The following is a 57,671-nucleotide window of genomic DNA, read 5'->3' on the forward strand; positions in this document are numbered from 1 at the left end:
TGGATATCTCCCGACACACTCATAAATAAAATGTTCGTCTCACACGCTTTAGCAATTCGACGGTTACTGATCAAACCATGTGCATAGCCCAGTAAAATAATCTTTAGCATTACCGAAGGTGGATACGCCGCCGCGCCCGTTTTGTCATTGTTGTACCACGCGTCAAACCCCGATAAATCGAGTTTATTTTCGACAATATAACAAAGGGCATACTCAAAAGTGCCAGGCAGAATTTGCTCAGCGAAATTGATAGGAATGAATTTATTTTGACAGGATAAGTCAGGCTTGTAGTTAGCCATAACAGTTTACCGTGGGTGAATAATATCTATTAGATCACAGCGAACAGATGGATTCAAGGTTAAAAAGCAACCAACCAAGAATAGTTGGATACGTTCCTAAAAAGAGTAATTCTACAGCCTCAACGCCTCGTTAAGAGGCAAAAAATTGTTGGCTAAAATAAGCGACGAAGGAGCAAAAGCCAACTGTTTTTTGTCCTTTTAAACGACTTGTTAAACGGCGACTTCCCCTATGCGAAAACAATCCGAAATAGTTAAATCACCCTTAAGTTTTATTCTTTTGCACATGTGATTTGGCATATCATCATTAAATGGTTCTATATGAAAAAGCTCATTTACACACCAAGTTTCAGCGTCTAAATTTGTAGACATAATCGGATGCCCCATTGTTACATCTTTGCCATTATTATTTAGCACCACCCAACCAGTAACATGCAAATTGCCAAATGACTCGATATGCTCTACTTCATTCCCATCTGCATCGACAAATTTTGTGTTATGGGAAATTGACTCTTTCTCTGTACTTATTTGTGTATAGCCAAGTTTATGACCTTTAAAATCAAAAGTAGCGTTATGCAACAAGAGAAGTGTACAAAGAGTAATTTTATCTGATTGCTTTAGAAATAAATCTTTATCTATTAGAAGTTTATTTGAAACGATGACACTTACAAGCTCAGTTATCAATTCCTCTTGTGTAAATGCCACATCAGAAACTAGAAACCCCATAATATGTTGAATAGCTTCTAATGTTTGTTGAGATAACTTGCCATCTTTTAAAGTGGCTGTTTTATTTTTTTTATCATCTTTGAAAGCGTTTTCAATACGACTCTTTAATCTTTGCTGGCTAACATTGAATTTTTCTTTAAGCACTGATTCTTTAAATTTATTTACCTGAAGAACCATTAACTTCTTAATCCAAAGAGGAAAAGGTGAAGATATATCTAATGATTTCTTAGGGGAATTATACTCTAGGAAATATTTCATTCTTAAGTACATTGTTTCTAATGATTGGTTTGCTAACCCACGATCTCTTTGATCATTGTGAGCAACAAAGTCAGCAATTTCACGGAAAACTGGCATCTTGTTTGAATAAGCTCTCATTCGCATAAACAAGCTATCTATGTCATTTTCATCAAATTGACCCTTCTCAATTTTAAGAATCAACTTTTGAGCTTTACTTTTTTCGATACCCTTCACGATGCGAGATGCTCCTTGCCGTTTAACAATTTTGTCTACGACATTTGTCGTTTTATAAACCGAAAAATGTCCATATATTACAGTGCATTTATCTTAACCATCAAATAAACACCTGTAAACAATTAGTTAACTGGAAATTATTTTTAATCAATGCACAAATATACCGAAATGGTGGAGATCAGTAATATTGGACAAAACAACAGGTACTGTATATATACAGTTAACTTTTACTAGAGATTGATATCATGAAATCACCTTTTTTAACTATGATATCCGAACAAATGTATCTAAAGCGTTATTCTAAAAGTACTATTAAAGCGTATTTATACTGGATAGCTTCGTTTATTTGATTTAATTCTATGAGGCACCCAACAACGATGGGAGATAATGAGGTCGAACTTTTTTTAGCTTTTTTAAACTCGTTTAGTCAACCAACAAAATGTTGCTCCTAACACTCAAACACAAGCCTTAAATGCGTTGAGCTTTTTTATTTAAAGAAGTGATTAAAAAGCCACTCTCATTAGGTTTTATTAAGAGCAAATGAGCAACTAATTTCACAACAAAATGCCGACGCCGTTATCAGCCCTTTTTCAAGATTATAAATCTCCCCGATTAAAAAAAAAAAGCACAGCCCACAAGCGCCATGCTTTTTGAATCAACCTTAATCCAGCTTACTTTACAAACGAATGCCGCCGTCTATTTCAACCACGCGGCCGGTAAAAAAGTCGTTTTCGATTATGTATTGTGCAGTATGCGCAATTTCGTCGCTTTCGCCTAAGCGCCCTACTGGCGTTACTGCGAGCATACGTTGTTTGGCTTCGGGCTTCATGGCGTCGGTCATGGCGGTACTTATTACACCTGGTGCAATAGCGCCTACACGTATACCAAAACGACCTAGTTCTTTAGCCCATGTGGTGGTAAGTGCCACTACGCCTGCTTTTGATGCTGCGTAATTTGTTTGGCCTATGTTACCTGCTCGCGCTACGCTCGACATATTAACTATAACGCCGCCTTTACCAGATTCAATCATGTGGCTTGCAGCTTCCCGCCCTGCTAAAAACACACCGGTCAGGTTTACATCAATAACTGATTGAAATTGCTCAAGAGACATTTTTTTAATGACTTTGCCGTCTTTAGCCTTTATAAACATGCCGTCGCGTAAAATACCGGCGTTGTTTATAAGCACACCAATGTGGCCAAAATCGCTGTTAATGGTATTAAATACGTTTTCTACTTCGCTCTCATTTGTTACGTTTGCGGCATAACCTTTAATATTGCTGGTTACACCTTCAAGCTGCATTAATTGCATAAGTTGCTCGCATGCGGTGTTTAATAAGTCTTGTGCCATATCTATTAAAGCAATGTTGGCACCCATAAGTGCAAATTTTTGCGCCATTGCAAAGCCTAAACCTTGTGCGCCTCCGGTTATTACTACCGTGTTATTTTTAATTTCCACGCGTTGCTCCTACTTAGAAAACAGTTTAAAAATGGCACTAAAGTCATCACTACCCGCACCTTGGTGCTGTAGCATAGTGTATAAATTTTTAGCCATTGAACCCATTGGGGTTGATGAATTACTTTGCTGCGCGGCTTCCATGGCAAGGCCTAAATCTTTAGCCATTAAATCAACCATAAAGCCTGGTTTGTAATCGTTACTAGCAGGGACTGTATCCATTACACCTGGGCAAGGGTTGTAAAGTTCAAGCGTCCAGTTACGGCCAGAACTTGCGGTCATTATGTCGCTAAGTACTTTAGGATCGAGGCCGTTATTAATACCCATTTGCAGTGCTTCGCTGGTGCCTGCCATTAAAATGCTAAGTAGCATGTTATTACATATTTTTGCTACTTGCCCTGCGCCAATATCGCCAGCATGAAATATGTTTTTACCCATATCACTCAGCACTGTATGTGCTTTATCAAACGCGGCTTTTTCGCCGCCTACAATAAAAGCAAGTGTGCCTGCGGTTGCGCCTGCAACACCGCCCGATACCGGTGCATCTACAAAGCTTATGCCTTGTTTGCCAAGTGCACTGCCTACAGTGCGTGCTGATTCTGCATCTATTGTTGAGCAATCAATTACTAATGTATTATTGCTTAGCACGTTAATTAAACCGCTGCCGTCGTTATTTCCTAAATACAGCGATTTAACATGCTTGCCTGCAGGTAACATACTAATAAGTACGTCAGCATTGGTTGCGCACTGCTTTGCATCAACTACTGCTTTTGCGCCTTTGCTTGCAAGTTGATTTACGACCGACTGGTTTAAATCGAACACACTCACAGTATGTCCAGCTTTAATTAAGTTAGCCGCCATTGGGCCGCCCATATTACCTAAGCCGATAAAACCAATATTGAGTTTAGTCATCGTCTTTCCTTTATTTGTGTGTTGGCGTGTCTAAGCCATTGAGTGGGTGGTTTTCGCCAAAGCGATTAGCAAAAAAACTGTCTACTATTGTTTGTGGGACATCACTAAGTGTTTTGTACTGCCAATTAGGCGCGCCGTCTTTATCTATTAATAACGCCCTTACGCCTTCTTGAAACTCACCTACTTCGCCAGCGCGCACCGACATACCCAGCTCCATTTTAAAACACGCTAATAAGCTTTTGCCTTTACTTGTTTTTAATTGCTCACTAACGAGTGCGCAGCTTAGTGGGCATCCGTGTTTAAGTGACTTTTGAGCGCGTTGTAGCCATTTATCGTCAGTGGTTAGCCCTAAAATATAATCTACCTGCTCCTGCAAAGTTGTAAACTCACCCAGCTTTTGAATCGTTTTTAGGTTAGCTTTTACATTGCCTTTTGGCATACGCGCAGATTGGTTGTCTAAATCGGTTAATAACTTAGTTAAACGCTCATGATTTAAGCTTGCGGTTTTGCCCCATTTAGCTGCTAAAATTTGCGCAAGCATGCCATCATATTTGTTGCTATCGATAAAGTGATCGGCAAGCGATACAAAACGCGCGTCGTCGCAGTTAATTGATGCTGACGTTAGCCCTAAAAATAACCCGACGTTTTGTGGCATTTTATGTAAAAAGTAACTGCCGCCTACATCTGGGTATAAACCTATGGTTTGCTCTGGCATGGCAATGCGAGATGTTTCGGTTACAACGCGGTGGCTAGCACCGGCCATTAGCCCTAAACCGCCGCCCATCACTATGCCGTTACCCCAAACAAGGATTGGTTTATCAAAGGTATGAATAAGGTAATCAAGCTTGTACTCAAATGTAAAAAACTCTTCAACTAAACTTGTTGGTTTACCTTGCGCCATCGCATGATGAAGGCTTACAACATCGCCGCCTGCACAAAATGCTTTATCGCCTGCGCCTTTTAACAAAACCATTGCAATAGCTTCATTGTCTTGCCAAGCTCGCAATTGCGGCTCAAGTAATTTGATCATCTCAAAATTAAGCGCATTTAACGCTTTTGGCGCGTTAAGTGTAATAAGCCCTATTAAACTGCCATTTTCTGCGGCTGCAGTTTCAAATACTACGGGCTCATCAGCGCTATTCAATACTGTTAAAGCACTCATTAGCCGTTTACCCAGTTAGCGCGGCGTTTTTCTAAAAAGGCGTTTACGCCTTCTTGTTGATCCTCGGTATCAAATAAACCAACAAATAACTCGCGCTCAAGAGGCAATACACTTGCCATTGGTTGATGGCGCCCTTTTTGAATCAATGTTTTACATGCTGCAACTGAGGTGGGGCTTTGATCGGCCACTTGGTTGGCCAGTTTTAATGCTGCCGCAAAGCTTTCACCCTGTAGTACTACTTCTTCTACTAAGCCGATTTGCAGGGCTTTATCAGCTTTTAAGCGCTCGCCGCATAAAATCATGCGCTTTGCCCAGCCTTCGCCTACAAGCCATGCTAAATTTTGTGTACCACCCGCACAGGGTAATAACCCAACTTTAGCTTCAGGGAGCGCCATTTGTGCTTGCTCTTCCGCTATACGTATATCGCACGCAAGCGCGACTTCTAGCCCGCCGCCCATTGCATAGCCGTTTATGGCTGCAACCGACACGCCTCTAAAATTACTAAGCGCTTCAAATGCTTCACCAAATACACGCGACATATCGGCGGCTACGCCTTTATCGCCACCAGCAAATACGTTTAGGTCGGCACCAGCGCTAAAAAACTTCTCGCCTTCACCAGTCAGTACTAATGCATAAATATTTTTATTATTATTAAGCTCATTAACGGTATTTTTTAAATCAACTAAGGTGTCTTTTGTCCAGGTATTTGCTGGCGGATTAGACATCGTTAAAATAGCAACATGACCTTCGGTTGTAAGTTCAATACTCGGATTAGATTTTGATTCTGACATACATTGCTCCTTATAAAACGTCGCTTGCAGACTCAGCTAAAATTCGGCGCGCAATAATTACACGCATAATTTCGTTAGTGCCTTCTAAAATTTGATGAACGCGTACATCACGTACATGGCGCTCAAGCGGGTATTCTTTTATGTAACCGTAACCACCATGAATTTGCAGTGCGTCGTTACACACGGTAAAGCCAACATCGGTAGCAAAACGTTTAGCCATGGCGCAGTAAGTGGTTTTTTCAACGTCGTTATTATCAAGTTTAAACGCAGCAAGCCTAACCATTTGGCGCGCAGCTACAAGCTCGGTGTTCATATCGGCAATTTTAAATTGCAATGCTTGAAACGCAGCCAATGGTTTACCAAATTGTGTACGTTCTTTTAAATATTCACGGGCGGTATTGAGCGCCGCTTGCGCTGTACCAATTGAACATGTGGCAATGTTAATTCGGCCGCCATCAAGGCCTTGCATCGCAAATTTAAAGCCTTCTCCCTCTGCCCCTAATAAGTTATGCGCCGGAATGCGTACATCTTCAAAGCTAATTAGGCGTGTAGGTTGTGCGTTCCAACCCATTTTTTCTTCTGCTTTGCCGTATTCAACGCCTTTTGCGTCGGCAGGCACTACAAATGCCGAAATACCCGCAGCGCCTTCGCCGCCTGTACGTGCCATTACCACTAATACTTCGGTTTCGCCCGCGCCCGATATAAACATTTTTGAGCCGTTAATAACGTACTCATCACCTTCAAGTACGGCTTTTGTTTTAAGTGATGCGGCGTCTGAACCCGACCCTGGCTCTGTTAAACAGTAAGAGGCAAGTAACTCGCCCATTACTAATTGCTCTACGTATTTGTCTTTAACGGCATCGGTACCAAAACTTGCTACCATCCAGGTAGCCATATTATGAATGGTTAACATGGCCGTTGTTGCGGTACAACCCATAGCAAGCTGCTCAAAAATAATACTCGAATCTAAACGAGATAAACCAAGGCCGCCTGCTTCCTCTGGCGTGTATAAACCACAAAAACCAAGCTCGCCCGCAGCTTTAATCGTGTCTTTAGGAAAGATATGTTCGCGATCCCATTTTGCGGCATAGGGCGCAAGTTCTGACTCGGCAAATTGGCGTGCTGTTTGAGCAAAGGCTTGTTGATCTTCAGATAAGTTAAAGTCCATGTTAGACCTCTTTAATTGTGTAAGTTATGTTAGTTGTGTTGTTAGTGTTTCCCGTCACGGGAGTAGTTTGTGACGAGCGGCGAAGGCTTATGTGTGTTGTGTGTGAAGTAGCCTTCGCGCCCATCTTTATTATTAATTATTCTTTTATTTACTCATTTTTTAATTACGATTATTTTAAGTTAATACTCATGTTTGGACCCGACGCAATGTCGTCTTCAAACCAACGTGATGTAATCGTTTTAGTTTCTGTGTAAAAGCGAATACCTTGTTTACCGTACGTGTGCGTATCGCCGTAAAACGAGCCTTTCCAACCAGTGAACGAAAAGAATGGAAGTGGCACCGGAATTGGTACATTAATACCGACTTGGCCCACTTCAATTTCGTGTTGGAATTTACGAGCCACTGCGCCGCTTGACGTAAATAACGAGGTGCCGTTACCGTAAGGGCTGTCGTTAATAAGTGCGATTGCTTCATCAAGCGTGTCTACAAACATACACGCCAGTACAGGACCAAATATTTCTTCTTTATATAAATCCATCTCTTTGGTTACATCGGTAAATAACGTTGGGCCAACCCAGTTACCTTGCTCATACCCTTCAACCGTAAAGTCAGAACCATCAATTAAACAAGTAGCGCCTTGCTCTTTACCACCGGCAATGAGTGATAAAATACGTGCTTTTGCTGCTTTTGATGTTTGTGGACCGTATGCTGCATTTGCATCATCCCACACGCCTGGGCGTACATTTTCAAAGCCTGCTTTAATTTCATCTACCCACTGACTTGCTTGACCTACAAATACAGCAACCGAAATACCCATACAACGCTGACCAGCAGCACCTACCGATGCGCCTACTAGGTTGTTTACGACATGCGATTTACTTGCATCTGGCATAATAACCATGTGGTTTTTAGCGCCAACACACGCTTGCACGCGTTTAAGATTTTGTGTGCCTTTAGAATAAATATAAGCACCTACACCACACGAGCCAACAAACGAAATTGCACGCACTGCTTTATCTTCTAGTAACCGGTCTACTTGTGGTTTTGTACCGTGAACAACTTGTAATACGCCTTTTGGTGCGCCGGCTTCAATAAATAGCTCTGCTAAACGCATTGGTGTAAGTGGATCTTGCTCAGACGGTTTTAAAATAAAGGTGTTACCACACACAATAGCCAGCGGGAACATCCAAAGTGGGATCATTGCAGGGAAGTTAAACGGAGTAACGCCGGCACATACGCCAAGTGGCTGCATGTAAGAATACGTATCGATTTTACGCGCTACGTTTTCCATTGTTTCACCCATCATTAATGATGGCGCGTTAGCTGCTTGTTCTACTACTTCAATACCACGCCAAACATCGCCTTTTGCATCTTCAAATGTTTTACCCAATTCGTGGCAAATAATGGTAGCAAGCTCATCGTGATGTTCTTTTAATAGCGCAGCGTACTTCATCATAATGCGAGCACGTTCAGTAATGGGTACGTCTTTCCATGTTTTAAACGTCTCAGAGGCTGAGGCAATTGCCGCGTCCATTTCTGACTCGGTGGTACATGGCACTTGTGCAAGTACTTCTTGAGTTGCTGGGTTTATAACATCGATAAACTCTTTAGACGCTGATTGAATAAATTCGCCATTAATAAGTAGTGGTACTTGGTGCATGATTAAATCCTAGTGTGTGAGTTGTGTGTTCTCTTTCAAAATTGGTAGCGCCGCTTTGTTAGTATTATGAGTGCAGCGCCTTTATAGTTATTCGTTAAAGTATTCGTCTAGCTATTCATGTAACCCTAATTAGTAAGCTTCTACGGCCATAGCAACCGCTTCACCGCCACCAATACATAAAGACGCAATGCCTTTTTTGAGGCCTCGGTTTTTAAGGGCATGAATAAGCGTTACTAAAATACGCGCGCCGCTTGCACCAATTGGGTGACCCAATGCACATGCACCGCCGTTAACGTTTACTTTGCTTTCATCAAGTTTTAACTCGTTAATAGCAAGCATGGTTACCATGGCAAATGCTTCGTTAATTTCCCAAAGGTCAACATCGTTTACAGCCCAACCCGCTTTTCCAAGCACGCTGCTTATTGCACCTACTGGTGCTACTGTAAATTCACTTGGTTTTTGAGAATGCGTGCTGTGCGCCACAATTTTACAAAGTGGTGTTAAGCCTTGCTCTTTTGCTTTTGATTCGCTCATTAATATAAGCGCCGCGCCACCGTCTGAAATTGACGATGAATTAGCGGCTGTAATAGTGCCGTCTTTTTTAAAGGCTGCACGCAGACTTGGAATTTTTTCTGGGCGGGCGTTACCTGGTTGCTCGTCAATCGAAACTGTTACATCGCCTTTGCGTGTTTGCATCGTATGCGGGGCAACTTCGTTATCAAAACTGCCATTTTGTATTGCTGCTTTTGCTTTACTTAATGAGCCTAATGCAAATGCATCCATTTGCTCGCGACCAATGCCGTACTCGTCGGCGGTGTCTTGTGCAAAACAACCCATTGCTTTGTTGTCGTAAGCATCTTCAAGGCCGTCGCTCATCATGTGATCTTTTATTTCGCCGTGACCCATTCGCATACCGCCACGTGCTTTTGGAATAAAGTACGGTGCGTTTGTCATGCTTTCCATGCCACCGGCAATGGCAGATTGGATAGAGCCTGCTTTAATTAAATCGTTTGCAAGCATGGCGGCTTTTAAACCAGAGCCACATACTTTGTTAATTGTTGTAGCGCCAGTGCTAAGTGCAAGGCCTGCTTTTAACATTGCTTGGCGTGCGGGCGCTTGCCCAAGCCCTGCTGGTAATACACAGCCCATAATTACTTCATCTATTGCATCATTAGCTAAACCAGTTTGTGCAAGTGCACTGGCAATGGCGGTAGCGCCAAGCTCGGTAGACTGCGCATCACTTAACGCTCCCATAAAACCACCCATTGGGGTGCGTTTTGCTGCTACAATTACCACTGATTCTAAAGTCATAACTAACTCCGTTGTAATTTAATGCAAATAATTGTTAGTATATTTGCTCTATTAATTTAGTATTCATTTATTATTTAATACCTACACACAATACTAACGTTTACGCCAACGTCAACTAAAAACAGCTTAATTTTTAGTTTTATAAGTGTAAGCATTATTTTCCAGCTGTTAGGCCACACTGAGGAAATAAAATTAACCTACTGAAAATTAATAAAATAAGTTAACTCTTCGCGCCAACACTCCTTTATAAATAGTTTCAAAACACACCAAGCTTTACCTTTACGTAAACTTCACTTATATTGGAGTTATTCGAATGAGGTAAATACAATTATGAAACCAGATAATCAAACAAACTTTGCAAGCTCAGCCAAAATGCCGGCTAGTAATGAACAAACATTTAGCATTAGCGAACTCGCTAAAGAATTTGACATTACAACCCGCTCTATTCGCTTTTACGAAGATCAAGGGTTAATAACGCCTGATCGTAATGGTCAAACACGTATTTATTCAAAACGCGACAAAGTGCGTTTAAAACTAATATTACGTGGTAAACGATTGGGCTTTACGCTTGCTGAAACAGGCCGTTTGTTTGAACTGTACGACGCTGATAAGTCGAGTGCTAAGCAGCTGGTTACCATGCTTGATTTAATAGCCGATAAAAAGTCTGACCTATCTCAACAAATGGACGACATTAAAGTTGTTCTTATGGAGTTGGTGACGGCCGAGCGCCGCTGCAGAGATACGCTTAATAAAATAGACGAGTAGCCTATTTTAAGAATAACAACACACTGACGACACACAGGAATGAATCATGAGCACTATTTCACTATATAAAGAAATGAACTTTGGCCTTGGCGAAACCGCCGATATGATCCGCGACCACGTAAACAGTTTTGCGAGTCAGGAAATTGCCCCTCTTGCTGAAAAAACTGACTTAGATAACGCTTTCCCAAATCAACTTTGGGCTCAAATGGGCGAAATGGGCGTACTAGGTATGACCGTATCTGAAGAACTTGGCGGCGCCGGTTTAGGTTACTTAGAACATGTTATTGCTATGGAAGAGATTAGCCGTGCCAGTGCCTCTATAGGTTTAAGCTATGGAGCACATTCAAATCTGTGTGTTAATCAAATTAACCGTAACGGTACACAAGCTCAAAAAGAAAAATACTTACCAAAGCTTATTAGTGGTGAGCACATTGGTGCCCTTGCAATGAGCGAGCCTAATGCGGGCTCTGACGTTGTATCGATGAAACTTAAAGCTGAAAAAAAAGGCGATAAGTACATTTTAAACGGCAACAAAATGTGGATCACCAATGGCCCCGACGCACACACACTCGTTATTTACGCTAAAACAGATTTAAACGCCGGCGCTAAAGGTATTACCGCGTTTATTGTTGAGAGCAACTTTCCTGGTTTTTCTACGGCGCAAAAACTCGACAAACTGGGCATGCGTGGCTCAAACACCTGTGAGCTAGTATTTGAAAACTGTGAAGTACCCGAGGAAAACATTTTAGGTAACTTAAACGAAGGCGTTAAAGTACTTATGAGTGGCCTTGATTACGAACGCGTAGTGCTTGCAGCAGGCCCGCTTGGCATAATGCAAGCGTGTATGGATATAGTAGTACCGTACATTCATGAGCGTAAACAGTTTGACACTCCTATTGGTCAATTTCAGTTAATTCAGGGCAAAGTAGCCGACATGTATACACAAATGAATGCTGCGCGCTCATATGTGTATACGGTAGCTCGCTGTTGTGACCGTGGTGAAACAACCCGTAAAGATGCTGCCGGTGCCATTTTATATGCCGCAGAGCTTGCGACTAAGATGGCGCTTGATGCGATTCAAATTTTAGGCGGAAATGGCTACATAAACGAATACGCAACAGGCCGCCTGCTTCGTGATGCTAAATTATACGAAATTGGTGCAGGTACATCAGAAATACGCCGCATGCTTATTGGCCGCGAACTTTTCACTGAAAGCCGTTAAGGATTAAACCATGACGATTTTAAAATCGAGCGTTAATCCTCACGATCCAACGTTTGTTCAAAACCATAAAAACATGTCGGCGCTGGTGGATGATTTACGCAGTAAAGTAGCAACAATTAGCCAAGGCGGAGGCGCTGCATTAAAGGAGCGCCACGAAGGCCGTGGTAAATTATTTGTACGCGACCGTATAAGTACGTTAATTGACGAAGGCTCACCGTTTTTAGAAATATCGCAATTTGCTGCCTTTGGTGTGTACGAACAAGCAATACCGTGCGCCGGTGTTGTAGCCGGTATAGGCCGTGTTAAAGGCATTGAATGCATGATTATTGCAAACGATGCCACAGTTAAAGGCGGTACGTATTTTCCGCTTACCGTTAAAAAGCATTTACGCGCACAAGACATCGCAGAGCGCTGCCACTTACCGTGTATTTATCTTGTTGATTCGGGCGGTGCTAACTTGCCTGAGCAAGACGATGTATTTCCGGACAAGTTGCATTTTGGTCGTATTTTTTACAATCAAGCCCGTATGTCGGGTAAAGGAATTCCACAAATTGCCGTGGTAATGGGGTTATGTACCGCAGGTGGTGCGTACGTACCTGCTATGGCCGATGAAAGCATTATTGTAAAAGATCAAGGCACTATATTTTTAGCAGGTCCGCCGCTTGTAAAAGCAGCAACAGGCGAAGAAGTAACAGCCGAAGAACTAGGCGGTGCCGATGTGCACTGTAAAGTGTCGGGTGTTGCCGATCACTACGCTGAAAACGATGCTCATGCGCTTTCTATTGCGCGCCAATGTATAGAACGTATTAACTTCACACGTCCGACCGCCCCTCTTCTAGAGGATGTAAAACCACCTCGTTATGATATTAACGAGCTTTACGGCATTGTAGGCACCGATCTTAAAAAGCCGTTTGATGTACGCGAAGTAATAGCGCGCACTGTAGATGACTCATCATTTGATGAATTTAAACGCTATTTTGGTGAAACGTTAGTCACCGGTTTTGCCAGTATTTATGGCAATCCTGTTGGCATAGTGGCTAATAACGGTATTTTATTTAGTGAGTCGGCGCAAAAAGGCGCGCACTTTATTCAGCTGTGTGCTCAGCGCAATATTCCTTTAGTGTTTTTACAAAATATTACCGGCTTTATGGTGGGTAAAAAATACGAAGCCGAAGGCATTGCAAAGCACGGCGCTAAAATGGTGATGGCGGTTTCGTGTGCTGATGTGCCTAAATTTACAGTACTTATTGGCGGCTCTTACGGCGCAGGTAACTACGGAATGTGTGGCCGTGCATTTGAACCAACCATGATGTGGATGTGGCCTAATGCCCGTATTTCGGTAATGGGCGGCGAGCAAGCAGCGGGTGTAATGGCCCAAGTTAAACAAGATGGTTTAGCACGCAAAGGTCAAAGCATGAGCGAGCAAGAAATCAGTGACTTTAAAAAGCCAATTATTGACCAGTACGAAGAGCAAGGTCATCCGTATTACGCCAGCGCACGCTTGTGGGATGACGGTATTATAGACCCTGCTGACACGCGTAATGTATTAGGTCTTGCGTTAACAGCTGCGAATAACGCACCAAAACGTGATTCGAAATTTGGCGTATTTAGAATGTAACCGGAGCGCAAAATGTCAGTAACACTACAAATAACAAAATCTAATGTGGCTGTACTTGTGTTAAGTCGCCCAGAAAAAAGAAACGCATTTAACAGCGAAGTAATACATGAGCTGATCCAGTGTATTGAACATGCAAATACGCTTGATATTCGTGCCCTGGTTTTAAAAACAGAGGGTAAACACTTTTCAGCAGGTGCCGATTTAGCCTGGATGAAGTCGATGGCGGATAACAGCTACGCAGATAACTTGGCTGATTCAATGCAATTAGCTAAGTTAATGCAGGTATTGGCAAGCTCGCCCCATCCTACAATTTGCGCTGTGCAAGGTGCTGCTTTTGGTGGTGCTCTGGGCTTAATAGCCTGTTGCGATATAGCCCTTAGTAAAGACGATGCGCAATTTTGTTTAAGCGAAGTAAAGCTGGGTCTTATTCCTGCTGTTATTAGCCCGTATGTAATTAAAGCCATTGGTGAGCGCGCTGCTCGCAGATACTTTTTAACGGCTGAAGTGTTTGATGCACACACTGCTAAACAACTTGGTTTAATTCATCAAGTAACCGGTAATTTAGACTGTGCCCTCGATAATATGTTGCAAACACTGATTGATAACGGACCTATTGCAGTAAAAGCCGCAAAAGCATTAATTAACGATGTAGCAAATAAAGAAATTACCGATGAACTCATTGAGCTTACTGCTGAGCGTATTGCAAAAATTCGCGTATCTGAAGAAGGTCAAGAAGGGCTAAGTGCCTTTTTTGATAAACGCCCACCACAATGGCAACTGTAGGATTAATTATGAACACACAACGATTACAAAAAATACTGATTGCCAATCGTGGAGAAATTGCGTGTCGAGTGATGCGCAGCGCAAAACAAATGGGCTTAACCACGGTCGCGGTTTATTCTGATGCAGACAAACATGCCCAGCACGTAAAAATGGCTGACGAGGCTTACCATATTGGTGCCGCACCAAGTAAAGATTCGTATTTGGTGGCAGACAAAATTTTACAAGTTGCCAAAGACTGCGGCGCTGATTGTATTCACCCAGGCTATGGTTTTTTATCTGAGAACAGCGAATTTGCTAAAGCCTGCGAAGCTAATAACATTGCTTTTATAGGACCACCAGCAAGTAGCATTGAAGCAATGGGGTCTAAAACCCGCGCTAAAGAAATAATGGCAGCTGCTAATGTGCCATTAGTACCTGGTTATTATGGTGATAAACAAGACCCTGTTTTTTTACAAAGTGAAGCTGAAAAAATTGGCTACCCTGTACTAATTAAAGCCGCCTTTGGTGGCGGTGGTAAAGGCATGCGCGTTGTACAAAAAGCAAAAGACTTTATGAGCGCATTACAAGGTGCGCAACGTGAAGCCATTGCCGGTTTTGGTAACGATTTAGTATTGCTTGAGCGTTACGTAAACCAGCCTCGCCATGTTGAAGTGCAAGTATTTGCAGATAACCATGGCAACTGTGTTTATTTAGGCGATCGTGATTGTTCTTTGCAACGCCGTCATCAAAAAGTAATTGAAGAAGCCCCTGCTCCGGGTTTATCTGACGAGCTACGCAAAGAAATGGGCGAAGCAGCTGTACGTTGTGCACTGGCTATAAATTATAGAGGCGCAGGTACGGTTGAGTTTTTACTGTGTGGCGATGAATTTTTCTTTATGGAAATGAATACGCGCCTTCAAGTAGAGCACCCTGTGACCGAAATGGTTACCGGTGTAGATTTAGTCAATTGGCAAATTAATATTGCGGGTGGGCAAACACTGCCACTGACACAAAGCGATATTCAATTGCAGGGTCATAGCTTTGAAGCGCGTATATACGCAGAAGATCCAGCTAACGACTTTATCCCGTGCTCAGGCACTATTGAAGCACTACATACACCCCTTAACAGCGAATTTGTACGCATTGATACAGGCATTGCACAAGGCGACGAAATTAGCCCGTTTTACGATCCGATGATTGCAAAACTTATTGTGCACGACGACAATCGCGAACAAGCACTGAGCCGTTTACAACACGCCCTTGAGCAATTTCATTTAGCGGGTTTTAGCACTAACATTGGCTTTTTACATAACTTAGCAAGCCACCCTACGTTTAAACAAGGTGCGCCAAGTACACACTTTATTGCAGAGCAAGGCGACTCGTTAGTTGCGGTTGATAAATCGTTATTACAAGCAAGCCAACTTATTGGTGCTTTTGCCTATTTAGAATCGTTAACTAACACCCAAAATGCGCCAAACAGTGCAAGCCCTTGGCAACAACTAAGCGGTTTCACACTCAATGCTCCGCAAGCAATTAAAATCCCTTTTACTGATTTACAGCTAAGCGCTATAAAAACCACAGCGGGCTATAGTATTACGCATAACGAGCATGTATTTAACCTACAAGGCACATTAAATAGTGGTCTTTGCAGTGTATTTATTAACGGCGAAAAACATACCGCGCACGTAACTACGGTAAGTAATAATACTGTTGGCAATAATACCGTGAGCAATATTGTCACTGTGATGAATAAAGCACTGCAAACTAAGCTTGAACTAGTTGATAAACATTATATTAGTTCGCACGAAAGCGAAGCTCTGCCACTTGCCGCGCCACTTAATGGCACGGTAGTTAAGCACTTAATCGACATTGGTAGCACAATTACCAAAGGTGATGCGGTTGTTATTATTGAAGCCATGAAAATGGAATACACGCTTAACGCACCGCATGACGGCATTTTAAAAAGCTACTGTTTTGGTGAAGGCGAATTAGTAACGCATGGTGCTCTGCTTGCTATAGTAGAAGATACAACAGAGGAAGGTGCATAATGAGTGCCTTTCCAAGTAAAGTACGTATTGTTGAAGTTGGCGCGCGAGACGGCCTACAAAACGAAAAAACAGTAAGCACAGCCGATAAAGTAGCACTTATTAACGCCCTAAGTGCTGCAGGTTTAAAAGATATTGAAGCAGGCGCGTTTGTCTCCCCTAAATGGGTGCCGCAAATGGCAGACTCAGCGGATGTAATATTAGCCCTTAATTTACCCGATGTAAATTTAAGCGCCCTTACACCTAACTTAAAAGGTGCACATGCAGCGCACGCTGCCGGCATTAAAGAGTTTGCTATATTTACCGCTGCAAGTGAGTCGTTTTGTCAAAAAAACATAAACTGCTCAATAGATGAGAGTATTGAACGCTTTAGCGAAGTAATGGCGTTTGCTAAAGCGAATAATATCCGCGTACGTGGTTATGTAAGCTGTGTGCTAGGTTGCCCTTATGAGGGTGAAATTAACCCGCAAGCAGTACTTAATGTATCGCAAAAGCTAATAGATTTAGGATGTTACGAAGTAAGCCTTGGCGATACCATTGGTGTTGGCACCGCTAAAAAAGTAACGCAATTAATCGAGTTACTTTTAACGCACATTGATAAAGCCAAGTTGGCCGTGCATTTTCATGATACTTACGGTCAAGCGCTTACAAATATTTACGCAGCCTTAAGCCTAGGTATAGCAACGGTTGACGCGGCAGTTGCAGGCCTTGGTGGCTGTCCTTATGCTAAGGGTGCGTCAGGAAATGTTGCCACCGAAGATGTAGTTTACTTGCTGCAAGGGCTTGGCATTGAACACGGAATTGATTTACAAAGGTTAAGTGACGCTGGCTGGGAGATAACCAAAGCACTTGGTAAGCAACCTGTGAGCAAAGTATCTGTGGCACTACACACTAAATAGCTATCTTATAAAATGATGATTCAAGATAGTTAACAATAAATAGCACACAATGAGGAGAGACTCATGGCCGGTTTTGATAAGGTAGTTTATAGCTACGAAGCTGCAATGGAAGGATTAAAAGACGGCGATACCATTATTGCCGGTGGTTTTGGTTTATGTGGTATTCCTGAGGGCTTAATTAAACAAATTAAGCACATGCAAACAAAAAACTTAACTGTAGTATCTAATAACTGTGGTGTTGATGACTTTGGTTTAGGTATTTTATTACAAGACAAACAAATTAAAAAAGTAATTGCCTCGTACGTTGGCGAAAACGCCCTATTCGAGCAGCAGTTATTGAGTGGCGAAATTGATGTAGAGCTTACACCTCAAGGTACACTTGCTGAAAAAATGCGTGCTGGTGGCGCGGGTATACCTGCGTTTTACACCGCTACCGGTTACGGTACTCCTGTGGCTGAAGGCAAAGACGTAAAAGAATTTAATGGTCGCCCGTATATTTTAGAAGAGTCTATAACAGGTGAATTTGCCATAGTAAAAGCATGGAAAGCCGATCGTTACGGTAATTTAGTGTTTAGACACACCGCCATGAACTTTAATCCAATGGCAGCAACGGCTGGCAAAATTACCGTTGCCGAAGTAGAAGAAATTGTAGAGCCGGGTGAGCTTGAACCAAGCCAAATTCATACACCGGGTATTTTTGTAAATCGCGTTATTAAAGGCAACTTTGAAAAACGCATTGAACGTGTAACAACACGAGATTAAGCAGGAGCATAATTATGGCATTATCACGTGAACAAGTTGCAATGCGCGTTGCACAAGAACTTCAAGACGGTTACTACGTAAATTTGGGCATAGGAATTCCGACACTCGTCGCAAACTATGTACCGGATGATATTGAAGTTATGTTACAGTCCGAAAATGGCCTTTTAGGCATGGGTCCGTACCCTACTAAAGCAGAGCTAGATGCCGATATGATTAACGCGGGTAAAGAAACCGTGACAGCAGCTAAAGGTGCAGCCATATTTAATAGTGCAGATAGTTTTGCCATGATACGGGGTGGTCATGTAGACTTAACTGTTCTGGGTGCATTTGAAGTTGACCAGAACGGCAACATCGCATCGTGGATGATCCCTAAAAAGCTGATTAAAGGCATGGGTGGCGCGATGGATTTAGTCGCTGGCGCGAAAAATATTATTGTTACTATGACCCATGCAAGTAAGCATGGTGACTCTAAACTATTAGAGTCCTGCTCTTTACCGCTTACTGGCGTTAATTGCGTAAAAAAAATAGTAACAGATTTAGCCGTATTAGAAGTTAAAGACGGCGCATTTCATTTATTAGAACGCGCTCCGGGCGTTACTGTTGATGAAATCATTAGTAAAACAGCAGGTAAATTACTTGTTGACGGTGAAGTACCAGAAATGGTTTTTTAGGTTTTAGCTTAAAAATAACGCTTTCCCCTGTACCGACCTCATTCCCAGTGCCAATGGCGCTGAGTTACCCAAAATCCCTCTCACGAGGGATTTTTTTTATCTTTTGCCATTATTTTTACCGTCATTCATACATCTGTAGTAAATTTTATCTATAATACAAATATAAATTAAATGTAAGCGCTTAGATTCTTTGCACTATTTTGTAGATAGTCTGCACCTTTTTTGTGAACTAGCGTTAAATTTATTTTTAACCTACTGATATTTATATATTAAATAGTTGGTTCAAATTTTGCCTAAGTAAGGCGTCTCAATAAATTAAATAATTCTGGAAAACATGCAAACTCCTATTCGTGGCCTTCGCTCTTTTTGCTTTGCCGCAAGAAGCCTAAGTTTTAAGCATGCAGCTAATGAGCTGTACTTAACGCCGTCTGCGGTAAGCCATCAAATAAAACAACTTGAAGAACAACTTGGTATTGAACTTTTTCAACGTAAAACGCGTTCAATTAGCTTAACCACAGCGGGTAAAAACTTTTTTGATGCAGTGTCTCCTATCATCACAATGTTAGAGGGCACCATTAACGAGTTTAGTCAGATGCAGCAAAATACAAATTTGACAATTACGTTGCCTGAGTTTTTTGCCAGCGAGCTACTCATGCCTAAATTAAGTGAGTGGACGTCAGAGCACCCTAATATAAACCTGCAAATGGACACGCTTAAAACACGCAAAGAGTTAACGCGTCATAGCGATTTATCTATTGTATTGTCCTCTGGTAAACCTACAGAAGGATTAGCAACAGAGTTGTTTAACCTTGAATATATTCCTGCATGTAATAAAAAATTGCTCGATCAATGGAAAGACGATCATCGTCAAGCGCTTAACCAAGTTCCGCTGATCCTCCACAAAGCTCGCCCTTGGGCATGGCACCAGTGGGCCGAAAAATCGGGTATTGATGACTTTTCTCCTTCGCAGATTATTCAAATAGATAGCATGTTTGGTGTAGCGCGTGCAGCGCAGCAAGGCATGGGCATTGCGCTTATTCCACTGCCTATTAGTCAAAGCTGGTTAGATGAGCAATGGCTTTATAAATTATTCGAGCAGCCTTTAACAACTAAAGATAAATACTATTTAGTACAGCACGAATCAAGCACGCCTAATCACCCGCTTGATTTATTTGCGAAGTGGGTTGTAAATACGTTTAGAAAAATCCAAGAATAATCCCCTATTAGACGAGCTCATTAATAGAACCCACTCTGTGTTTTATTACTGAACTCGTCTAAACCTCTCTGCAATTTTTAATAATATTTTTTATTTAAATACATAAGCTTAACGCCGAGCATTAGACTAAAGTCTATAGTTTAATTTTTTTCACTCATTGGTTTCATTTTTATCGTTTGTCGAAAATAAAGTTAAATATTAAAGTTACTTCATCAGCTCAAAACAACTTAGTTAATTTGTTTTTTAAGAGCAATAAATGCAACCTTTTGAGTTTTAGTAACTCAAACTTAGCAGTGAAAAGAATCTTATATTGTGTGTGTAAGATGTTGTCAGTGTGAAAAAGCGGTTCAAGTTAGGTGGTGACTTGGCTTGAACTGTTTTTATTCTTGGCTCAACCACATGATATGCATTACAAAGCTACTAAAGCGTAGCAAACCGAATCTTTATATTGTGTGTGAAGATGTTGTCAGTGTGAAAAGCGGTTCAAGTTAGGTGATGACTTGGCTTGAACTGTTTTTATTCTTGACTCAACCACATGATATGCATTACAAAGCTACTAAAGCGTAGCAAACAGAATCTTTATATTGTGTGTGAAGATGTTGTCAGTGTGAAAAGCGGTTCAAGTTAGGTGGTGACTTGGCTTGAACTGTTTTTATTCTTGGCTCAAACCACATGATATGCATTACAAGGCTACGTAAGCGTAGTAAACAGAATCTTTATATTGTGTGTGAAGATGTTGTCAGTGTGAAAAGCGGTTCAAGTTAGGTGGTGACTTGGCTTGGACTGTTTTTATTATTAAGCACATACATAATATAGTTATATACAGGTTAATACCTTTTAAAAAGCCCCGTAAGTTATAACTTACGGGGCTTTTTTAGTTAATTTTTTATTTGATACTCTTTTTTTAATTTACTTATTTGCACTTTATGTGAAAGCAAAAATGTATCAAATTGCTTAACTACCTCAGGGTAGTCAATCGACGATAATAAAAAGGCTTGTAAATCTGTCGGCAATTCGTTTTGAAAATAAACGGGTCGGGTTAATTTGAAATATTTAACAATATTATAGTTTAATACATCGTTAGATATATAAATACACTCCACTCGCTCTTTCAAAAGCATCTCTATTAATTCCATTACATTAGCGGTTTCAATTAGCTCAACGTTTTCGTTATTCATTAAAGGTTTAAAGCTTTGAGACGTAAACCCTCTCACCGTTGCAAAACTAACGCATTCATCAATAGTGATATTTTTATTTAAACTCGCAATACCCGTTTTAGTCACAACGGTTGGCTGCGAATAAATAATTTCATTTAAATCACCAAAGGAAGCTTTATAACTTGGTTTCCATTGAGGGTTATCTGGATATTTAAAATCAACATGATGGTGATCAATAAATTCTTTATAAAGACGATTAATTGGCAGCGTGTAAAACTCAAATTCAAAATCGTGCTGCTGTGCAAATAAAGTGAGCAACTCTTCACTGAAGCCATAATAGTCAGCACCATTTGTTCCACTACCATCAAAGTAAGGTAGATACTCTATATTCTCTACGCCGACGACATAGTGGGTTGCCGACTTAGCATCTGTAATAAAAATTAATAAAGCTAAAGGCAAATACATTAACTGCGTCGTTATTTTTATAAATTGATTCATTTACAACCTAAGTAATATTATTGATGTGTAGCTCAACGCTTTAATTTTAACAAATTTGCAAAGAATATGATAAATCTATTTTATTTTATGCAAAAAAAAGCCTGATTAAAATCAGGCTTTACAAAGTAAAAGGTTTAGCTTTTATCTCTTGGTACAAAATCGAGTACTGTTGCGTTTATACAGTAGCGGTCTGTGCCTCTAGGGCCTTCTCCTGGGAATAAATGACCAAGATGAATACCTGTACTTTTAGAACGTAGCTCAATACGTGTTATTCCCCAGCTGCTATCGTCATGCTGCGTTACACTACTTTTTACTGGGTGCTTAAACGACAACCAACCAGTACCGGAGTTAAACCTATCGCTTGTATCAAATAGCGGCTCTCCACTTAATTTATCAACAAAAGTACCATCAGGTGTATTTTTAAACTCTTTGTACTCTTTACAATAAGGTCTATCTGTTCGTGCATCGAATGCAACTTTATAAGCATCACTGTTACCTAATTTAAAAGCGCCTAATGCTTTATAAAACTCTTCAGGTGTTGCATAGCCTTGACGGCCATATACCTCAACGCCATTTTCTAGAAACAAAATAGTCGGCGTTGCCCACGTGGCTGACTTAATAGTTAAATCATTAAGTTGGTCAGCATGACGAAATGTCATAGGTATTGTGCCTTTGTAATCATTTGCGACTGCTTTTTTAAATTTTTCACAGTACGGGCAGTAATCACGAGAATCAAGTACCACTATTTGCTTACCTGCAAGTAGAGCACTGTTGTCTGCTTTTTCTACGGGTGTTTTATTAAAAACTACGCCTGTAGAATGATCGGGGCAATAGCCATTAGGGTTCTTTTCTAGATAATTTTGGTGATATTCTTCTGCCGATACAAAACCTGTAAGCGGTTTAATAACCGTTTCGATTTTGCCGTAGCTCGCATCAGTTAAAAGCTGCTGATATTGCGATTTAACTTGCTCAGCTACTTTAGCTTGTGCATCAGTAGTCGTTAATACAATTGAACGATATTGCGTACCGATGTCGTTACCTTGGCGATTTTTTTGCGTAGGATCGTGACTTTCAAAATAGTTTTTTAAGAGATCTTCTGCTGAAATTATATTACTGTTATACATAACTTGCACAACTTCAGCATAATTGTTCTCGTCAAAACGACGAGACTGATCAGTAATATTTCTGTACGTTGCTTTAAACCCATTACCGTCAGCATAACCCGACTCAGCATCAATAACGCCATTAAGCGCTTCGTAGCGTTTTTCTGCTCCCCAAAAACAACCAGACCCCAGTACAATGGTTTCTACATGCATGGTGGCTTCTACATTACTGTGTTCTACCTTTTCCATAGATAAAGCAAAGCTGCCTGCGCTAAATATAATAGCAGCGCCTGATAAATATAATAAATGCTGGTGTTTCATAAAGTACCTCATAAACAAGTGCGTGCTAATTAAGACCTCCTTATCTTAATTTTCATTTCAACCTAATTACTTATTTAGTACGAAATGTATTAAGTTTTAGTCCTCAATAAGTTAAATACGATTAATTGAATATAAAAACACTCTTAAAGTAAGCTGGGTAAATAAACACTAAACATAACAACTTAGTCGCAATGGTGTAAATAAATTAATAAAACTGTGTTACGTTTAAATTATGTTGTACAAATAGGTTTATTTAATGAAGCCAGCTCCCCATATTTATGCATTAACAAACAGTAGTTTACTACTTGATGCATCGCATTTAGACGCTACAGATAGACTCTCTATTCAAAAGAAAATTTGGGCTTTAGCTAGCCACTGTAAAAGCACTGATGAATTTACCGATTTGGTGCCAGCCATGAACTCGCTCACTCTCTATTTAAAATCAGATAAACACTTAAATAAGTGGTTACAAGTGCTACCTTCGCTGTGGAATGATATTAAAACGAGTACTTTTAAGGGGCAGCATCACTTAATCGAAACCATATACAAGGGGGAGGATATTAATTACGTGGCTCGTTATCACAATTTAAGCGCTGATGAGGTTATTAATATTCATAGTAAAACCAAATACCACGTTTTATTTTTAGGCTTTCAGCCCGGTTTTGCTTACCTACATGGCTTAGATGAGCAATTACATACGCCAAGGCGTGATGAGCCACGCATTAAAGTTCCTAAAGGCTCTGTTGCGATAGGTGCTGAACAAACCGGGATTTACCCCGCAGATACCCCTGGTGGTTGGCACATAATAGGTCATACAGATACTGCTTTGTTTGATTCGACCTCTGAGCAACCTTGTTTAATTCAACCAGGCGATACGCTTGAATTTGTTCCGCTAGTTAATAAAGGAGCAACTCATGATTAAAGTACTTAAAAGTGGTGTATTACTTACAATTCAAGATTTTGGCCGTAGTGGCTACCGTCATTTAGGTGTAAGCAAAGCGGGTAGCTTAGACCCCTTTGCACAAATAATTGCTAATAGATTACTTAACAATAACGACAATGATGCCGTTTTAGAAATAACCGTTGGTTTGTGCGAGCTGGAATTCACCTGCGACACAGTAATTGCGCTTCATGGTGCAGATTTGCAAGCAACCCTTGATGGACAAGCAATTTACCCTGGTTGGACATACACAGTAAAAAACAAACAAGTACTGAGCTTTGCTACTGGTAGAGCCGGCTTAAGAGCTTATTTAGCAGTGAAAGACGGTATACAAAATACTGAAGTTATGGGCTCTAAATCTACAGATTTAAACGCATGTTTTGGTGGTATTGAAGGTAGAGCTCTCGCCACTGGTGATGAAATACCTATTACTCCTTATTATGGAGAGTTTATAAAAGTAGGCGCAATTGCTCCCGCCCAGCGCAAGCTTATACGACTGCACCCAAGTCCTCATGCTAATTTATTAGGCGAGCCTTTACTTAACAACTTTGTATCTACCCCATTTAAAGTTAGTAGTAACAGCAACCGAATGGGCGTAAGGCTTGAGCATAAAAATAATTTGGCACATTCGCACTCTTTGCCATCACTAGGGGTGAGTCCTGGGAGTATTCAACTGCCACCGAATGGTGAACCTATAGTGCTACTTAACGATGGTCAAACAACCGGGGGTTACCCTCTTTTAGGGACTGTAATTGAAGCCGACTTACATCAATTTGCACAATTTAAACCCTTAGATACTGTTGAATTTAAATATGTAACGTTTGAAGAAGCAGCAAAGGCGAAGCAGAAACTTGACGGGCACCTACATCAATTGAGCCTTGCACTTAAAAATAACCTATAAAATATTCTAGAATCAACACGCCCTAGATTTTAAAAATAGGTACCATGTAATAAAGGTTCAAATTCCGACGGCCGTTATCTTACTCGCCGTTAATATTATTTTAATGTATAGCTTGGTGTTTAATGACTAAATCAACTTCTACTATGCCGTGTGTATTAATAACTGGCTTTGCTCCTTTTGGTGGCGAAGCTATCAATCCTTCTTGGCAAGCAGTGCAAAAACTTGATGAAACTATCATCATGAAACACAAAATATGCACACTAGAACTTGCCTGTGAATTTAATACGTCTATCAGTCAGCTTATAAACGCCATTGAGTCACACAATCCGGCGGTTGTTTTATGTATAGGCCAAGCTGGTGGGCGCAGCGAAATATCAATTGAGCGTATTGCAATAAACGTTGACGATGCACGCATTAAAGACAATGCAGGTAAGCAGCCTATCGATACACCAATAGAAAAAAATGGCCCTGATGCCTATTTCACAAACTTACCAATAAAGCGCATGTTACAAGCATTGCACAACAGCAATATACCTGCTGCCATTTCCAATACAGCAGGTACGTATGTGTGTAATCACGTTATGTATGGTCTTATGCATTACATAAATGATCACTGCGCTGTAATGAAAGGTGGCTTTGTGCATATTCCTTATTTACCAAGCCAAGCTGTGCACCACAATGGCGCACCAAGCATGAGCGAAGAAACCGTTATTAATGCCCTGAGAGTTATGATTGCACAAGCTTTAAACAATAATAGCGACGTAATAATAGCAGCAGGAACTACGCATTAACCACTTTGGTGCAATTACATCTAGCTTGGTGCATAAATTATTCTTAATTAATTGTAAAAGCTATGTGACTTGAGTAATTTTTTCTGATAAAACAAGGTTTCGCAGCACAGCAAATTGGCTCTGCTGCACACATAATAGGAATGAGGAGTTACTATGTGTTCAATTTTTGGGGTATTAGATATTAAATCTGATCCCACTCAATTGCGTACCCAAGCAATTGAAATGTCAAAGCTGCTTAGACACCGTGGCCCAGATTGGTCTGGTGTATATGCATCTGAAAAAGCTATTTTAGTGCATGAGCGTTTAGCTATTGTTGGTGTATCAAGCGGTGCACAGCCTTTATACAATCCTGAAAAAACAAATATTTTAGCGGTTAACGGCGAGATTTATAATCATAAAGAGCTTGCAGCAGAGCTAGATGTTGATTTTACTTTTCAAACTCAATCAGACTGTGAAGTTATTTTAGCGCTGTATAAACAAAAAGGACCTGACTTTTTAGATGACCTAAATGGCATTTTTGCATTTTGTTTATACGACGAAGAAAATGACGCCTACTTAATTGGCCGTGACCATATTGGTATTATCCCGCTTTACACCGGTCACGACGAGCACGGTAACTTTTACGTTGCTTCTGAGCTAAAAGCACTTTCTCCAATTTGTAAGCATATTGAAGAATTTCCACCAGGGCATTACCTGTACAGCAAAGATGGCAAAATGACGCCTTATTACAAACGTGATTGGGAAACATTTGATGCAGTTAAAGATAACAGCGCAGAAGCGCAAGACGTTAAAGATGCATTAGAAGCGGCCGTTAAACGTCAATTAATGTGTGACGTGCCTTACGGTGTATTACTTTCTGGTGGTTTAGACTCATCGGTTATCTCTGCTATTACCCAGCGCTTTGCTGCAAAACGTATTGAAGATAACGACGAAAGCGATGCATGGTGGCCTAAGCTGCATTCTTTTTCAGTAGGTCTTGAAGGCTCACCTGATTTAGCGGCTGCACAAAAAGTAGCTGACATGATTGGTACTATTCACCACCCTATCATTTTTACCATTCAAGAAGGTATTGATGCATTACGTGAAGTGATTTACCACATAGAAACCTACGACGTAACAACAATTCGTGCCTCTACACCTATGTACCTAATGGCTCGCCAAATTAAAGCGATGGGCATTAAAATGGTGTTATCTGGCGAAGGTGCTGATGAGCTATTTGGTGGTTACTTATACTTCCATAAAGCCCCTAACGCACAAGAGTTTCATGAAGAGCTAAACCGTAAAGTATCAAAACTGCATATGTTTGACTGTTTACGTGCTAATAAATCAATGGCGGCATGGGGCGTAGAAGCACGTGTACCGTTTCTTGATAAAGAATTTGTTGATGTTGCTATGCGTATCAACCCTGAAGCTAAAATGTGTAAAGATGGAAAAATTGAAAAACACATTTTACGTGAAGGCTTTGAAGGTTACTTACCTGATGAAGTGCTATGGCGTCAAAAAGAGCAATTTTCAGACGGTGTAGGCTACAGCTGGATTGATACCTTAAAAGAGTTTGTAAATGAGCAAGTGAGCGATCAAGAGCTTGAAAATGCGAAATTTAAATACCCTATTAATACGCCAGATTCAAAAGAAGCTTACTACTACCGTACTATTTTTGAATCGCATTTCCCTGGTGATGCATCAGCTAAATGTGTACCGCATGGTAAATCGGTAGCGTGTTCGACTCCTGAAGCACTTGCATGGGACGCATCGTTCCAAAACAATGCTGATCCATCAGGTCGTGCTGCGGGCGTTCATAACGACGCATATGCAAGCAAAGGTTAATACTCTTTGTTTAGCGAAGCGTAAGCCTAAATGGCTTACGCTTCGCTTTATAGAGCTCACTTCCACCGAATCTGTTTTTTATAGCCCTGCACATAACTTAAAAGGCTCAAGTGCTTTAATTGTTATTTATAAAAATGGGTTAACATCAAAAACAATGCAATATATTGCATCACAATCAACTTACCCTGCTGCCGTATTTTTAAATCAAAATGAGATAGCTAAACGCCATTGCAATATTCGCTGGTTTAACCAAACAAGCGAAATTAAACGCTGCGGACATGGCACTTTAGCGGCCGCTAATTTTTTAATAGGTTATTTGGGTTATTGCCCTGAAGTATTTACTTCAATGAGTAATGAGCGCTTTACTATAAGAGTAAAAAAACAACGCGCTCAGCTGTTACTAAAAAGCATAGAGCCTAAAAAAAGCGAGTTAGCTGAAGGTGAGTTAAAAAGTGTGTTTTCATCAGCAATAAAAGCAGCCTACAGTACCGGCGACAAAAACGGTTATACGGTTGTATTATTTAATGAAGAATTTAATAAAAAACCCGATAAAGAAGTTGAAAAAGACGATTTAAAAAGCTTACACGTTGATTTTAACGCGTTGAATAAACTCCATAAGAATGCTGTTATAGCGCTCAGTATAAAAAATATAGACAAAAAAAATACCATAGCGCATTTTAGATACTTTGCACCCCAGTTTGGTGTAAATGAAGACAGTGCTACAGGCTCTGCGGTATCTGTTATTGCCCCCCTGCTATTTAGACTGTACGGTTTAAATAAAGCCAAGCTTATACAACAATCAAATAATGGCGCATTGCTAAACTATGAGTTTAACAATGCTAAAGTTGTCATTTACTAAACATAACTTAAGTAATGCTTAAAGCGGTCTTAATAAACACAGGGCAAAATAGTTACTATCGTCTTGCCATGTTTGCTCTAACTTTAAATTAGCTTGCGCTGCAAGCTGCTTAAACGACTCGAGCGTGTACTTGTGAGAGTTTTCTGTATGGATACTTTCGCCTTCTATAAAGTCTATTTGCTGATCATTTATAATCACGCTTTGAGTACGATTACTTACTAAATGCATTTCGATACGGCTATGTTGCTCGTTAAAGCGTGACTCGTGGCTAAAATTATCTATATTAAATGTGCCGTTTAGCTCGTTATTAATACGTTGTAGTAAGTTTTTATTAAATGCGGCGGTAACTCCCGCTTTATCGTTATATGCATCAAGTAACACTTGGCGCTCTTTTACTAAATCAACCCCAATTAATACATAACCATTTACACCGCATAAGCGATGGAAATTATTCATAATTTCTATGGCTTTAACTGGGGCAAAATTACCAAGAGTAGAGCCCGGAAAGTACACCAAATTAGTTTGACTGTCTAAAGCGGTGTCTTTGGTTAGCTGTTTGACCATTTGGCTATGTGTAAAGTCTCCTAATAATGGCGAAATTGCCAAATCTGGAAATAACGGTGACAAATGTGCAAGTGAATAACTGAGCATCTCCTCAGATATTTCAAACGGTACAAAGGTTTTAACGTTTGCCATATGCGCTAATAAATAGGCTACCTTTTTACCCGAGCCACAGCCGGGCTCTATAATAGAGAGATTTTTAGGTAGCATTTGAGCAATCGACTTTGAGTGTTGCTCTAATATAGAAAGCTCAGTACGTGTAACATAATACTCTTGTAAGGTTGTTATTTGCTCAAATAATGCAGCACCTTTATCATCATAAAAATATTTACACGGAAGCGTTTTTTGTTGTTGAGTTAATCCGCTTATCACGTCGTTTAGAAATTCAGTGTCGGTTATGTTGCTTTGCTTAATCGCTGTTACTTGGCTCATACTATATCCTTAGCTAGTCTTATCCCGCTGCACATCCACGCTTGATGCGGGTAATAAAAATTACGGTATGTTTGTCGTAAATGGTTTTGAGGGGTAAACACACACCCACCACGTAACACCATTTGGTTATTCATAAACTTACCATTGTATTCCCCTGCTATTCCTTCAATAGGCTTAAAACCGGGGTATGGTAAATATGCACTGTTCGTCCATTGCCAACACGAATCAGTTAACTGATTTATTTCAGTATCACTCTTTGCTTGCTGAGGTGTTAGGTAGTGATTATTAATCTCTGTTGAAGGTGTATTTTTAGCTGCATATTCCCATTCGAACTCTGTAGGCAAGCGAGCCTTTACAAAATTAGCGTAGGCACTGGCCTCAAAATAACTAACATGACAGATCGGGGCATTTAAATTGAGAGGCTCTAATCCATAGTGTGTAAACTCAAACCACTCGTTATCTATACAATGCCAATATAATGGTTGCGTTAGAGCGTTGTTTTGTATATTTGCCCAACCGTCGCTTAACCAATACTGTGGATTGCTGTACGCGCCTGCTTTTATAAAGTCTAAATATTCCCCATTAGTGACCAACCTATTGGCGAAGCTAAATGGATGAATTAATACTTGGTGTTTAGGGCGCTCGTTATCGTATGCAAATTCATCGTCGGCATTTGTACCTATATTAATAATGCCTTGCTCAAAGTTTATAAAATTAAGGGGCTTAATATCTGCTGATTTGTTTTGGCTGTTTAAAGGCGATGTTTTATATTGCGGAAATAATGGATTTACTGAAAAGTTATATTTGATGTCCATCAGCATTAGTTCTTGATGCTGTTGCTCGTGGTGTAACCCAAGTTCAATAATATCTTTAATTTGTGGGCTAACTTCAGTTTTAAGTAATTCAACCACACAGCTATCTACATGCTCTCTATAAGCTAAAACTTCATCTAAACTAGGCCTAGATAAACTACCTCGGTGTGCGCGCTTAAATTGCTCTCCAATCCCATTGTAGTAAGAATTAAAAAGCATTCTATAGTGAGAGTTAAACACAGTGTACTGCTTGCAATAAACACTAAGTAAAAACGTTTCAAAAAACCACGTCGTGTGCGCTAAATGCCATTTACTTGGGCTGGCATCTGCCATAGCTTGTAATTGGCAATCTTCTACAGTGAGTGGTTCAATAATAGCCAGGCTTTCGCCTCTAACGCTGTAAAAGCGTTTAACAAGTTCGTTTTGATTGGTATTGTTTAAAGCGCATTCACGCATAATAGTATTAATCCTTTGCCTATCTATTTATAAAATATAGCTTAGTGTTGTGTTAAATCATATTCATATTACAACTTGATTAAAGATGCTTATCAGCTTATAAATTTATACTAGCCCTGAAGGGAAATTTGCTCTTTACTGCTCAGCTTTTAATTATTCTCACGTGTATGTAAGCATGTAGAATAACGCAGATTTGAAACAGCACCGTTAGGTTACAAACTTAGGATCGATTAAATCGCTCCTAAATAGAACAAATTTCAATCCTAAAAGGTCAACAAGCCCTAGTATTTAAGCATTAATTAAGTTGCTTAAAAGTGATCTTTTTTTACTTAGCCAAGTAAATTAATACTTTTAATAGCAAACTAAATTTTAACGTTCACTGAATTTACAATTTTAGGGCTTTTTAAATAAAAGAATCATGAATTTGGCTATATAAACAGCGTTTTAAATGCAAATTCATTTACATTTAATATTTAACTCATACACTACTAGCTGTATGATCACTCTTCAAATTAGTTAGTCTTCAAATAATTATGGTATTACATTTACTTAATATTTAAAGGCTAATGTAATTCGATATAACGCCGAATTTATTTTGGCTTGTTAGGACAACTAAAGAGGTATTGCATGAAGGAAAATCATGACAAATATAGTATTGACAGTACAGACTACACTGTAGGTCAAGACAACGTACAAAAATGGGGGCTTGATATACATAACTCTGTTTTCGGCATAAGTGCCGGACTGATTGTCATTTTTTTAATCGCCATTCTTGTTACCGATCCACAAACGGCTAAATCTGCTCTTGATGGTATAAAAACAGATATTATCAATAACTTTGACGCCTTATTTATGTGGGCTGCTAATTTTTTCGTTGTTTTTTGTTTAGCGCTTATTGTTTCACCTTACGGTAACATTCGTTTAGGTGGTGATGATGCTAAACCGACTCATTCACGTATCTCATGGTTAGCTATGTTATTTGCTGCGGGAATGGGTATTGGCTTAATGTTTTGGGGCGTTGCTGAACCACTTGCTTATTATACAGGCTGGTTTGAAACACCACTGAATGTAACACCTAATACACCCGAGGCGGCAAAAGTAGCAATGGGTGCGACTATGTTTCACTGGGGCCTTCACCCGTGGGCTATTTATGCCGTTGTAGGGCTTTCGCTTGCATTTTTTACTTATAATAAAGGCTTGCCACTGTCTATTCGTTCTATCTTTTATCCTATTTTAGGTGATAGAGCATGGGGCTGGCCAGGTCACCTTATCGATATTTTAGCCGTGCTTGCAACCCTGTTTGGTCTTGCTACTTCTTTAGGACTTGGGGCACAGCAAGCTTCTGCAGGTATAGACCATGTATTTGGTACCTCAGGCGGAGTTGGTTCACAAATTTTAGTCATTATAGGTGTTTCACTTTTAGCTATTGTTTCTGTAATTCGAGGGATTGATGGCGGCGTTAAAGTACTTAGTAATGCCAATATGCTAATCGCCTTAGTTTTGCTTATCTTTGTTTTTTTAGTAGGCTTTGCTGTTTCTGTAGGTAATATCCCAACTACTGTTATGGGGTATATAGAAAATATCATCCCACTAAGTAATCCTCATGGTCGTGAAGATGAAACTTGGATGCACGGGTGGACTGTATCTTATTGGGCATGGTGGATTTCTTGGTCACCGTTCGTAGGTATGTTTATCGCGCGTGTATCACGTGGTCGTACAATTCGTGAATTCTTAATTGCGGTATTGCTTGTTCCTACTGCTGTTACTATTTTATGGATGTCTATATACGGCGGAATTGCAATTGATCAGGTAATCAACGGTGTAGGTGAACTAGGTGCTAATGGCCTAACTGAAGTACCTTTAGCTATGTTCCAAATGTTTGATGCATTACCTATGGCGAACATTTTATCATTTGTAGCAATTATTTTAGTATTGGTTTTCTTTATTACTTCATCGGACTCTGGTTCTTTGGTAATTGATTCAATCACTGCCGGTGGCAAAATTGATGCTCCAGTACCACAGCGTATTTTTTGGGCTGTGACTCAAGGTGCAGTAGCCGCTGCATTACTTTGGATAGGCGGGACTGAAGCGATTCAAGCACTTCAAGCTGGCTCTGTATCAGCAGGATTACCCTTCACTATTGTATTGTTATTTATGTGTTTAAGCTTAGTTTTAGGTTTACGAACTGAGCCTCGCTCAATTAAATAATACTTTTAATAAGTAACACTTTTACTTAGTAACAAAAGCGCCGCAATTTTTGCGGCGTTTTTTTGTTTAACTATTTAAAATCATACCAATTCGCTCAATAAAGTGATCTATTTTGTGGCAGGAAAATCGTGTCGATAGTAAGGCAAAATTTAGTTATTTAGTTATTTAGTTATTTAGTTATTCTAAATGAGAGATTTTTAACGCAGCTAGCGTCAGGTTTAACTCCAAAAACGATTAAAGTATCATTGCGTATTGGTATTATACCCACAACTCTGAAATTGGAGTATCTACACGGTAATGATGACTCAGTTGCGCTTGTAGAAGCTCGGCTGTAGCAAGCGCATCCGTTAAAGCATTATGGTTATTATATGGAGGTAATGAGTAACGCTCGCGGCAATCTGTTAATCTGAGCGATCCTAGTTTTGTGTTAAACAATCGACCTAATACTCCCTGCCTTGCTTTTAGTGCTCTTTTTTCTAGCTCCATTGTATCAACAAGTGCAAACTCAATACCTTCTTTAAGCCTCAGTAATAACGCATTATTTAAAAAATGGCGCTCTATTGCAGCGTAATGCACCACGACAACTTTACCACTTAGCGCTTCAAGTAAAGGCTCAATAATTCGGTTAAAGTCAGGTGCGTCATCCACCTCAGAGTGCGTTATTCCATGAATTAAAATAGATTCTTCATGCAGGTTACGTCTTGGTTGAACAACCCAATGCCGACTGTGTTTGCAATAAATACGCTTTAAATTAAACGGCACTAAGCCAACACTCACTATATCGTCGTTCTGGCTATTTAAACCTGTTGTTTCAAAGTCCATTGCTACAAAAGGCACATCTTCTACTGCGGCTTTATCTTGGTTATAAGCACCTGCATAAAAGTGTTTTAGAAGTTTATTTTCGGTGCTGTTGGCAAGCTCGTTGTATCTAGCTTGCCAATCAACTGCTTTGTAATTACGCGGATTCATAGGCTACTTCACACCAGAGTTTGCTGTGTAGCTAAATTTTAAATAGCTTTGTGCTTTTTCTAAAATAGCGAATGCCTCTTTCAAGTTTCGTTGCTCAAAAGGAGACAGTAAATGTGGGTCTAAGTCGTTATCAGGCTCTTCGCCCTTCTCTATTTGCCACGCTTGATGGCGAATTCGCATCATGGCAATATACTCAAGTGAATCACGTAAATCTTGCGCTTTACCCTGCGGTAATAGCTTAGCTTCAATAATATCTTCTAATCGCTCAAACGAGTTTTGTTTACGCGAACCAATAGCTAATGCGTGTACGCGTATAACATCAGAAAGTGGTGCAGTACCTCTTCGTTTTAAGTTCATTGAACGCTTATGTTGGCCGTTATGCTCCATAACAAAGCCTTTAAAAAAGCCAAGCGGTGGTGTTCTATTTCGAGCATTTGCAGCCATATTTGCTAGAAATATACGATTCACTTTACTTTGTTTCGCTATAAATATTTTAAGCTCGTCGGCCCACTTGGTTTTGCCCCACACACCGTCTAAATCAAAAAATATAGAGCTATTAAGCAGTGCTTGTGGTTTTGGCTGGGCTATCCAATCAGCAAATTGATCGAACCACTCTGAGCGAGTTTTACGCCATTTTTTAAACGACGCCATTATTTCGCCATCACAATAAGTGTAACCACACTGCGCTAAGCCATCACACACAAAATCGGCAATATTTTGAAAGTATGCGTTATGTTTTTCATCGTCGTAACTGTCATCTAAAATTAGTGCGTTATCTTGATCAGTTACAATAAGTTGCTCGTCGCGAGCCATGGAGCCCAGTGCAATAAAACAATAAGGAACGGGAGGTGGACCAAACTTTTCCTCAGCTAATACAAGTAATCTTTGTTTAAAAGTACGTCCGATAACGGCCATGGCAGTACCAATCATGTGTGAATTTGCATCTTCGTTAACCATACGGACAAATACATTGGGTAATTGGCGTGCATAATGCGCTAAATCCTCAATTGTTTGTTGAGCAAGTATGCCGCGTACAAGTAATAAGCTGCTTTGCGATTCGTAACGTAAAATATCAGAGAGCGAGATAACTCCTATAGGACGTCTTTTTTGTACTACGGGTAAATGATGGAGATTATCTCTGAGCATGGCCAGTACCGCTTCAAAAATATAGTCATTAGCATCTAAAAGCACTAAGTTAGTAGACATAATCTCTTTTGCTTGTGTGTTAAAATCAAGCCCTTTAGCCACTACTTTTGAGCGTAAATCCCTATCGGTTATTATGCCAACGACTTGTCCATCATCTTCCTCAGGATCGTCGTTTATTGGTTTATTTACATCGGTTACCAAAACTGACGATACCGCCTCTTCGGTCATTAATTTAGCGATATCTTGTATTGTAGATGTTGCATCTACGGTGACTACATCTCTGTGAATTAATGATTTTACTTTAGCGGTTGTAAGGTCATTGCCATCAGCTTGTTCAACAATAGCTTGATGTAAACGCACGTTACCATCTGTTTCAAAGTAATCAGCAAACGCATCAAACTCATCACAGTAACGATTAAATAGCTCGACATTTATACAATAAACTAACGTATCTTCAAGAGCCGTTGCAGGAAAACGCACCTTACGGTTCATCAATAAACCCATTTGACCAAATATTCCTGCGATGGCCAAACGATTGTATAGCTCACCATTTCGGCGATACATTTCTACAGAACCACTTCTAATCACATACAAATCAGATATGTCTTGTCCAAAACTTAAAATGTCTGTTTTTGCTCTAAAATAAGCAACTTCTACTTGTTGAGCTAGCTCATTAAGCGCTTTTTGAGGTAAGTCATCAAAAGGAGGATGTTGTGCTAAAAATTGTGCGATTTCAACTTGTTCGGCTTGCATAAATCCCTTCCTGTATGCGCATTAAAATGACTAAATATGTTTTGCAGATTAACACTATCATCGGAGTGTGAAAACAATTACTGCACAATTTTGGGCACAAAAAAAGAGCCTAAATAGACTCTTTAAATATAATACTTATTGTAAAAATTTATTTACCGCGCTGAGCGTCTTTTTGGGCTTTTTTGGCTTCTTTACGTTGCTGTAAAACAGCTTGAGCCTCATTACCAATATGGCCTTCGCCACGGGCTTGCGCTAATTCTATTTGCTTTTGGCGCTCCGCAAAACGTGTCCGTTGCTCGTCTGTCACTTCTTCAATACAATGATGACAAGATACACCTTCCATGTATTCAGGCTTTAACTTTTCGTCTTCTGTAATTGGCATACGGCACGCGTGGCATTGATCATAAGAGCCCTTTTGTAAGTCGTGATCAACCGCAACGCGATTATCAAATACAAAACATTCGCCTTCCCACATGGTTTCTTCTTTTGGCACTTCTTCTAGATATTTTAAAATGCCGCCTTCAAGATGATAAACTTCGTCAAAACCTTGCTCTTTCATGTAGGCCGTCGATTTTTCGCAGCGGATACCACCTGTACAAAACATCGCTACTTTTTTATGTTTTTCAGGGTCTAAGTTTTCTTTAGCCCACTGTGGAAATTCGCGAAAAGTTTTAGTATTTGGATCGACTGCATTTTGAAATGTACCAATTTCAATTTCGTAATCATTACGTGTATCAATTAAAATTACTTCTGGGTCAGATATAAGTGCGTTCCACTCATTTGGCTTTACATAGCTACCCACAACTTTAAGCGGATCTACGCCTTCAACGCCCATCGTTACAATTTCTTTTTTTAGTTTTACTTTAGTGCGGTAAAACGGGCATTCATCATCGTAAGATTCTTTTGTTACGATGTTTTTTAAATTTGGTTGCTCATCAAGCCATGCTAATAAGTTGTCTATCCCTTCACGTTTTGCAGAAACAGTGCCGTTTATACCTTCGGCAGCGAGTAGTAAAGTACCGCGTACTTCATTTGCTTCCATCACTTCAAGCAACGGCTTACGGATAGCTTCAAATTCAGGTAAACCAACAAATTTATACAGCGCACATACTACAAAGTGATCGCCCGTTACATTATCTTTATGAACAACAGTCATTATATTTCCTATTTTGCCTTATTAGCCAGTATTGGCGTTTACCGAATCGTAAATCCGGCGCATATGGGGCGCGTATTTTACGCTTTTTTAGTTTAATTGCAAAAAATAGCGCTATAGATTGGTTTTTACTGTTAGCGACCTATCTGTGTAAGCTATAATGCGCTGATAAATTTATAGACTTAATTTGCTCATTTTGGAGAAACACACATTGCAGTTTACTGATCTTGGGATTGATACACGCCTTGAAACACAACTAGCACATCAAGGGATCACCCAGCCCACCGATATTCAAGCGCATGCAGTGCCTACCGCACTTGCAGGGCATGACATTTTCGCCCAGTCTAAAACTGGGTCGGGCAAAACCTTGGCGTTTTTATTACCTGCTGTACAAAGGGTTATGAAACAAAAAGCACTCAGTAAACGCGATCCTCGTGTACTTATTGTTGCTCCTACTCGTGAGCTTGCTACGCAAGTATTTACTCAGCTGCGTTTATTAATTGCAGGCACAGCCATTAAGGCCGTAAAAATACTTGGTGGCGAAAACTTTAATGACCAAATAAAAGCACTTAGAAACGACCCACAATTCGTAGTTGCTACACCAGGGCGTTTAGCTGATCACATTACAAAACGTTCATTACAATTGAGTGGACTAGAACTGCTTATTTTTGATGAAGCCGATCGTATTTTAGATTTAGGCTTTACCGAGCAGTTAAAAATGATTAACGAGCAAGCTAATCACCGTTTACGTCAAACGTTATTGTTTTCTGCAACACTTGACCATGCTCAAGTAGATGCTCTATCACGTAACCTATTAAAAAAACCAAAGCAAATTACGCTAAGTGCAGCGAACGAGCAACATAGCGATATTAAACAAACTTTATATCTAGCCGATCACCTTGATCACAAAGAAGCGCTATTAGAGCACTTTTTGAATCAAGATGATGTTGGTCAATGCATTATCTTCACAGCAACACGTTCTGACACGAGTCGCTTGAGTGAAGCGCTTAATGCTAAAGGCTTCAAGTCTGTAGCGCTTGCTGGTGATTTAACACAAAATAAACGTTTAGATATAATGGATTCGTTTAGTCGCGAAAACTTTAAAATATTAATCACCACCGATGTTGCATCTCGTGGTTTAGATTTACTAAGTGTAACGCATGTTATTAACTTTGATTTACCAAAACACGCTGAAGAGTATGTACACCGCATAGGTCGTACAGGACGAGCTGGCTTTAAAGGTAACGCAATTTCATTAGTTGGCCCAAAAGATTGGGCAAGTTACTTAGCTATTAAAGCATTTTTAAATGATGAGTTAAAATTTGCGAGCGTAGAGGGCTTAAAAGCTAAGTTTAAAGGTTTAAAAGATAAAAAGCCTGAGGCAACGTGGGATAAATCTAAAGAAAAATCCGCCGCTGTTAAAAAGCCTGTATTTAAACGCAAAGCCAAACCTAAAAAGCCAACAGCACCAATTAAAGCACCAATGAACATTGATGGCGATACACCAATGCGCCGTAAAAAAAAGACTGAGCAGGAATTATTATGAGTTACCTAGGAACCACACAAACATTATTTGTAAAAGAAGTGAGTAACGAAGGTGCTTACTTAGATGGTCATGATTTAGGTGAAGTGTTTTTACCAAAACAAGAAATTAAACATGAGCTTGAAGCGGGCGATAGCATTAGTGTATTTATCTTTTTAGACAACGCTAACTTAGCAACTGCCACAACTAAAAAGCCACACGCACAAGTAGGTGAATATGCCCTGCTTCGCGTTAAAGAAATTAATAGTATTGGTGCATTTTTAGATTGGGGTCTTGAGAAAGATGTACTAACCCCGTTTAACGAACAAAAACCACGCATGCAAGAAGGTCACTCATATTTAGTTCGTCTGTACCTTGATAATGCAAGCCAACGTATTTGTGCATCAAACAACTTTAATCGCTTCCTATCTAAAGATGAGCCACAATATACTCACTTACAAGAAGTGGATTTAATTGTTGCTGGCAAAACAGATATTGGCTACAAGGTATTAATTGAAGAATCGCATTTCGGTGTTGTTTTTTACAATATGGTATTTAAAAGCCTATTTGTGGGTCAAAAGCTTAAAGGCTTCATTCAAAAAGTACGTGAAGATGGAAAAATTGATGTTGTATTAGAAAAGCCAGGTATGGGAAAAGTAAGTGACCTTGGTGAAACTATTATGCAAAAACTAAAAAATGAAGGTGGTGTTATCCCATTAGGTGATAAGTCTGAACCTGAAGCAATAAAAAAGATGTTTTCTACTAGTAAAGCTAACTATAAAAAAGCAATTGGTGGATTATTCAAACAAGAATTGATAGATATTGAAGCGAAATCCATTCGCTTAAGATCTTAATTATAAATAATAGGCTGTAATTACTAATATTATCTGTTTGTAATTAACCTAAAATATACTTATAAGGCAATGTACATTGCGTATATTGCCTTGAATAATCAAGCACTTCACCTTTTGACTCTAGGTTAAGCGGTGCCAAACGAAAAACCTTCTTTTCGCATTCTATTTTTTTATCATCAAGCTTAGATATGCAATCAGTTACTGTTATATGCTGAGATGTAAGTGTATCCTCATTTTTGTAACATAGGTGGTGTGCATAATCTTGCATTGTTTGTTTAAAATCGAACATATTGACAGGGTAATTCGTGATTATATCTGTTACTGATGTAACATCATCATATGCTTTATTAGAAAAAAGATTTTTATTTACTGAAAAACCCGCAACAATAATAATTATAAAACCTAATAATAACTTCAAAACAAACCCCTACTACATTTCAATCCTAATAATGTAACATAAAATACACATGAGGTAAGGGCTTTTAGCACTATATTGCTGCTTTTTGTTAAATTATTCTATAGACCTATTAACATCACTAAGCACTTTTACGGGATCATCCGCCTGAGTAATAGGTCGGCCTATAACTAAATAATCACTTCCTGCATCTATTGCTTGCTTAGGAGTCATAATACGCTTTTGATCGCCAGCATCACTGCCTTCAGGACGTATACCTGGTGTTACAAGTTTAAAGTTCTCACCTAACTCTGCTTTTAAAGCTTTTGCTTCTTGTGCAGAACACACAACGCCATCAAGCCCTGCTTCCTTTGCAAGCTTAGCTAAATATATAACTTGCTCTTGAGCAGATTTATCAACGCCTAAACGCTTTAGTTCTGTTTCATCCATGCTTGTTAATACAGTAACCGCGATAAGTAATGGCGCTTTATCGCCAAATTGTTCTAGAGCCGATTTAGCTTTGCTCATCATTTCAAAACCACCAGAAGCATGAACGTTTACCATCCACACACCCATTTTCGCAGCTGCAGTAACAGCTTTAGCTACTGTATTAGGGATGTCATGAAATTTTAAATCTAGAAAAACATCAAAACCTAAATCAATTAACTCTTTAACAAATGCAGGTCCAAAATAAGTAAACATCTCTTTGCCTACTTTAAGACGGCATGTATCAGGAGAAAGTTGTTTAACAAAGTTTAAAGCAACCTCTTGATCATCGTAATCTAATGCTATAAGAATTTTTTTTGAGTGTTCGAAAGACATGACTATCCTAATGTATGGCTATAATACCAATCCGCAATAATACTTAATCAATTTGAGGACCAAATCTGACGCTAACTGCGTTAAAAATTTCTTATATAGAACAATAATATTAAAAATTTTTTGCCTTGTTATCGACACAGTTTTCTTACCTCAAAACAGACCACTTAATTAAGCGAATTGATATAAAGTAATTGTATAAGTAGATTTAATGCAATAGTGCTAGCTGGTAATTTGAGAGAAGGTGTAGAGAAATTTATATAGACACAACATCAAAAAATTCCAACCCAGTAAACTCTCAGTTTAATTTGCTAAAATTATCATAGTTAAATCCGATATCATTTAAGGGGTTATTAAAATCCGTCTAAGCCTCGACTTGGAACAATGGTTTCCCAATGCTTACAAGAAGGGCAATTCCAATATATGGTGTAGCTTGTAAAACCGCAATGCTGACATTGGAAATCAGGTTTTGTAGCAATATAAGAGGTTACAAGCTTATCAATTTCATTAAGTACTTCTTTAGTATTTTTATTTTGGTCACCCATTAATTGCAGTAAAAAACTGAAACCACGAATAGTAGGTTGACGTTTTAAGCTATCAGTTAGAAATTCAAAGGCTTGTTTAGTGTGTCCTTGCTCAAGCAATGCTTGGCAATGTTTTATTTTAATTAATACACCGCCCTTTTCTAACAAGTCACTGACTAATTCATGAAATTGATGCGTTAAATTTAATTGTTTATAGCTGTGAGCTAGCTCATCAATAAACAACGGCGCAAACAAAGTGAATTGTGATACAAGCTCACGCCAGTAATAAATAGCTTTAACGTAATCTTCTTTCGCGTAAGCAACTAATCCTAACTCGTAAAGCGGACGTACGGCTTTATAATTTAAGCTAATCGCTTTTCTCATTAGTTGGGGTGTGTTATCACTTAAAGCTGATTCACAATAAAAATTAGCAATCGCTTTAAATTGTTGTTCTTTTGAAAATAGTTCGCTGTGGGCTTCAAACATGTTGATGCCTTTTTCCCATTCACGGGTTTGCGAATATAAAGTAATAATAGGATCTAGTGCTTCTACATGGCCAGACTTAACTAACCAAACTAAGTGCTCTTCTGCACTATCTAGTAGACCAGCCATTATATAATCTTCGGCAAGTTCTAAACGGCTAGTTGCAGCTTGTTGTTCATTTAAGCCTGGGTGTTTTAATAGAAGTTCATGAATTTTAATTGCGCGGTCTAATTCACCTCTACGGCGAAACATGGTGGCAAGTGTAGAATAGTGTTCAACAGAGTCAGCTGAAACTTCAAGCAAATTAATCAAGTGCTCTAAGCCTTGGTCTTCTTCTCTGTCGAGTAGAAACTTTAAGCCTTTGCTGTATTCAGAAGTGATCTGACGATTTAGTTGATGAGCTTGGTTTTTAGCACTGTTTTTACCCATAATCCAGCCGTAACCGGCGGCAACAGGTAATAGTAAAAACAAAAGCTCAATCATAGTTAGGTGTCTTTATTCGCGGCAAGCTTTTTTTTATCTTTTTCAGGCGCTAATTGCTTTTTTAAGCGGTAGTTTTGCCACTTTAATTGTGAAAACAATTTAAAGCTAATAAAACAACCCACTAAAACACCTAATAAAAAGCAGATACTTATTATTACAGCTAAAGGTAGAGTATTACTGGCTATAATATAATTTATTTGTACTAACTGTGGGTTTTGTGACCCTAATACAAATGCACTGATAAGGCATAGCGCAACCAGAATAATTTTTAGTACCTTGAACAAGTAACTACTCCACTAAGTTAACTAGGCAATGCTTTCATTTACGCGGTCGCGTAATTCTTTGCCTGGTTTAAAATGAGGTACATGCTTTCCTTCAAGCTCAACTGTATCGCCAGTCTTAGGATTACGACCTGTGCGAGGAGCGCGGAAATGCAAAGAGAAACTACCAAAACCTCTGATCTCAATACGATCTGAAGTAGATAATGAGCCGGCCATTTGTTCAAGAATTTCTTTTACAGCATTCTCAACATCTTTCACTGGAACGTGTGCGTGTTGTTCCGCAAGTGTTTCTATCAGTTCTGACTTAGTCATAGTGTTTCCTTAAAAAGAGATATAGGAAGGGCAAAAAATGCCCTTCCAACTAAAAACTAATTATATATTAGTCTTTTTGTGCATTTGCGAAAGCAGCTGCCATTGCGTTTTCAAACACTGGCTCTTCTTTCTTAAGCTTCTCTAGTACTTCTTTCTCTTCTGCTTCGAAAAGAGCTTTTACAGATAAGCTTAAAGTGCGGTTCTTACGATCAACACCAACGTATTTAACTTCAATCTCGTCGCCTACAGAAACAACAGTAGTTGCATCTTCAACGCGTTCTTGAGCGATATCAGCTACACGGATGTAACCTTCAACGCCTTCGATAAGTTCAACAGTTGCGCCTTTCGCATCAACTTCAGTCACTTTACCTTTAACAATAGCACCTTTTTTGTTTGCATCAAGGTAGTTATTGAATGGGTCAGCTTCGATTTGCTTAACACCTAGAGAGATACGTTCACGCTCTGGGTCAACTTGCAATACGATAGCAGTGATTTCGTCGCCTTTCTTGAATTCACGTACAGCTTCTTCGCCAGGTGTATTCCAAGAAATGTCTGAAAGGTGTACAAGACCGTCAATACCACCGTCAAGACCGATAAAGATACCGAAGTCAGTGATTGATTTGATCTTACCAGTAACTTGATCGCCTTTGTTTTGTAGACGAGCAAATTCCTGCCAAGGATTAGCAATACATTGCTTAAGACCAAGAGAAATACGACGACGTTCTTCGTCAATTTCTAAAACCATAACTTCAACAGTGTCGCCTAAGCTAACAACTTTTGAAGGATGGATGTTTTTGTTAGTCCAATCCATTTCAGAAACGTGTACTAAACCTTCAACGCCTTCTTCGATTTCCACGAAACAGCCGTAATCTGTAAGGTTAGTAACACGACCAGAAAGTTTAGAACCTTCTGGGTAACGACCAGCGATAGCTGCCCATGGATCTTCACCAAGCTGTTTAAGGCCTAGAGATACACGAGTTTTATCTTTGTCGAATTTTAGAACTTTAACTGCGATTTCGTCGCCAACATTAACGATTTCTGAAGGGTGCTTAACACGCTTCCAAGCCATATCAGTAATGTGTAGTAGACCATCAACACCACCAAGGTCAACGAATGCACCGTAGTCAGTAAGGTTCTTAACGATACCTTTAACTTCTTGGCCTTCAACAAGGTTAGCAAGAAGCTCTTCACGTTCTTGTGAGTTTTCAGATTCGATAACTGCACGACGTGAAACAACAACGTTGTTACGTTTTTGGTCAAGCTTGATTACTTTAAATTCAAGCTCTTTGCCTTCAAGGTGAGTTGTGTCACGTACTGGACGAACATCAACAAGTGAACCAGGTAGGAAAGCACGGATTGAATCAACTTCAACTGTGAAACCGCCTTTAACTTTACCGTTGATAACACCAGTAACAGTCTCTTGCTCTTCACATGCTTTCTCAAGACGGATCCATGCTTCGTGACGCTTAGCTTTCTCACGAGAAAGAATAGTTTCACCGAAACCGTCTTCAATTGCATCTAGTGCAACATCTACTTCGTCGCCTACAGCAACTTCAAGTTCACCAGCAGCATTTTTGAACTGCTCAGCAGGGATAGCACTTTCTGATTTAAGACCAGCATCTACAAGTACAATGTTATTCTCGATAGAGATTACTGTACCTTTAACGATAGAGCCTTGCTCTGCTTCAAAACCCTTTAAGCTTTCTTCAAATAACTGCGCAAAATTTTCTGACATACGAATATACGTCTCATATATTAATACCAATAAGCAACCATGCTGCATGGGGTTGTTAAAATAGCACTGGCATCCTGCTGGCGCATAAAATGTGTTTAGCTTCGTTTAGGAAGCTTACCTTCAGAGATTGCAATATCGAATAAAGTCATTACCTTATCAAACACTTGCTGTGCATTGAGTTCGCTAGTATCAAGCTCAATAGCATCATCTGCAGGTACAAGCGGAGCAACGGCACGATTCATATCGCGCTCGTCACGAGCTTGAATGTCCTGTAATAGACCACTTAGTGTAACATCAAGACCGCGCGTATTCAACTCAACAAAGCGTCTACGAGCACGCTCTTCTGCACTTGCTGTTAAATATATTTTTAACGGCGCATCTTGAAAAACCACAGTGCCCATATCACGGCCATCGGCAATTAAGCCGTTTTCAGTGCGAAATGCACGCTGGCGACGTAATAACGCTTCACGAACGCGAGGTAATGCTGCAACTTTTGATGCTGCAGCGCCTACTTCTTCATTACGAATAGTAGTAGTTACATCTTCGCCTTCTAAAATAACTTTTCCTGCATTAGTTTGGCTATCTACCAAAAACTGCACATCTAAATTTGCAGCAAGAGGGACAAGCCCTTCTTCATTGTCTAATGCAATTTGGTGATGAAGTGCAGCTAAAGATAAAACGCGATAAATCGCACCGCTATCTAATACATCCCACCCTAACTTGTCGGCTAACAAGCGACAAACAGTTCCTTTACCTGAACCACTTGGGCCATCAACGGTGATCACGGGCATTAATAACGCCTGCATTTAAAACCTCCTGCAATGCACACCTAAATAAACCGCGACATTATACGTCAGTTATTAAAATATATCTGCTATTAGTGTGTAACTTTTGTAATTACTTCTAATTAGCTTATTCACTTACTGATGCTAAAACATTGAAAAATGTAGGAAATGTTTTATAGGTACACTTTGGATCATTAATCGTTATTGGCTTTCCACCAACGGCAACCATTGCAAAACACATGGCTATACGGTGATCGTCGTAAGTGTCTATTGCTACATCGTTGAAGTGTTTAGGCGGTGTAATTTCTATAAAGTCATGCCCTTCTACCACTTCTGCACCTACTTTTCTAAGCTCAGTTGCCATCGCATATAAACGGTCTGTTTCTTTTACTCGCCAGTTATAAATGTTACGAATGGCAGTTGGGCCTTTAGCGAAAAGAGCAACAGTTGCAAGGGTCATAGCAGCATCAGGAATTGCATTAGCGTCAATATCTACGCCTTTTAATTCGCCTTTGCGAACAACTAAACGCTCATCATACCAATCGATTTTTGCGCCTACTTGCTCCATTACTTTAGCAAAGCCTATATCACCTTGAACTGATTTAGCACCCACGCCTTTAATTTCAATCTCGCCGCCAGCAATTGCAGCCGCAGCAACAAAGTAAGAAGCAGAAGATGCATCGCCTTCAACCATAATTCGTTCGAGTGATTGATACTGTTGACCACCTTTAACTTTAAAAGTTGCATAATCACTGTGTTCAACATTAACACCAAAACGTGCCATTACATCAAGCGTAATATCAATATAAGGTTTAGATACTAAAGTACCTTTAATCGTTATCGTTGTATCACCGCTAAATAATGGCGCTGCCATTAATAGAGCCGTTAAAAATTGACTTGAAATACTACCGTCAATTTCAACCTCACCACCTTTTATTTGACCACCTACAATTTTAAGTGGTGGATAGTCTTTGTGTTTTGTATAGGTAACATCACCACCAAGCGCTTGTAGAGCATCAACTAAGTGCCCTATCGGACGCTCTTCCATACGTGGTTCGCCTATTAGCTCATACTCACCAGCAACGGCAGCAAGTACAGCCGTTAAAGGTCTGTAAGCAGTACCTGCATTACCTAAAAACAAGGGCTCAGTAGGTGTATTAAACACACCACCAACTCCCTCTACGGTCGCTACAGTGTGTTCATCATTTAAAGTTACATTTACACCTAATAACTTTAAAGCACCCAGCATATGGCGTATATCGTCACTATCAAGTAAGTTTTCTACAACGGTGGTACCGTTTGCCAGTGCTGCTAATAATAAAATTCTGTTCGATAGACTCTTTGAACCTGGTAGGGTTACCGTACCATTTACTTTAGAAATAGGTTCTAAACGGAGCTGCTCCATTAGCTGTGCTCCTTTGCAAATGCAGCCATAAAATCTACAAGTGCTTGAACACCTTCAAGAGGCATAGCGTTATAAATACTTGCGCGCATACCGCCCACAATTCTGTGACCTTCAAGTGCAAGTAAACCGGCCTCGTTTGATTGAGCAACAAATTTGCTATTTAAGCTTTCATCGTTTAACCAAAATGGAACATTCATGCGTGAGCGGCAATGTTTAGCGACTATATTTGAATAAAAATCTGAGTTATCGATAAAATCATACAGTAAATTTGCTTTAGCAATATTTTGTGCTTCCATGGCTTTTACACCACCATTGCTTTCAAGCCATTCAAATACTTCAGCCGCTAAATACCAAGCAAAGGTAGGTGGGGTATTAAACATACTGCCCTGCTTTGCTTCAAGTGCGTAATCTAAAATACCAGGCTTTGGCAAACCTTCGCGCTCAAGTAATGTTTTACGAACAATAACAATTGATATGCCCGATGGACCGATATTTTTTTGCGCACCAGCGTAAATCAAATCAAATTTATTAACGTCTATCTCACGCGATAAAATAGTTGAAGACATATCAGCAATAATCGGAGCTGTTGGGTGGCTTGGTACATCAAAAATCTCTAAGCCATCGACAGTTTCATTAGGGCAATAGTGGATGTACGCAGCGTCTTCTGGTAATTCCCAGTCAGCAACGTCTTTAATTGAAAACTCACCATCAGCATCATTACGGACATCCGTAAAAGACGTTTGAGTAAACTTATTCGCTTCATCTCTGGCGCTTTTCGACCATACGCCATTCTCGCAATAAAACGCTGTTTTGCCTTCTTGGTGTAAGTTTAATGGCACAGCACTAAACTGGCCACGACCACCACCATGCATAAACAGCACTTCAAATTCATCACTAATATTCATTAGGCGACGAAGGCTAGCTTCACATTTAGCTGTAAGCGCTAAAAACTCTTTACTACGATGGCTAATCTCCATCACAGACACACCTAGGTCTTGCCAATCTAGAAACTCTTTTTGCGCTTTTTTCATAACCGCTTGCGGAAGCATAGCTGGCCCCGCACAAAAATTATATTTACTCATTACCTTTGCCTCATTCCAGTAATTTAACTACTAAGCATGAACATTTAATACCAATCCGCTAAACCTTTAAAATTTAATGAATAATACCAATCCGCAATAATACTTAATCATTTTGCGGGGCTAAACGTGTCGCTACTTGCGTTAAAAAATTCTCATTTAGAACAACTAAATAGCGAATTTTTTGCCTAGCTATCAACACGTTTTTCCACCCTCAAAATAGATCTCTTAATTAAGCGAATTGGTATGAGTATAATTTCACACCCTATTAATTTTTTTCAACAACATTAAAAAAAGCGGCCAAGGCCGCTTTTTCAATATCAATTATTCTGAAGGAGGATTATCATCCGCTACTTCATCAATAACCGTATCTACTGTTTCAACGTCTTCAATATCAATTAAGTCACTTTCTGTAACTTCAATCTCTTCTATACGTTGTAAACCAACTACTTGCTCTCCGTCAATAGTTCTGATCAAAATAACACCTTGTGTGTTACGTCCAACCGTTGAAACTTCATTAACGCGAGTTCGTACTAAGGTACCACGATTCGAAATAATCATTATTTCATCGTTGTCATCAACTTGCACAGCACCAACAACAGCACCGTTACGTTCACTCACCTTAATTGATACAACACCTTGTGTTGCACGGCTCTTAGATGGGTAATCTTCAAGTTGTGTACGCTTACCGTAACCATTTTCAGTTACCGTTAGAATGGCACCGTCAGTTTTTGGTACAATTAACGATACTACGCGTTGCTCGTCTGGCATTTTAATACCACGAACACCTGTAGCAGTACGACCCATTGGGCGAACACCTTTGAAGCGAATCTCAGGGTTACCTTCTTCGTCTAATACCGGGTTGCCGTTTTCATCAACAACTGTTGTTTCTTCAGCTTCTTTGAAGCGTACAACTTTACCTGCATCAGTGAACAACATAATTTCGTTGCTACCATCGGTAATATCAACACCAATCAAGCTATCGCCATCATTTAAGTTAACAGCAATAATACCGCTTGCACGTTGACGACTGTAAGCCGTTAATGGTGTTTTCTTAACTGTACCGAATGCAGTTGCCATAAAGATATATTTATCTTCTGCGTACTCGCGTACTGGCAATATAGCAGTAATACGTTCATCAGCTTCAAGTGGTAACAAGTTAACAATTGGCTTACCGCGCGCTGCACGACTTGCTAGTGGTAACTGATACACTTTAAGCCAATATAAACGACCGGCCGTAGAGAAACATAAAATAGTATCGTGTGTATTTGCAACTAACAGACGTTCAATGAAATCTTCATCTTTCATCTTCGTTGCTGACTTACCTTTACCACCACGACGCTGTGCTTCGTAATCAGACAATGCCTGATACTTCACATACCCTTCGTGAGAAAGCGTTACAACAACGTTTTCTTCGGTAATTAAGTCTTCAAGGCTGATATCGTGAGCCGCTGCATTAATCTCGGTACGACGTTCGTCGCCATACTGCGCTTTAATTTCAACTAGTTCGTCACGAATAACTTCCATTAAACGCTCAGGTGTTGCCAAAATATAAAGTAGCTCAGCAATTAACTCTAACAACGCTTGATATTCAGTTAAGATTTTTTCGTGTTCAAGACCAGTCAGCTTGTGTAAACGCAAATCTAGAATTGCTTGAGCTTGTTGCTCAGAAATATAGTATTGACCGTCGCGAATACCTAAATCATCAGCAAGCCAATCTGGACGGGCTACATTATCTTCGCCTGCTTTTTCAAGCATACCTTGTACATGACCTAATTCCCACGGACGTGCAGTTAAAGCAATTTTAGCTTCAGCAGGTGTAGGTGATTTACGAATAAGCTCGATAATTGGGTCAATGTTTGCAAGCGCAATTGCTAAACCTTCAAGCGTATGAGCACGGTCACGCGCTTTGCGTAAATCAAACACGGTACGACGAGTTACTACTTCACGGCGGTGAATAATAAACTCTTCAAGCATTTCTTTTAGATTAAAACACTTAGGTTGGTTGTTAATTAATGCAACCATATTCATACCAAACACAGTTTGTAACTGAGTTTGTGAATACAAGTTATTTAAAATAACTTCGCCTACGTCACCACGTTTAATTTCAATAACGATACGCATACCGTCTTTATCTGATTCATCACGTAGTGCACTAATACCTTCAATTTTCTTATCTTTAACAAGCTCAGCAATTTTTTCAATTAAACGGGCCTTATTAACTTGATAAGGAATTTCGTGAACGATAATTGTTTCACGGCCTGTTTTTTCATCGGTTTCGACGTCGGCGCGTGCACGCATGTACACTTTACCACGGCCAGTTAAATAGGCTTGTTCAATGCCTTTTTTACCGTTGATAATTGCAGCCGTTGGGAAATCAGGACCAGGAATATAATCCATTAACTCTAAAATAGTTAAATCAGGATTTTGAATAAGTGCCAAACAACCGTTCACAACTTCAGTTAAGTTATGTGGTGGTATATTTGTAGCCATACCTACTGCAATACCCGACGAACCATTCACTAATAAATTAGGGACTTTCGTAGGTAACACGTCAGGGATGAACTCAGTACCGTCGTAGTTAGGAACGAAATCAACCGTTTCTTTTTCAAGATCGGCTAATAACTCATGCGACATTTTTGCCATACGTACTTCTGTATAACGCATTGCCGCTGCTGAATCACCATCAACCGAACCGAAGTTACCTTGGCCATCTACAAGCATATAACGTAGTGAGAATGGCTGAGCCATACGAACTATCGTGTCATAAACTGCACTGTCGCCGTGTGGATGGTATTTACCGATTACGTCACCGACCACACGGGCCGATTTTTTGTAAGGCTTGTTCCAGTCATTACTAAGCTCGTTCATTGCAAACAAAACGCGGCGATGAACAGGTTTTAAGCCGTCACGTACGTCTGGTAATGCACGTCCTACTATTACGCTCATTGCGTAATCTAAGTAGGAGTTTTTTAACTCGTCTTCAATATTGACTGGCAGAATTTCATTGGCGAGATCAGTCATTTGATATCACATTCCTTCAGTATCAGCTCTCAACAACCCGGTATTGGGTATTAAGAGTATTGTTATTATTTCTAACAGCCATGCTATCACAATTAATTTTAATTTACAGGCGCAAAACTTTGCGATTTATCAATTTAGCCCTATATAATGGCCTCAGATTGACGAGGAAGTATTTTATGACCGAACATCAAAATGTAGATCACGCAGAAATAGCAAAATTTGAAGCCATCGCTGAGCGTTGGTGGGACCTAGACGGAGAATTCAAACCTCTTCACGAAATTAACCCGTTACGTTTAGACTTTATAGCAAACAAAACGCAAGGCCTATTCGATAAAGAAACACTCGACGTTGGCTGTGGTGGCGGTATTTTAAGCCAAAGCATGGCGCGCATGGGCGCAAAAGTAACTGGCATCGACATGGGGCAAGAGCCTTTAACTGTTGCTAAGTTGCACAGTTTAGAAACTGGCGTAAATGTAGATTATATAAAAGTGCCTGCAGAAGAGTTTGCAACACAGTACCCTGAGCGCTTTGATGTAATAACGTGTATGGAAATGCTTGAACACGTTCCCGACCCAGCATCTATCATTCATGCCGTAGCCGCACTTGCCAAACCAGGCGCAGACGTGTTTTTTTCAACCCTGAACAAAACACCTAAAGCATACTTATACGCTATTGTTGGCGCTGAAAAACTCTTAAAAATGGTGCCTGAAGGTACACACGACCATAAAAAGTTTATAAAGCCTGCACAGCTTATTGCATGGGCAGAGCAAGCCGGTTTAAAAGTTCGTGCAAGTACAGGGCTTTCTTATAACCCACTATCAAAGCAATATACGCTCAATAGTGACGTTAGCGTAAATTACATACTTTATTTTGAGAAGTTAGCTTAATGGCTAACTCTCAAGCCCCCCTACCCCTTATTGAGTACGATGCATTTTTATTTGATTTAGACGGCACCCTACTCGACACCGCTGATGATTTAGGTGCCGCTTTAAACGCAGTCCTTATTAACAATAAAATAGAACCTGTTAGTAGTGATATATACCGTCCTGCGGCATCTAACGGCGCAGGCGCATTATTAGAGGCTGGTTTTAAAGAATTATGGGCTAAACAACCCCAAAGCGAGCTTATAAAGCAATTAGTTGACGAGTACGCCACAAACATAGCAAATCACACACGTTGCTTCAGCGGAGTTGAATCGTTACTTATCGCCCTTGATCAGAAAAAGATCAAATGGGGGATCATGACTAATAAACCAGGGTTTTTAACCGATCCTTTAGTGGCAGCTATTCCCGCATTAAAAAATGCCAGTGTGGTAATAAGTGGCGACACATTAGCTGAAGCGAAGCCATCACCTCTACCACTGCTACACTGTGCAAAGCTTATGCAGGTAGAACCAAGCCGTTGTTTATACATTGGTGATGCACAACGTGACATACAAGCAGGCAAAGCGGCAGGTATGCATACCGCAACGGCACTTTGGGGTTACATCCCAAGTAAAGATGAAGCGATAGCTTGGGAAGCCAATTTTAACTGGCTAAGCCCAATTGATGGTTTTAACCATATATAGTGCTATGTTAATTATTAAACACTATATATTGTGATTGTGTTAGTTTTCACACAAAGCTTGCTGATAAAAAAAGCAGTCAAAATTTATTTTTAAAATGAGTAAATTTAGCAGATCATTAGTTGATTTTTGCATATTTCAACTTAAATGATTGTTCGAAGGTGAGTGTCTACTAACACAAATGCGTTATCCCAAAGTTATCCACAAACAGGGGCAATTATGTCCCTTGCAAAACAACTCAGACCACACTATCTTGTGATCTCTAAATTGAACAACACCAGATATTGTGGCCAAATGTTATTCAATTAAATTCGCCAATACGGTGAAACCTATAATAAATGAGTATGTACCTTGCTTCGGCGAGGCATAAAGCATTGGTCAAAATACATAATTCCCAAGGAATACAGGCAAATGAACCAACAGTTATCTGTAAGCAAACGTGACGGGCGCAAAGAGCCTCTTGATCTGGATAAGATCCATCGCGTTATTGAATGGGCCGCCGAAGGTTTAAGCAACGTTTCGGTTTCGCAAGTTGAATTAAAATCGCACATTCAGTTTTACGACGGTATTCGTACTAAAGACATTCACGAAACCATCATTAAAGCAGCAGCGGATCAGATTTCAAAAGAATCGCCTGATTATCAATACTTAGCTGCACGTTTAGCTGTATTCCATTTACGTAAAAAAGCGTACGGTCAATTTGAGCCACCACGTTTATTTGACCACGTAACAAAAATGGTTGGCGATAAACGCTACGATGCTCACTTATTAGTAGATTACACAGAGCAAGAATTAGACGAGCTTGATGCATATCTTGATCATTCTCGCGATCTTAACTTTAGCTACGCGGCTGTAAAACAGCTTGAAGGTAAGTATCTCGTTCAAAACCGTGTATCGGGTGAAATCTACGAAAGTGCACAGTTTTTATATATTTTAGTAGCAGCGAGCTTATTCTCTGACTACCCAAGTGAAACACGCGTTTCTTACATTAAGCGCTTTTACGACGCAGTATCGTTATTTAAAATATCTCTACCAACGCCAATTATGTCGGGTGTACGTACGCCTACTCGCCAGTTTAGCTCGTGTGTATTAATTGAATGTGGCGATAGCCTTGATTCAATTAACGCTACATCATCTGCTATTGTTAAATACGTTTCACAACGCGCAGGTATTGGTATTAATGCTGGTCGTATTCGTGCGCTAGGTAGCCATATTCGTAACGGCGAAGCGTACCACACAGGTTGTATTCCTTTTTATAAGCACTTTCAAACAGCTGTTAAAAGTTGTTCACAAGGTGGTGTACGTGGCGGCGCTGCAACATTGTTCTACCCGCTTTGGCATTTAGAAGTAGAGAACCTACTTGTACTTAAAAATAACCGTGGTGTAGACGACAACCGCGTTCGTCACCTAGATTACGGCGTACAGTTTAATAAACTAATGTACTCTCGTTTAATTAAAGACGACTACATTACGTTATTTAGCCCATCAGATGTGCCTGGTCTTTACGATGCATTTTTTGAAGACCAAGCTGAGTTTGACGCGCTTTACGTAAAATACGAACAAGATGAGTCTATTCGTAAAAAACGCATTAAAGCCATTGAGCTTTTCTCTATGTTTGCGCAAGAGCGTGCAAGTACAGGTCGTATTTATTTACAAAATGTGGACCACTGTAATACACATAGCCCGTTCATTGCTAAAGTTGCGCCTATTCGCCAATCTAACTTATGTTTAGAAATTGCATTGCCAACTAAGCCACTTAATAACGTAAATGACGAAGAAGGCGAAATTGCCCTTTGTACACTGTCTGCGTTTAACTTAGGTGCAATAGAATCACTTGATGAGCTTGAAGAGCTAGCAGAACTTGCAGTACGCGCACTTGATAACTTACTTGATTTCCAAGACTACCCAGTACCGGCTGCTAAAAATGCAACTATGGGTCGTCGAACGTTAGGTATAGGCGTGATTAACTATGCATACTACCTAGCTAAAAATGGTAAGCGTTATTCAGATGGCAGCGCAAATGCACTGACTCATAAAACATTTGAAGCGATTCAATACTACTTGATGAAAGCATCAAACGAGCTTGCTAAAGAACGTGGTGCCTGTCCTAAGTTTAACGAAACAACGTATTCACAAGGCATTATGCCAACAGATACGTACAAACGTGATTTAGATAAAATTTGTGATGAGCCACTTCATCTTGATTGGGATACACTGCGTGCAAATATTAAAGAGCACGGTATGCGTAACTCAACACTAAGTGCGTTAATGCCATCAGAAACATCGTCGCAAATCTCTAATGCAACAAATGGTATTGAACCACCACGTGGACATATTAGCGTTAAAGCAAGTAAAGACGGTATTTTAAAGCAAGTTGTTCCTGAGTATGAGCGTTTAAAAGATCAATACGAGCTACTGTGGGACATTCCATCAAACGATGGTTACTTGCAGCTTGTTGGTATAATGCAAAAATTTGTAGACCAAACAATTTCTGCAAATACAAATTATGATCCAAACAAGTTCGAAGGCGGTAAAGTACCTATGCAAGTCTTATTAAAAGACTTACTAAGCGCGTACAAACTAGGTGTTAAAACCTTGTACTACCACAATACTCGTGATGGTGCCTCAGATATGCAAGAAGATACTCCAGAAGTGGAAGATGATGATTGTGAAGGCGGCGCGTGTAAAATATAACTGCTGATTTTTATTTTAAGCGGGCATTAAGCCCGCTTTTTCTGATAGTTTTTTGAGTGATAAACATGTCTTATACTACTTTTAGCCGAAACCATAATAACCAAATGCAAGAGCCAATGTTTTTTGGCCAAACTGTAAACGTATCTCGTTACGACCAACAAAAATACCCAATTTTTGAAAAATTAATCGAGAAGCAACTGTCTTTCTTTTGGCGTCCTGAGGAAGTAGATGTAAGTAAAGACCGTTTAGACTTTCAAGCGTTACCCGATCACGAAAAGCATATATTTTTAAGTAACCTAAAATACCAAACTTTGCTTGATAGTGTGCAAGGTCGCTCGCCAAACGTTGCCCTACTCCCTATTGTATCGCTACCAGAGCTTGAAACATGGATAGAAACGTGGGCATTTAGTGAGACGATTCACAGCCGCTCATACACACATATTATCCGTAACGTAACACAAGCGCCTGAACTTATTTTTGATGACATTGTTAGCAACGATAAAATTAGCGAACGTGCCGATGCCGTAACTAAATACTACGACGACTTAATCAACTCTGTATCGCTTTACAATTTATATGGTGAAGGCAAACACGAGATTAACGGTAAAACTGTTATCGTGAATTTGTTTGAGCTTAAAAAGAAACTTTACCTAGCTATGATGTCGGTAAATATTCTTGAAGCGATTCGCTTTTACGTAAGCTTTGCATGTTCGTTTGCGTTTGCTGAGCGTGAACTAATGGAAGGTAACGCTAAAATCATCAAGCTTATTGCGCGCGATGAAGCACTTCACCTTTCGGGTACTCAGCATATTTTAAACATTATGCAAGACGGTAAAGATGACCCAGAAATGGCGATTGTTGCAGCTCAGTGCCGCGACGAAGCGATTAAAATGTTTGTTGATGCTGCAGAGCAAGAAAAAGAGTGGGCTGAGTATTTATTTAAAGATGGTTCAATGATTGGCTTAAATAAGCATATTTTATGTCAGTACGTTGAATACATTACTAATGCACGTATGACTGCCATTGGCTTGCCAGCACAGTTTGAAAATAACAGTAACCCTATCCCATGGATAAACTCGTGGTTAGTGTCTGATAACGTGCAAGTAGCGCCGCAAGAAGCAGAAATTAGCTCATACCTTGTTGGTCAAATAGACTCTCAAGTTGATGCATCAGAATTTGGTGATTTTGATTTATAATGAGTGACAAGTCTACTGCAAGCATAACGCTTGCAGAAAACAGCCAGTGTGTAGAATTTACCGCTGGCTGCCCTTCTCTTTTACAGTGCTTAGAGTCCATGAAAATAGACGTCGCATTCCAATGCCGCGAAGGTTACTGCGGCGCCTGTAGAGCAACGTTAGTGTCAGGTAGTGTTGAATATAACGAAGAGCCACTTGCGTTTGTGCGCGAAGGCGAAATACTCCTGTGCTGCTGTAAACCCAATGGCAACGTAAGTATTAATTTAAAGTAATTTTCTGACAAATAAAAAGCCAATAATGAAAACGTTATTGGCTTTTTTCTTAAGGTGCATTACGGCTAAGTTTTATTTTTCTTTCAAATAAACGGTTTTCTTCTCTAGATATTGCTCTAAACCAAATTTACCATCTTCGCCGCCAAAGCCGCTCTGTTTCCAGCCATTATGAAAACCTTGATGCTGCTCACCCATACCACGGTTAATATAAACTTCACCCACTTCTAACTCGTTAATTGCTTTATTAATATCTGAAAAGTTTTGCGTAAATATATAAGCGCTTAAGCCATAAATACTGTCGTTACAGTATTTAATCGCTTGATCCATATCTTTAACTTTGACAATTGGGAGTACTGGCCCAAAAGTTTCTTCGTGCACTGCAATGTTATCTTGCTTAACGTCTACAAGTAACGTTGGTTCGTACCAACAACCACCTTCGAAACCCTCAACAGAAGCAACTTTACCACCAGTGGCGACAGAAGCGCCTTGTTGAATACTTTGTTGAACTATGTGATCAATGTTGTCTATTTCACGTTGATTACATTTAGGACCCATTTGTGTATCTGGGTTCATAGGATCCCCAACACGAAGTGCTTTTACAGCTGGTATAAATTTAGCCATAAACGCATCGTACACAGACTCTTGAACATATAAACGCTCAACACAGGTGCATACTTGCCCGCAGTTAGCAAAGCGACCCCAAAGCGCACCTTCAACAGCCTCATCAAGGTCGGCATCGGCCATAACAACCATCGGGGCTTTACCGCCAAGTTCAAGCATTACAGGCGTCATATATTCTGCGCTAGTTTTATAAATTTGCTTACCTGCAGCAGTAGAGCCTGTCATGGTGATCATTTTAGTAATTGGGCTTTCACACAATGCTTGGCCAACAACAGAACCTGATCCATTAATAACGTTTAGCACGCCAGCAGGAATCCCCGCTTCGTTTGCTAAACGACCCAGCTCGGTGGTTGCTAAAGGTGTTTCTTGAGTAGGTTTTAATACAATAGAGTTACCTGTAATCAACGCAGGTCCAATTTTACGACCAGCCAATGCCAGCGGAAAATTCCACGCAGTAATACCAACAACTACGCCACGTGGCACTTTATGAATGTATATTTTTTCATCTTCGTTATCTGAAGGTAAAATATCGCCTTCAATAGTAAGTGCATGGTCGCATGCATAGTCAATAAAAGTCGCTGTTACGTCGACTTCCATTTGTGCAACTGATAGCAATTTACCTTGCTCTGCAACAAGCATTGGTGCAAGAATATCTTTATTTTCACGAATTTTATTAGCAAACACGCGCAATATATTTTGACGTGTGCGAGCTGTCAATTTAGCCCACCTTTTCTGGCCTACATTCGCTGACTCAAGTGCATACTGCGCATCTTCTATACAGCCTTTTGGTATTTCACCAATTTTTTTACCCGTAGATGGGCTTAATA

49 protein-coding genes and 1 pseudogene (1 of these 50 running past the window's edge) are annotated in these 57,671 nt (G+C 39.9%); 23 read left to right on the forward strand and 27 right to left on the reverse strand.

Going from position 1 to position 57,671, the window contains the following annotated elements:
• The 9 genes from GQR45_RS09885 to GQR45_RS09925 all read right to left on the reverse strand — a co-directional run.
• Positions 1–299: transposase (locus tag GQR45_RS09885; protein WP_165725786.1), on the reverse strand; the 299-nt coding region annotated here is incomplete at its 3' end.
• Between the two features lie 210 nt (positions 300–509).
• Positions 510–1,493: a hypothetical protein gene (locus GQR45_RS09890; protein WP_165725787.1), complete on the reverse strand. Its 984-nt coding sequence runs from the start codon at positions 1,491–1,493 to the stop codon at positions 510–512.
• Between the two features lie 676 nt (positions 1,494–2,169).
• Complete coding sequence (locus GQR45_RS09895) at positions 2,170–2,949, reverse strand: SDR family oxidoreductase (protein ID WP_165725788.1); 780 nt, start codon at positions 2,947–2,949, stop codon at positions 2,170–2,172.
• A gap of 9 nt (positions 2,950–2,958) precedes the next feature.
• Complete coding sequence (mmsB, locus tag GQR45_RS09900) at positions 2,959–3,858, reverse strand: 3-hydroxyisobutyrate dehydrogenase (RefSeq protein ID WP_165725789.1); 900 nt, start codon at positions 3,856–3,858, stop codon at positions 2,959–2,961.
• A gap of 10 nt (positions 3,859–3,868) precedes the next feature.
• Complete coding sequence (locus GQR45_RS09905; RefSeq protein ID WP_165725790.1) at positions 3,869–5,020, reverse strand: enoyl-CoA hydratase/isomerase family protein; 1,152 nt, start codon at positions 5,018–5,020, stop codon at positions 3,869–3,871.
• Entirely contained in the window at positions 5,020–5,811 is a 792-nt protein-coding gene (locus tag GQR45_RS09910) for an enoyl-CoA hydratase (protein WP_165725791.1), read from the reverse strand. The genes GQR45_RS09905 and GQR45_RS09910 overlap by 1 nt, the downstream gene beginning before the upstream one ends.
• A gap of 10 nt (positions 5,812–5,821) precedes the next feature.
• On the reverse strand, positions 5,822–6,979 hold the full coding sequence (locus GQR45_RS09915) for an acyl-CoA dehydrogenase family protein (RefSeq protein ID WP_010552837.1): 1,158 nt from the start codon (positions 6,977–6,979) through the stop codon (positions 5,822–5,824).
• Between the two features lie 169 nt (positions 6,980–7,148).
• Entirely contained in the window at positions 7,149–8,639 is a 1,491-nt protein-coding gene (locus GQR45_RS09920) for a CoA-acylating methylmalonate-semialdehyde dehydrogenase (protein WP_165725792.1), read from the reverse strand.
• Between the two features lie 129 nt (positions 8,640–8,768).
• Positions 8,769–9,950, reverse strand: a complete 1,182-nt coding sequence (locus GQR45_RS09925) for an acetyl-CoA C-acyltransferase (protein ID WP_165725793.1) — start codon at positions 9,948–9,950, stop codon at positions 8,769–8,771.
• A gap of 330 nt (positions 9,951–10,280) precedes the next feature.
• On the opposite strand from GQR45_RS09925, the gene GQR45_RS09930 reads away from it, so the two are divergent.
• The 9 genes from GQR45_RS09930 (at position 10,281) to GQR45_RS09970 (ending at position 19,910) form a co-directional block, all read left to right on the forward strand.
• Positions 10,281–10,715, forward strand: coding sequence for a MerR family DNA-binding transcriptional regulator (locus tag GQR45_RS09930; RefSeq protein ID WP_024592405.1), 435 nt, complete (start codon positions 10,281–10,283; stop codon positions 10,713–10,715).
• A gap of 46 nt (positions 10,716–10,761) precedes the next feature.
• Positions 10,762–11,937 carry an isovaleryl-CoA dehydrogenase gene (locus GQR45_RS09935; protein ID WP_165725794.1) on the forward strand — a complete coding sequence of 392 codons (1,176 nt, stop codon included), beginning with the start codon at positions 10,762–10,764 and terminating at the stop codon, positions 11,935–11,937.
• A 10-nt stretch (positions 11,938–11,947) separates the two neighbouring features.
• Entirely contained in the window at positions 11,948–13,555 is a 1,608-nt protein-coding gene (locus GQR45_RS09940) for a carboxyl transferase domain-containing protein (RefSeq protein WP_024590170.1), read from the forward strand.
• Between the two features lie 12 nt (positions 13,556–13,567).
• Positions 13,568–14,338 (forward strand): enoyl-CoA hydratase/isomerase family protein, encoded by a 771-nt coding sequence (locus GQR45_RS09945; protein WP_165725795.1) that lies wholly within the window; start codon positions 13,568–13,570, stop codon positions 14,336–14,338.
• Positions 14,339–14,346: 8 nt separating this feature from the next.
• A complete protein-coding gene (locus GQR45_RS09950; protein ID WP_165725796.1) occupies positions 14,347–16,365 on the forward strand; it encodes an acetyl/propionyl/methylcrotonyl-CoA carboxylase subunit alpha in 2,019 nt (672 codons plus the stop codon).
• Positions 16,365–17,261 carry a hydroxymethylglutaryl-CoA lyase gene (locus tag GQR45_RS09955; protein ID WP_165725797.1) on the forward strand — a complete coding sequence of 299 codons (897 nt, stop codon included), beginning with the start codon at positions 16,365–16,367 and terminating at the stop codon, positions 17,259–17,261. Before GQR45_RS09950 ends, GQR45_RS09955 begins: the two co-directional genes overlap by 1 nt.
• Before the next feature lie 63 nt (positions 17,262–17,324).
• Positions 17,325–18,023 (forward strand): CoA transferase subunit A, encoded by a 699-nt coding sequence (locus tag GQR45_RS09960; RefSeq protein ID WP_007580250.1) that lies wholly within the window; start codon positions 17,325–17,327, stop codon positions 18,021–18,023.
• A gap of 14 nt (positions 18,024–18,037) precedes the next feature.
• A complete protein-coding gene (locus tag GQR45_RS09965; protein ID WP_077537942.1) occupies positions 18,038–18,694 on the forward strand; it encodes a CoA transferase subunit B in 657 nt (218 codons plus the stop codon).
• Between the two features lie 334 nt (positions 18,695–19,028).
• Positions 19,029–19,910: a LysR family transcriptional regulator gene (locus GQR45_RS09970; RefSeq protein WP_165725798.1), complete on the forward strand. Its 882-nt coding sequence runs from the start codon at positions 19,029–19,031 to the stop codon at positions 19,908–19,910.
• An 878-nt stretch (positions 19,911–20,788) separates the two neighbouring features.
• On the opposite strand, the gene GQR45_RS09975 is transcribed toward GQR45_RS09970, so the two are convergent.
• Both GQR45_RS09975 and msrA read right to left on the reverse strand, forming a co-directional pair.
• Positions 20,789–21,565, reverse strand: coding sequence for an amino acid ABC transporter substrate-binding protein (locus GQR45_RS09975; protein WP_024590164.1), 777 nt, complete (start codon positions 21,563–21,565; stop codon positions 20,789–20,791).
• 134 nt (positions 21,566–21,699) lie between these two features.
• Positions 21,700–22,989, reverse strand: a complete 1,290-nt coding sequence (gene msrA, locus GQR45_RS09980) for a peptide-methionine (S)-S-oxide reductase MsrA (protein ID WP_007583093.1) — start codon at positions 22,987–22,989, stop codon at positions 21,700–21,702.
• A gap of 256 nt (positions 22,990–23,245) precedes the next feature.
• Between msrA and pxpB the strand changes: the two genes are divergently transcribed.
• The 6 genes and pseudogenes from pxpB to GQR45_RS10010 all read left to right on the forward strand — a co-directional run bounded on the left by pxpB (position 23,246) and on the right by GQR45_RS10010 (position 28,307).
• The gene (gene pxpB, locus GQR45_RS09985; protein WP_165725799.1) at positions 23,246–23,911 is read left to right on the forward strand and encodes a 5-oxoprolinase subunit PxpB; all 666 of its coding nucleotides are present in this window, start codon (positions 23,246–23,248) and stop codon (positions 23,909–23,911) included.
• Positions 23,904–24,830 carry a biotin-dependent carboxyltransferase family protein gene (locus GQR45_RS09990; protein WP_165725800.1) on the forward strand — a complete coding sequence of 309 codons (927 nt, stop codon included), beginning with the start codon at positions 23,904–23,906 and terminating at the stop codon, positions 24,828–24,830. The genes pxpB and GQR45_RS09990 overlap by 8 nt, the downstream gene beginning before the upstream one ends.
• Positions 24,831–24,960, forward strand: a pseudogene (locus GQR45_RS21560) (DUF979 family protein); the annotation flags it as partial. It lies immediately after the preceding gene.
• A complete protein-coding gene (pcp, locus tag GQR45_RS10000) occupies positions 24,953–25,621 on the forward strand; it encodes a pyroglutamyl-peptidase I (RefSeq protein WP_121954417.1) in 669 nt (222 codons plus the stop codon). The pseudogene GQR45_RS21560 and the gene pcp, both read left to right, overlap by 8 nt.
• Before the next feature lie 153 nt (positions 25,622–25,774).
• Complete coding sequence (gene asnB, locus GQR45_RS10005) at positions 25,775–27,448, forward strand: asparagine synthase B (RefSeq protein ID WP_007583083.1); 1,674 nt, start codon at positions 25,775–25,777, stop codon at positions 27,446–27,448.
• Entirely contained in the window at positions 27,432–28,307 is an 876-nt protein-coding gene (locus GQR45_RS10010) for a PhzF family phenazine biosynthesis protein (protein ID WP_165725801.1), read from the forward strand. The genes asnB and GQR45_RS10010 overlap by 17 nt, the downstream gene beginning before the upstream one ends.
• Positions 28,308–28,325: 18 nt before the next feature.
• Here the strand turns inward: GQR45_RS10010 and egtD are convergent, their stop codons facing one another.
• Positions 28,326–29,300, reverse strand: a complete 975-nt coding sequence (gene egtD / locus GQR45_RS10015; protein ID WP_165725802.1) for an L-histidine N(alpha)-methyltransferase — start codon at positions 29,298–29,300, stop codon at positions 28,326–28,328.
• On the reverse strand, positions 29,297–30,568 hold the full coding sequence (gene egtB / locus GQR45_RS10020) for an ergothioneine biosynthesis protein EgtB (RefSeq protein ID WP_165725803.1): 1,272 nt from the start codon (positions 30,566–30,568) through the stop codon (positions 29,297–29,299). The genes egtD and egtB overlap by 4 nt, the downstream gene beginning before the upstream one ends.
• Before the next feature lie 627 nt (positions 30,569–31,195).
• Between egtB and GQR45_RS10025 the strand changes: the two genes are divergently transcribed.
• The gene (locus GQR45_RS10025) at positions 31,196–32,776 is read left to right on the forward strand and encodes a BCCT family transporter (protein WP_007583074.1); all 1,581 of its coding nucleotides are present in this window, start codon (positions 31,196–31,198) and stop codon (positions 32,774–32,776) included.
• A 258-nt stretch (positions 32,777–33,034) separates the two neighbouring features.
• On the opposite strand, the gene GQR45_RS10030 is transcribed toward GQR45_RS10025, so the two are convergent.
• The 3 genes from GQR45_RS10030 to GQR45_RS10040 form a co-directional block, all read right to left on the reverse strand.
• Complete coding sequence (locus GQR45_RS10030; protein ID WP_165725804.1) at positions 33,035–33,745, reverse strand: 3'-5' exonuclease; 711 nt, start codon at positions 33,743–33,745, stop codon at positions 33,035–33,037.
• A gap of 3 nt (positions 33,746–33,748) precedes the next feature.
• Entirely contained in the window at positions 33,749–35,644 is a 1,896-nt protein-coding gene (locus tag GQR45_RS10035) for a DUF294 nucleotidyltransferase-like domain-containing protein (RefSeq protein ID WP_007583071.1), read from the reverse strand.
• A 148-nt stretch (positions 35,645–35,792) separates the two neighbouring features.
• Positions 35,793–36,800, reverse strand: a complete 1,008-nt coding sequence (locus GQR45_RS10040; RefSeq protein ID WP_007583069.1) for a rhodanese-related sulfurtransferase — start codon at positions 36,798–36,800, stop codon at positions 35,793–35,795.
• A gap of 208 nt (positions 36,801–37,008) precedes the next feature.
• On the opposite strand from GQR45_RS10040, the gene GQR45_RS10045 reads away from it, so the two are divergent.
• Positions 37,009–38,343: a DEAD/DEAH box helicase gene (locus GQR45_RS10045; RefSeq protein ID WP_165725805.1), complete on the forward strand. Its 1,335-nt coding sequence runs from the start codon at positions 37,009–37,011 to the stop codon at positions 38,341–38,343.
• Positions 38,340–39,173, forward strand: coding sequence for a S1-like domain-containing RNA-binding protein (locus tag GQR45_RS10050; protein WP_024590152.1), 834 nt, complete (start codon positions 38,340–38,342; stop codon positions 39,171–39,173). The genes GQR45_RS10045 and GQR45_RS10050 overlap by 4 nt, the downstream gene beginning before the upstream one ends.
• Positions 39,174–39,216: 43 nt before the next feature.
• Here GQR45_RS10050 and GQR45_RS10055 read toward each other — a convergent pair whose 3' ends face one another.
• From GQR45_RS10055 to gyrA, 10 genes are all read right to left on the reverse strand, one after another.
• The gene (locus GQR45_RS10055) at positions 39,217–39,591 is read right to left on the reverse strand and encodes a hypothetical protein (protein ID WP_007583062.1); all 375 of its coding nucleotides are present in this window, start codon (positions 39,589–39,591) and stop codon (positions 39,217–39,219) included.
• Positions 39,592–39,684: 93 nt separating this feature from the next.
• Positions 39,685–40,389, reverse strand: coding sequence for an orotidine-5'-phosphate decarboxylase (gene pyrF / locus GQR45_RS10060; protein WP_165725806.1), 705 nt, complete (start codon positions 40,387–40,389; stop codon positions 39,685–39,687).
• Between the two features lie 350 nt (positions 40,390–40,739).
• Positions 40,740–41,876 (reverse strand): lipopolysaccharide assembly protein LapB, encoded by a 1,137-nt coding sequence (gene lapB, locus GQR45_RS10065; protein ID WP_165725807.1) that lies wholly within the window; start codon positions 41,874–41,876, stop codon positions 40,740–40,742.
• A 2-nt stretch (positions 41,877–41,878) separates the two neighbouring features.
• Positions 41,879–42,160 (reverse strand): LapA family protein, encoded by a 282-nt coding sequence (locus tag GQR45_RS10070; RefSeq protein ID WP_007583056.1) that lies wholly within the window; start codon positions 42,158–42,160, stop codon positions 41,879–41,881.
• Between the two features lie 21 nt (positions 42,161–42,181).
• The gene (gene ihfB, locus GQR45_RS10075; RefSeq protein WP_007583054.1) at positions 42,182–42,469 is read right to left on the reverse strand and encodes an integration host factor subunit beta; all 288 of its coding nucleotides are present in this window, start codon (positions 42,467–42,469) and stop codon (positions 42,182–42,184) included.
• A gap of 67 nt (positions 42,470–42,536) precedes the next feature.
• Positions 42,537–44,204: a 30S ribosomal protein S1 gene (rpsA, locus tag GQR45_RS10080; RefSeq protein WP_002961176.1), complete on the reverse strand. Its 1,668-nt coding sequence runs from the start codon at positions 44,202–44,204 to the stop codon at positions 42,537–42,539.
• Positions 44,205–44,299: 95 nt separating this feature from the next.
• Positions 44,300–45,010 carry a (d)CMP kinase gene (gene cmk / locus GQR45_RS10085; RefSeq protein WP_165725808.1) on the reverse strand — a complete coding sequence of 237 codons (711 nt, stop codon included), beginning with the start codon at positions 45,008–45,010 and terminating at the stop codon, positions 44,300–44,302.
• A 106-nt stretch (positions 45,011–45,116) separates the two neighbouring features.
• Positions 45,117–46,394 (reverse strand): 3-phosphoshikimate 1-carboxyvinyltransferase, encoded by a 1,278-nt coding sequence (aroA, locus tag GQR45_RS10090; protein WP_024590150.1) that lies wholly within the window; start codon positions 46,392–46,394, stop codon positions 45,117–45,119.
• Positions 46,394–47,476 (reverse strand): 3-phosphoserine/phosphohydroxythreonine transaminase, encoded by a 1,083-nt coding sequence (serC, locus tag GQR45_RS10095; protein ID WP_010552860.1) that lies wholly within the window; start codon positions 47,474–47,476, stop codon positions 46,394–46,396. Before serC ends, aroA begins: the two co-directional genes overlap by 1 nt.
• Positions 47,477–47,797: 321 nt before the next feature.
• Positions 47,798–50,497: a DNA topoisomerase (ATP-hydrolyzing) subunit A gene (gyrA, locus tag GQR45_RS10100; RefSeq protein WP_007583046.1), complete on the reverse strand. Its 2,700-nt coding sequence runs from the start codon at positions 50,495–50,497 to the stop codon at positions 47,798–47,800.
• Positions 50,498–50,673: 176 nt separating this feature from the next.
• Here gyrA and ubiG point away from each other — a divergent pair, with 176 nt between their 5' ends.
• The 5 genes from ubiG (at position 50,674) to yfaE (ending at position 56,223) form a co-directional block, all read left to right on the forward strand.
• Positions 50,674–51,384: a bifunctional 2-polyprenyl-6-hydroxyphenol methylase/3-demethylubiquinol 3-O-methyltransferase UbiG gene (ubiG, locus tag GQR45_RS10105; RefSeq protein ID WP_008171708.1), complete on the forward strand. Its 711-nt coding sequence runs from the start codon at positions 50,674–50,676 to the stop codon at positions 51,382–51,384.
• Entirely contained in the window at positions 51,384–52,064 is a 681-nt protein-coding gene (locus GQR45_RS10110) for an HAD-IA family hydrolase (protein WP_165725809.1), read from the forward strand. The genes ubiG and GQR45_RS10110 overlap by 1 nt, the downstream gene beginning before the upstream one ends.
• Before the next feature lie 408 nt (positions 52,065–52,472).
• A complete protein-coding gene (gene nrdA / locus GQR45_RS10115; RefSeq protein WP_007583040.1) occupies positions 52,473–54,755 on the forward strand; it encodes a class 1a ribonucleoside-diphosphate reductase subunit alpha in 2,283 nt (760 codons plus the stop codon).
• A 65-nt stretch (positions 54,756–54,820) separates the two neighbouring features.
• Positions 54,821–55,951: a class Ia ribonucleoside-diphosphate reductase subunit beta gene (gene nrdB, locus GQR45_RS10120; RefSeq protein WP_007583038.1), complete on the forward strand. Its 1,131-nt coding sequence runs from the start codon at positions 54,821–54,823 to the stop codon at positions 55,949–55,951.
• Positions 55,951–56,223 (forward strand): class I ribonucleotide reductase maintenance protein YfaE, encoded by a 273-nt coding sequence (yfaE, locus tag GQR45_RS10125; protein ID WP_165725810.1) that lies wholly within the window; start codon positions 55,951–55,953, stop codon positions 56,221–56,223. Before nrdB ends, yfaE begins: the two co-directional genes overlap by 1 nt.
• 72 nt (positions 56,224–56,295) lie before the next feature.
• Here the strand turns inward: yfaE and aldA are convergent, their stop codons facing one another.
• Positions 56,296–57,671 carry the 3' portion of an aldehyde dehydrogenase gene (gene aldA, locus GQR45_RS10130; protein WP_165725811.1) on the reverse strand. It continues 73 nt past the right edge of the window, so 1,376 of the gene's 1,449 nt are visible here — the last part of the coding sequence; the start codon falls outside the window, past its right edge — the gene reads right to left on this strand; its stop codon occupies positions 56,296–56,298.

This window comes from Pseudoalteromonas sp. SA25, assembly GCF_011378705.1.
GTDB lineage: Bacteria > Pseudomonadota > Gammaproteobacteria > Enterobacterales > Alteromonadaceae > Pseudoalteromonas > Pseudoalteromonas arctica.

Coding starts and splice junctions, on each gene's coding strand:
- mmsB (WP_165725789.1), bottom strand. CDS start 3,858: ATGACTAAACTCAATATTGGTTTTATCGGCTTAGGTAATATGGGCGGC.
- GQR45_RS09905 (WP_165725790.1), bottom strand. CDS start 5,020: ATGAGTGCTTTAACAGTATTGAATAGCGCTGATGAGCCCGTAGTATTT.
- GQR45_RS09910 (WP_165725791.1), bottom strand. CDS start 5,811: ATGTCAGAATCAAAATCTAATCCGAGTATTGAACTTACAACCGAAGGT.
- GQR45_RS09915 (WP_010552837.1), bottom strand. CDS start 6,979: ATGGACTTTAACTTATCTGAAGATCAACAAGCCTTTGCTCAAACAGCA.
- GQR45_RS09920 (WP_165725792.1), bottom strand. CDS start 8,639: ATGCACCAAGTACCACTACTTATTAATGGCGAATTTATTCAATCAGCG.
- GQR45_RS09925 (WP_165725793.1), bottom strand. CDS start 9,950: ATGACTTTAGAATCAGTGGTAATTGTAGCAGCAAAACGCACCCCAATG.
- GQR45_RS09930 (WP_024592405.1), top strand. CDS start 10,281: ATGAAACCAGATAATCAAACAAACTTTGCAAGCTCAGCCAAAATGCCG.
- GQR45_RS09935 (WP_165725794.1), top strand. CDS start 10,762: ATGAGCACTATTTCACTATATAAAGAAATGAACTTTGGCCTTGGCGAA.
- GQR45_RS09940 (WP_024590170.1), top strand. CDS start 11,948: ATGACGATTTTAAAATCGAGCGTTAATCCTCACGATCCAACGTTTGTT.
- GQR45_RS09945 (WP_165725795.1), top strand. CDS start 13,568: ATGTCAGTAACACTACAAATAACAAAATCTAATGTGGCTGTACTTGTG.
- GQR45_RS09950 (WP_165725796.1), top strand. CDS start 14,347: ATGAACACACAACGATTACAAAAAATACTGATTGCCAATCGTGGAGAA.
- GQR45_RS09955 (WP_165725797.1), top strand. CDS start 16,365: ATGAGTGCCTTTCCAAGTAAAGTACGTATTGTTGAAGTTGGCGCGCGA.
- GQR45_RS09960 (WP_007580250.1), top strand. CDS start 17,325: ATGGCCGGTTTTGATAAGGTAGTTTATAGCTACGAAGCTGCAATGGAA.
- GQR45_RS09965 (WP_077537942.1), top strand. CDS start 18,038: ATGGCATTATCACGTGAACAAGTTGCAATGCGCGTTGCACAAGAACTT.
- GQR45_RS09970 (WP_165725798.1), top strand. CDS start 19,029: ATGCAAACTCCTATTCGTGGCCTTCGCTCTTTTTGCTTTGCCGCAAGA.
- GQR45_RS09975 (WP_024590164.1), bottom strand. CDS start 21,565: ATGAATCAATTTATAAAAATAACGACGCAGTTAATGTATTTGCCTTTA.
- msrA (WP_007583093.1), bottom strand. CDS start 22,989: ATGAAACACCAGCATTTATTATATTTATCAGGCGCTGCTATTATATTT.
- pxpB (WP_165725799.1), top strand. CDS start 23,246: ATGAAGCCAGCTCCCCATATTTATGCATTAACAAACAGTAGTTTACTA.
- GQR45_RS09990 (WP_165725800.1), top strand. CDS start 23,904: ATGATTAAAGTACTTAAAAGTGGTGTATTACTTACAATTCAAGATTTT.
- pcp (WP_121954417.1), top strand. CDS start 24,953: ATGACTAAATCAACTTCTACTATGCCGTGTGTATTAATAACTGGCTTT.
- asnB (WP_007583083.1), top strand. CDS start 25,775: ATGTGTTCAATTTTTGGGGTATTAGATATTAAATCTGATCCCACTCAA.
- GQR45_RS10010 (WP_165725801.1), top strand. CDS start 27,432: ATGCAAGCAAAGGTTAATACTCTTTGTTTAGCGAAGCGTAAGCCTAAA.
- egtD (WP_165725802.1), bottom strand. CDS start 29,300: ATGAGCCAAGTAACAGCGATTAAGCAAAGCAACATAACCGACACTGAA.
- egtB (WP_165725803.1), bottom strand. CDS start 30,568: ATGCGTGAATGCGCTTTAAACAATACCAATCAAAACGAACTTGTTAAA.
- GQR45_RS10025 (WP_007583074.1), top strand. CDS start 31,196: ATGAAGGAAAATCATGACAAATATAGTATTGACAGTACAGACTACACT.
- GQR45_RS10030 (WP_165725804.1), bottom strand. CDS start 33,745: ATGAATCCGCGTAATTACAAAGCAGTTGATTGGCAAGCTAGATACAAC.
- GQR45_RS10035 (WP_007583071.1), bottom strand. CDS start 35,644: ATGCAAGCCGAACAAGTTGAAATCGCACAATTTTTAGCACAACATCCT.
- GQR45_RS10040 (WP_007583069.1), bottom strand. CDS start 36,800: ATGACTGTTGTTCATAAAGATAATGTAACGGGCGATCACTTTGTAGTA.
- GQR45_RS10050 (WP_024590152.1), top strand. CDS start 38,340: ATGAGTTACCTAGGAACCACACAAACATTATTTGTAAAAGAAGTGAGT.
- pyrF (WP_165725806.1), bottom strand. CDS start 40,389: ATGTCTTTCGAACACTCAAAAAAAATTCTTATAGCATTAGATTACGAT.
- lapB (WP_165725807.1), bottom strand. CDS start 41,876: ATGATTGAGCTTTTGTTTTTACTATTACCTGTTGCCGCCGGTTACGGC.
- ihfB (WP_007583054.1), bottom strand. CDS start 42,469: ATGACTAAGTCAGAACTGATAGAAACACTTGCGGAACAACACGCACAC.
- rpsA (WP_002961176.1), bottom strand. CDS start 44,204: ATGTCAGAAAATTTTGCGCAGTTATTTGAAGAAAGCTTAAAGGGTTTT.
- cmk (WP_165725808.1), bottom strand. CDS start 45,010: ATGCAGGCGTTATTAATGCCCGTGATCACCGTTGATGGCCCAAGTGGT.
- aroA (WP_024590150.1), bottom strand. CDS start 46,394: ATGGAGCAGCTCCGTTTAGAACCTATTTCTAAAGTAAATGGTACGGTA.
- serC (WP_010552860.1), bottom strand. CDS start 47,476: ATGAGTAAATATAATTTTTGTGCGGGGCCAGCTATGCTTCCGCAAGCG.
- gyrA (WP_007583046.1), bottom strand. CDS start 50,497: ATGACTGATCTCGCCAATGAAATTCTGCCAGTCAATATTGAAGACGAG.
- ubiG (WP_008171708.1), top strand. CDS start 50,674: ATGACCGAACATCAAAATGTAGATCACGCAGAAATAGCAAAATTTGAA.
- GQR45_RS10110 (WP_165725809.1), top strand. CDS start 51,384: ATGGCTAACTCTCAAGCCCCCCTACCCCTTATTGAGTACGATGCATTT.
- nrdA (WP_007583040.1), top strand. CDS start 52,473: ATGAACCAACAGTTATCTGTAAGCAAACGTGACGGGCGCAAAGAGCCT.
- nrdB (WP_007583038.1), top strand. CDS start 54,821: ATGTCTTATACTACTTTTAGCCGAAACCATAATAACCAAATGCAAGAG.
- yfaE (WP_165725810.1), top strand. CDS start 55,951: ATGAGTGACAAGTCTACTGCAAGCATAACGCTTGCAGAAAACAGCCAG.